The 57,671-nt window shown below is 69.3% G+C and carries 45 protein-coding genes and 1 pseudogene (2 of these 46 only partly in view); 27 read left to right on the top strand and 19 right to left on the bottom strand.

Annotated elements, in window-relative coordinates; translation table 11 throughout:
* Positions 1–1,427, top strand: the 3' portion of a protein-coding gene (locus tag BKK79_RS02695; RefSeq protein ID WP_071012520.1) for an efflux transporter outer membrane subunit. The gene continues 34 nt to the left of window position 1, outside the view; 1,427 of the gene's 1,461 nt are visible here — the last part of the coding sequence; its start codon lies off the left edge, out of view; its stop codon occupies positions 1,425–1,427.
* Positions 1,428–1,549: 122 nt separating this feature from the next.
* Here the strand turns inward: BKK79_RS02695 and BKK79_RS02690 are convergent, their stop codons facing one another.
* Positions 1,550–2,350 (bottom strand): SDR family NAD(P)-dependent oxidoreductase, encoded by an 801-nt coding sequence (locus BKK79_RS02690; RefSeq protein WP_071037033.1) that lies wholly within the window; start codon positions 2,348–2,350, stop codon positions 1,550–1,552.
* A 123-nt stretch (positions 2,351–2,473) separates the two neighbouring features.
* Between BKK79_RS02690 and BKK79_RS02685 the strand changes: the two genes are divergently transcribed.
* From BKK79_RS02685 to BKK79_RS02670, 4 genes are all read left to right on the top strand, one after another.
* Complete coding sequence (locus BKK79_RS02685; RefSeq protein ID WP_071016296.1) at positions 2,474–3,436, top strand: GlxA family transcriptional regulator; 963 nt, start codon at positions 2,474–2,476, stop codon at positions 3,434–3,436.
* Between the two features lie 220 nt (positions 3,437–3,656).
* Positions 3,657–5,384, top strand: a complete 1,728-nt coding sequence (locus tag BKK79_RS02680) for a diguanylate cyclase domain-containing protein (protein ID WP_071037032.1) — start codon at positions 3,657–3,659, stop codon at positions 5,382–5,384.
* A gap of 538 nt (positions 5,385–5,922) precedes the next feature.
* Positions 5,923–7,467 (top strand): methyl-accepting chemotaxis protein, encoded by a 1,545-nt coding sequence (locus BKK79_RS02675; RefSeq protein WP_071012525.1) that lies wholly within the window; start codon positions 5,923–5,925, stop codon positions 7,465–7,467.
* A 181-nt stretch (positions 7,468–7,648) separates the two neighbouring features.
* On the top strand, positions 7,649–8,308 hold the full coding sequence (locus BKK79_RS02670) for a response regulator transcription factor (RefSeq protein ID WP_071012527.1): 660 nt from the start codon (positions 7,649–7,651) through the stop codon (positions 8,306–8,308).
* Here the strand turns inward: BKK79_RS02670 and BKK79_RS02665 are convergent.
* The gene (locus tag BKK79_RS02665) at positions 8,275–10,317 is read right to left on the bottom strand and encodes a sensor histidine kinase (protein ID WP_232346262.1); all 2,043 of its coding nucleotides are present in this window, start codon (positions 10,315–10,317) and stop codon (positions 8,275–8,277) included. The two genes, BKK79_RS02670 and BKK79_RS02665, sit on opposite strands and share 34 nt — an antisense overlap.
* 298 nt (positions 10,318–10,615) lie before the next feature.
* Between BKK79_RS02665 and BKK79_RS38770 the strand changes: the two genes are divergently transcribed.
* Positions 10,616–11,674 carry an EAL domain-containing protein gene (locus BKK79_RS38770; RefSeq protein WP_156811195.1) on the top strand — a complete coding sequence of 353 codons (1,059 nt, stop codon included), beginning with the start codon at positions 10,616–10,618 and terminating at the stop codon, positions 11,672–11,674.
* 319 nt (positions 11,675–11,993) lie between these two features.
* Positions 11,994–12,959, top strand: a complete 966-nt coding sequence (locus BKK79_RS02655) for an SOS response-associated peptidase family protein (protein WP_071037031.1) — start codon at positions 11,994–11,996, stop codon at positions 12,957–12,959.
* A 63-nt stretch (positions 12,960–13,022) separates the two neighbouring features.
* On the opposite strand, the gene BKK79_RS02650 is transcribed toward BKK79_RS02655, so the two are convergent.
* Complete coding sequence (locus BKK79_RS02650; RefSeq protein WP_071012530.1) at positions 13,023–13,427, bottom strand: hypothetical protein; 405 nt, start codon at positions 13,425–13,427, stop codon at positions 13,023–13,025.
* Between the two features lie 237 nt (positions 13,428–13,664).
* Between BKK79_RS02650 and BKK79_RS02645 the strand changes: the two genes are divergently transcribed.
* The 8 genes from BKK79_RS02645 to BKK79_RS02610 all read left to right on the top strand — a co-directional run bounded on the left by BKK79_RS02645 (position 13,665) and on the right by BKK79_RS02610 (position 21,751).
* On the top strand, positions 13,665–15,056 hold the full coding sequence (locus BKK79_RS02645) for an MFS transporter (RefSeq protein ID WP_071037030.1): 1,392 nt from the start codon (positions 13,665–13,667) through the stop codon (positions 15,054–15,056).
* A gap of 190 nt (positions 15,057–15,246) precedes the next feature.
* On the top strand, positions 15,247–16,095 hold the full coding sequence (locus BKK79_RS02640) for a D-amino acid aminotransferase (RefSeq protein WP_071012534.1): 849 nt from the start codon (positions 15,247–15,249) through the stop codon (positions 16,093–16,095).
* Positions 16,096–16,226: 131 nt separating this feature from the next.
* Entirely contained in the window at positions 16,227–16,733 is a 507-nt protein-coding gene (locus BKK79_RS02635) for a DUF1993 domain-containing protein (RefSeq protein ID WP_071012535.1), read from the top strand.
* A 251-nt stretch (positions 16,734–16,984) separates the two neighbouring features.
* A complete protein-coding gene (gene queE / locus BKK79_RS02630; RefSeq protein ID WP_071012537.1) occupies positions 16,985–17,620 on the top strand; it encodes a 7-carboxy-7-deazaguanine synthase in 636 nt (211 codons plus the stop codon).
* 66 nt (positions 17,621–17,686) lie between these two features.
* Entirely contained in the window at positions 17,687–18,163 is a 477-nt protein-coding gene (locus tag BKK79_RS02625; protein WP_071012539.1) for a 6-pyruvoyl trahydropterin synthase family protein, read from the top strand.
* Positions 18,164–18,175: 12 nt separating this feature from the next.
* Positions 18,176–18,820: a tRNA adenosine(34) deaminase TadA gene (tadA, locus tag BKK79_RS02620; RefSeq protein ID WP_084084456.1), complete on the top strand. Its 645-nt coding sequence runs from the start codon at positions 18,176–18,178 to the stop codon at positions 18,818–18,820.
* 89 nt (positions 18,821–18,909) lie between these two features.
* Positions 18,910–19,872 (top strand): muramoyltetrapeptide carboxypeptidase, encoded by a 963-nt coding sequence (gene ldcA, locus BKK79_RS02615; RefSeq protein ID WP_071037029.1) that lies wholly within the window; start codon positions 18,910–18,912, stop codon positions 19,870–19,872.
* Positions 19,873–20,128: 256 nt separating this feature from the next.
* Entirely contained in the window at positions 20,129–21,751 is a 1,623-nt protein-coding gene (locus BKK79_RS02610; protein ID WP_071016300.1) for an ABC-F family ATPase, read from the top strand.
* Positions 21,752–21,912: 161 nt separating this feature from the next.
* On the opposite strand, the gene BKK79_RS02605 is transcribed toward BKK79_RS02610, so the two are convergent.
* On the bottom strand, positions 21,913–22,473 hold the full coding sequence (locus BKK79_RS02605) for a hypothetical protein (RefSeq protein WP_071037028.1): 561 nt from the start codon (positions 22,471–22,473) through the stop codon (positions 21,913–21,915).
* A gap of 252 nt (positions 22,474–22,725) precedes the next feature.
* On the opposite strand from BKK79_RS02605, the gene BKK79_RS02600 reads away from it, so the two are divergent.
* Together BKK79_RS02600 and BKK79_RS02595 are read left to right on the top strand one after the other, a co-directional pair.
* Positions 22,726–24,159 (top strand): aldehyde dehydrogenase family protein, encoded by a 1,434-nt coding sequence (locus tag BKK79_RS02600; RefSeq protein ID WP_071012543.1) that lies wholly within the window; start codon positions 22,726–22,728, stop codon positions 24,157–24,159.
* Between the two features lie 204 nt (positions 24,160–24,363).
* Complete coding sequence (locus BKK79_RS02595; RefSeq protein WP_071037027.1) at positions 24,364–26,826, top strand: penicillin acylase family protein; 2,463 nt, start codon at positions 24,364–24,366, stop codon at positions 26,824–26,826.
* 82 nt (positions 26,827–26,908) lie between these two features.
* On the opposite strand, the gene BKK79_RS02590 is transcribed toward BKK79_RS02595, so the two are convergent.
* From BKK79_RS02590 to BKK79_RS02580, 3 genes are all read right to left on the bottom strand, one after another.
* Positions 26,909–28,333, bottom strand: coding sequence for an amidase (locus BKK79_RS02590; RefSeq protein WP_071037026.1), 1,425 nt, complete (start codon positions 28,331–28,333; stop codon positions 26,909–26,911).
* A gap of 132 nt (positions 28,334–28,465) precedes the next feature.
* Positions 28,466–29,500 carry a helix-turn-helix transcriptional regulator gene (locus BKK79_RS02585; protein WP_071037025.1) on the bottom strand — a complete coding sequence of 345 codons (1,035 nt, stop codon included), beginning with the start codon at positions 29,498–29,500 and terminating at the stop codon, positions 28,466–28,468.
* Positions 29,501–29,801: 301 nt separating this feature from the next.
* Complete coding sequence (locus BKK79_RS02580; RefSeq protein ID WP_071012550.1) at positions 29,802–30,056, bottom strand: DUF1289 domain-containing protein; 255 nt, start codon at positions 30,054–30,056, stop codon at positions 29,802–29,804.
* Between the two features lie 218 nt (positions 30,057–30,274).
* On the opposite strand from BKK79_RS02580, the gene BKK79_RS02575 reads away from it, so the two are divergent.
* On the top strand, positions 30,275–30,730 hold the full coding sequence (locus BKK79_RS02575) for a PaaI family thioesterase (RefSeq protein ID WP_071037024.1): 456 nt from the start codon (positions 30,275–30,277) through the stop codon (positions 30,728–30,730).
* Between the two features lie 369 nt (positions 30,731–31,099).
* Here the strand turns inward: BKK79_RS02575 and BKK79_RS02570 are convergent, their stop codons facing one another.
* The 5 genes from BKK79_RS02570 to prpB all read right to left on the bottom strand — a co-directional run bounded on the left by BKK79_RS02570 (position 31,100) and on the right by prpB (position 39,246).
* Positions 31,100–32,230, bottom strand: coding sequence for an asparaginase (locus tag BKK79_RS02570; protein WP_071012554.1), 1,131 nt, complete (start codon positions 32,228–32,230; stop codon positions 31,100–31,102).
* An 822-nt stretch (positions 32,231–33,052) separates the two neighbouring features.
* Positions 33,053–34,243: a 2-methylaconitate cis-trans isomerase PrpF gene (gene prpF / locus BKK79_RS02565; protein WP_071037023.1), complete on the bottom strand. Its 1,191-nt coding sequence runs from the start codon at positions 34,241–34,243 to the stop codon at positions 33,053–33,055.
* Positions 34,244–34,384: 141 nt separating this feature from the next.
* Entirely contained in the window at positions 34,385–36,982 is a 2,598-nt protein-coding gene (acnD, locus tag BKK79_RS02560) for a Fe/S-dependent 2-methylisocitrate dehydratase AcnD (RefSeq protein WP_071037022.1), read from the bottom strand.
* 78 nt (positions 36,983–37,060) lie between these two features.
* A complete protein-coding gene (gene prpC / locus BKK79_RS02555) occupies positions 37,061–38,215 on the bottom strand; it encodes a bifunctional 2-methylcitrate synthase/citrate synthase (protein ID WP_071016301.1) in 1,155 nt (384 codons plus the stop codon).
* A gap of 122 nt (positions 38,216–38,337) precedes the next feature.
* Positions 38,338–39,246, bottom strand: a complete 909-nt coding sequence (prpB, locus tag BKK79_RS02550) for a methylisocitrate lyase (protein WP_071012567.1) — start codon at positions 39,244–39,246, stop codon at positions 38,338–38,340.
* A 284-nt stretch (positions 39,247–39,530) separates the two neighbouring features.
* Between prpB and prpR the strand changes: the two genes are divergently transcribed.
* A complete protein-coding gene (gene prpR, locus BKK79_RS02545; protein ID WP_084084844.1) occupies positions 39,531–41,558 on the top strand; it encodes a propionate catabolism operon regulatory protein PrpR in 2,028 nt (675 codons plus the stop codon).
* Positions 41,559–41,579: 21 nt separating this feature from the next.
* On the opposite strand, the gene BKK79_RS02540 is transcribed toward prpR, so the two are convergent.
* Together BKK79_RS02540 and BKK79_RS02535 are read right to left on the bottom strand one after the other, a co-directional pair.
* Positions 41,580–42,578: a cysteine synthase A gene (locus BKK79_RS02540; RefSeq protein WP_071037021.1), complete on the bottom strand. Its 999-nt coding sequence runs from the start codon at positions 42,576–42,578 to the stop codon at positions 41,580–41,582.
* 147 nt (positions 42,579–42,725) lie between these two features.
* Positions 42,726–43,019, bottom strand: a complete 294-nt coding sequence (locus BKK79_RS02535) for a putative quinol monooxygenase (protein ID WP_071012571.1) — start codon at positions 43,017–43,019, stop codon at positions 42,726–42,728.
* A gap of 474 nt (positions 43,020–43,493) precedes the next feature.
* On the opposite strand from BKK79_RS02535, the gene BKK79_RS02530 reads away from it, so the two are divergent.
* Together BKK79_RS02530 and BKK79_RS02525 are read left to right on the top strand one after the other, a co-directional pair.
* Positions 43,494–44,729, top strand: a complete 1,236-nt coding sequence (locus BKK79_RS02530; protein WP_071012573.1) for an HD-GYP domain-containing protein — start codon at positions 43,494–43,496, stop codon at positions 44,727–44,729.
* 1,156 nt (positions 44,730–45,885) lie between these two features.
* Positions 45,886–46,449 carry an XpsR family transcriptional regulator gene (locus tag BKK79_RS02525; RefSeq protein WP_231907894.1) on the top strand — a complete coding sequence of 188 codons (564 nt, stop codon included), beginning with the start codon at positions 45,886–45,888 and terminating at the stop codon, positions 46,447–46,449.
* Between the two features lie 57 nt (positions 46,450–46,506).
* Here the strand turns inward: BKK79_RS02525 and BKK79_RS02520 are convergent, their stop codons facing one another.
* The 3 genes from BKK79_RS02520 to BKK79_RS02510 form a co-directional block, all read right to left on the bottom strand.
* Entirely contained in the window at positions 46,507–46,962 is a 456-nt protein-coding gene (locus BKK79_RS02520) for a universal stress protein (RefSeq protein ID WP_071012576.1), read from the bottom strand.
* 157 nt (positions 46,963–47,119) lie between these two features.
* Entirely contained in the window at positions 47,120–47,926 is an 807-nt protein-coding gene (gene phbB / locus BKK79_RS02515) for an acetoacetyl-CoA reductase (protein WP_084084454.1), read from the bottom strand.
* The gene (locus tag BKK79_RS02510; protein ID WP_071037020.1) at positions 47,865–48,386 is read right to left on the bottom strand and encodes a phasin family protein; all 522 of its coding nucleotides are present in this window, start codon (positions 48,384–48,386) and stop codon (positions 47,865–47,867) included. The genes phbB and BKK79_RS02510 overlap by 62 nt, the downstream gene beginning before the upstream one ends.
* Positions 48,387–48,842: 456 nt before the next feature.
* Here BKK79_RS02510 and BKK79_RS02505 point away from each other — a divergent pair, with 456 nt between their 5' ends.
* On the top strand, positions 48,843–49,370 hold the full coding sequence (locus BKK79_RS02505; protein ID WP_071037019.1) for a flavodoxin family protein: 528 nt from the start codon (positions 48,843–48,845) through the stop codon (positions 49,368–49,370).
* A 47-nt stretch (positions 49,371–49,417) separates the two neighbouring features.
* Positions 49,418–50,762 (top strand): annotated as a pseudogene (locus BKK79_RS02500) (MBL fold metallo-hydrolase RNA specificity domain-containing protein).
* On the opposite strand, the gene BKK79_RS02495 reads toward BKK79_RS02500, so the two are convergent.
* The gene (locus tag BKK79_RS02495) at positions 50,747–51,931 is read right to left on the bottom strand and encodes a GGDEF domain-containing protein (protein ID WP_071012581.1); all 1,185 of its coding nucleotides are present in this window, start codon (positions 51,929–51,931) and stop codon (positions 50,747–50,749) included. The pseudogene BKK79_RS02500 and the gene BKK79_RS02495 sit on opposite strands and share 16 nt — an antisense overlap.
* A gap of 247 nt (positions 51,932–52,178) precedes the next feature.
* A complete protein-coding gene (locus tag BKK79_RS41440; RefSeq protein WP_232346261.1) occupies positions 52,179–52,559 on the bottom strand; it encodes an FCD domain-containing protein in 381 nt (126 codons plus the stop codon).
* Positions 52,560–52,591: 32 nt separating this feature from the next.
* Here BKK79_RS41440 and BKK79_RS02485 point away from each other — a divergent pair, with 32 nt between their 5' ends.
* The 4 genes from BKK79_RS02485 to BKK79_RS02470 form a co-directional block, all read left to right on the top strand.
* Complete coding sequence (locus BKK79_RS02485; RefSeq protein WP_071012584.1) at positions 52,592–53,005, top strand: VOC family protein; 414 nt, start codon at positions 52,592–52,594, stop codon at positions 53,003–53,005.
* Between the two features lie 670 nt (positions 53,006–53,675).
* The gene (locus tag BKK79_RS02480; RefSeq protein WP_071037017.1) at positions 53,676–55,202 is read left to right on the top strand and encodes a diguanylate cyclase; all 1,527 of its coding nucleotides are present in this window, start codon (positions 53,676–53,678) and stop codon (positions 55,200–55,202) included.
* A gap of 321 nt (positions 55,203–55,523) precedes the next feature.
* The gene (locus tag BKK79_RS02475; protein ID WP_071012588.1) at positions 55,524–56,939 is read left to right on the top strand and encodes a circularly permuted type 2 ATP-grasp protein; all 1,416 of its coding nucleotides are present in this window, start codon (positions 55,524–55,526) and stop codon (positions 56,937–56,939) included.
* A 92-nt stretch (positions 56,940–57,031) separates the two neighbouring features.
* Positions 57,032–57,671: the 5' portion of an alpha-E domain-containing protein gene (locus BKK79_RS02470; protein WP_071037016.1), read on the top strand. It continues 302 nt past the right edge of the window; 640 of the gene's 942 nt are visible here — the first part of the coding sequence; its start codon is at positions 57,032–57,034; the stop codon falls past the right edge of the window.

Raw genomic sequence — 57,671 nt, 5'->3', positions numbered from 1 at the left:
GTGCCGTGACGGTCGCCGCGGCGATGCTGGCGGCGCTTGGCCTGGCGGCGTGCGCCGTGGGCCCGGACTACCATGCGCCCCAGGCCGCCATGCCGGCGGCCTATGCGCACGCGGCCGCGCTGGCGCCGATCAATGCCGCGCGCGCGCCGGTTGCGCTCGATACCTGGTGGGACGGCTTCAACGACCGCGCGCTGTCGGCCATCGTGCAGCGCGCCCTGGCGCAGAACCTCGACCTGGCCGCCTCGGTGGCCCGGGTCGAGCAGGCACGCGCGGCCGCCCGGTTCGCGGGGGCGGCGCTGCTGCCGCAGGGGAGTGCGTACGGCGATGCCAGCAAGCAGCGACAGTCGCTGGAAAGCCCGCTGGGCAAGATCGGCAGCGCGCTGCCGGGCTACCAGCGCGGCCAGTCGCTTTATTCGCTGGGTGCCGCCGCGACGTGGGAGATCGATATCGCCGGCGGGCTGCGGCGCGGCGCCGAGGCCGCGGATGCGGAGCGCGAGGCCGCCGAGGCGAACCACCTCGGCGTGCGTATCCTGGTCGCCGCCGAAGCGGCGGATGCCTACTTCCGCGTGCGCGGCGCGCAGAACCGTATCGCCATCGCCCAGGCGCAGGTCAAGACCGACGAGCGGCTGCTGGAGCTGGTGCGGCTGCGCCTGGCCGATGGCATCGGTGCCGAGCGCGAGCAGGCGCAGGCCGAGGCCCGGCTGGCACAGACCCGCGTGACCATCCCGCCCCTGCAAAGGGAGCTGGAGACGCAGCTCAACCGCCTCGACGTCCTGATGGCCGCGCAGCCGGGAACCTACGCGGCGGAACTGCAGGCGTCGCCGGGCGACCCGGTGGTGCCGCAGCTGGCCCTGGCCCAGGGGCCGGCCAACCTGCTGCAGCGCCGTCCCGACGTGATCGCCGCGGAGCGCCGCCTGGCCGCCTCGAGCGCGCGCATCGGCGCAGCGGTCGCCGAGTACTACCCCAAGGTCTCCCTGTCGGCCCTGCTGGGCTTCGAGAGCCTGTCGGCCGGCAAGCTGCTGACGGCGCAGGCGTTCCAGCCGGCGGCCACGGCCGGGCTGCGCTGGCGCCTGTTCGACTTCGGCCGTGTCGACGCCGAGGTGGCGAGCGCCAAGGGCGCTTATGCCGAAGCCCTGGCCAACTATCGGAAGTCGATGCTGCAGGCGACGTCGGATGTCGAGGACGCCCTGATCGCGCTGACCCAGCTCGAGGCGCAGAGCCGGGAACTGGACCGGGAGGTCGGCGCGCACCAGCGCGCGCGTGACGCGTCGGAGGAAGCCTACAAGGGGGGAGCGGTCAGCCTCTACGAGGTGCTCGACGAGGACCGCCAGCTGCTCGCCTCGCGCGACCAGCTGGCCAAGGTGAAGGCGGACAACGCGCGCGCGGCGGTCGCGGCATTCCGGGCGCTGGGGGGCGGATGGTCCTGATGTGATCCCGGGGCGCTCCCGGGAATCGATCACTCTGCCGCGGGGCACCCGGCCATGTGCAGGGATGCCGCTTGCGGGCCGGAGATGCGGCCCGGCCCGGGCGTGGCGCGGCAGTGCCCGGCTCAACGCGTTTCGCGATACCTGTCCGCCGGGACGTCGCTGGACAGGTGCGTCGACATCGAGCGGCGCGCGGCTTCATAGGCCTCCCACTCTTCGACCGCATGCAGCGACGGGATCGTGACCAGCTCGCCGCGGTCGAATCCCGTCAAGGCCGCGTCGACCAGGTCAGAGGCCGACATGACGATCTCCTTGGGCAGGTGCGCCAGCGGCAGGCCCCCGGTCTCCCAGAAGTCGGTGGCCGTGGCGCCGGGGAGCACGGCCTGGACCCGCACGCCCTTGTCGGCGAGTTCGTGGTGCAGCGACTGGCTGAATGCGAGGACAAAGGCCTTGGTGCCGCCGTAGACACCATTGAGCGTCTCCGGCGCGATCGCGACGATGGAGGCGATATTGATGACGGCGCCCCTGCCGCGCGCGACGAAGGCCGGTACGGCGGCGTAGGTGAGGCGTGTGAGGGCGGTGACGTTCAGGTCGATCATGCGGCTCATGGCATCGGCATCGCTGTCGAGCAGCGGCGTATGCGTGCCGACGCCGGCATTGTTGACCAGCAGGGTCAGGCTGGCGTCCTGCCTGAGCTTGGCCTCGATGCGGGCCAGCGCGGCGCGGTCGTTGAGGTCGGCGTCGAGGATTTCGACGCTGCGGCGCGTCTGGTCAGTGATGCGGTCGGCGAGAGCCAGCAGGCGGTCGCGCTTGCGCGCAACCAGGATCAGGTCGTAGCCGCGACGGGCCAGCCGGTCCGCATAGACGGCGCCGATGCCGGACGAGGCGCCGGTGATGAGGGCGGTGCCGGGATGTGCTTGGGTCATGACGTCACTCCGTGGTGTGGTGGATGAAGGTGAAGACGGTGTGAGGGCATTGTGGACGCCGGCAGGAGAGACCGAAATGACGTATATAGGTAGGATTCAGGCCATGGCTTGGCGGAGGTGGGCATGCATCGGATCGGATTCCTGGTCAGCGAGGGCTTCCAGATCATGGCGCTGGCCCCGCAGTCGGTGTTCGAGTACGCGAACATCGTCGCGGGCGAGCCGTTCTATGCGCTGGAGAATTTCTCGGTTGCCGGCGGCGCGGTGCCGTCGTCGCTCGGCGTAGCGGTGGGGACCCGCTCGCTGCGTGGGCGCGTGGAAGTCGATACATGGATGGTGGCGGGGGTGAACGACCCGCTCCAATCCCCGGCGCCGCAGAAGATCCTCGATTTCCTGCGCAAGGCGGTTCATCGGGCCAGGCGTGTCGCGGGGATCTGTACCGGCGGCTTCGTGCTGGCCGAGGCGGGTTTGCTGGCGCAGCGCCGCGCCACCACGCATTGGGCGTTCGGGCGGGCATTGCAGCAGCGCTTTCCGGACATCCATGTGGAGCCGGACCGGATCTATATCGTCGACGGTCCGATCTGGACCTCGGCCGGCATGACGGCGGGGCTCGACCTGGCGCTGGCAATGGTGGAAAAGGACCTGGGTGCGGACGTGGCCCGCTCCGTCGCACACAAGCTCGTGATGCCGCAACGCCGCGCGGGCGGGCAGTCGCAGCATTCCGAGATGCTCGAGCTGGCGCCCAAGTCAGACCGCATCCAGAGCGCGCTGGACTATGCGCGCCGCAACCTGCACCGTCCGCTCACGGTGGAGGCGCTGGCCTCCAGCGTTCACCTGAGTCCGCGCCAGTTCAGCCGTGTCTTCACGCTGGAGACCGGCCAGTCGCCGGCCAAGGCCGTGGAGCGGCTGCGCCTGGAGGCAGCCCGGCTGATGATCGAACAGAGCCGCCATGCTCTCGAGGTGGTCGCGCGGGAGACCGGATTCCGCGATCGCCGCCATCTGCGCGAGGCCTTCATGCGGGGATTCGGCATGCCGCCGCAGGCGATCCGGCGCGACGCCCGCATCGACTCCCGGATCGATACCCGCTGAACCGTCCTGGCGCCTGGCGGGCTTGCCGCCGGCGCCCCGTCCGTGGCCCGGCCGGAGCGGCCGCCCCTGGGCGATGGAGCCGAAGCGGCGCCGCAGGAGAGGGGGCAGGCTCCCCGGGGTGGGGCACGGATTCGTGGAAGAATCCGCTGGCTTGGTCAATAATGTCTCCTCCTGGTGACATGTTCCGATCCGACCGGCCTCAACTCGACTCGAGCGCGCCATGCCCCTGCACAGCCTGCAATCGTTCGCCGACCTGCTCGACGAGTTGGACATCGCCTTCTGCCTGTTCGACTCCCAGGACGTGACGCGGGGCTGGAACCGGACCTTCCTGCGCTTCTTTCCCGAACACGACGGCAAGATCTTCGCCGGCGAGCATTACCGGCAGAATCTGCGCCGCTTCTACTCGGCCCGTCTCGACGCAAGCGAACTCGACAAGGTCGACCTCTACGTGGAACGCGGCATCCTGCGCCACCAGTCGCAGACGCGCCCATTCCAGTTCGAGCACCGCGGGCGCGTGCTCAAGGTGGTGGCCCAGTCGATTCCGGATGTCGGCCGGGCACGCCTCTGGCGGGAAGTGGACTCCGGCACGTGCTACCGCACCGACCCTCCCCAGGGTGACCACGGCGGCTGGATCGAAGAACTGCCCGACGGTTTCTCGATCGAGGACGCGGCGGGCCGGCTGCTGCAGGCAAACAGCCGGTTCCGCGGTATCTACGGGCTGCCCGCGGGGGCGGAGGTGGAGGGCCGCACGCTAGAGGAGATCGTCACCGCGGCGTGGCGGGCGCAGGCTTCCCGGCGCCACGGGCCGGGCGAGGAGGCCGAACTGATCCGGGAGTGGAAACGCTTCGCGGGCGCGCCCTATGAGATTGCCTTGCCGCACGGGCGCTGGGTGCGCGTGATCGACGAACGGGCCGGCAATGGATGGATCAAGTCGGCCCATTTCGACATCACGGTGTTCAAGCAGCAGCAGGCCAGCCTGATCGCCTCCGAGCGCACCGCGCGCGATCGCGAAGCGCGCCTGCACGCCGTCATCGAGCAGTCGCCGTCCGGCGTCATGATCGTCGACCGCTACGGCCGCATCCTCGAGGCCAACCGGCTGCTGGCGTCGATGCTGGGCACCAGCGCGGCGATCCTGGGCGGCGATACCTTGTTCCGCTACCTGCACGAAGATGACCTGCAGCCGGCGCGGCGGGCCCTGGAGGCGATCGCGGCGGGCGAGCAGGCGACCTTCGAGCACGAAGGCCGTTTCCGTGCCGTGGACGGCACGTTTATCTGGGCCTTGAGCTCGATGGCGCCGCTGCAAACCCCTTCGATCGAAGGCATCGCCGCCATTGTCCAGGTGCAGGACATCCGCGCCCGCAAGCGCGCAGAAGCCGAACGCGACCAACTGCTGGCGCGCCTGGAGTACATGGCTTTCCATGACGCGCTGACCGGGCTGGCCAACCGCGCCCGCTTCGACGAGGCGCTCGAAGACCTCGATGCCCTCGATGCGCCCGCCGGCGGCGATGCCAGGGCGCATGCGATCTGCCTGATCGACCTCGACGGTTTCAAGCAGGTCAACGACGTCGGCGGGCATGGCGCCGGCGATGCGCTGCTGGCGGAGGTCGGCAGGGTCCTGCTGGCAGCGGAAGGGCGGCATGTGCTGCCGGCCCGGCTGGGCGGCGACGAGTTCGGCTTGCTGCTGGGTGCCGAGGCGGTGGCTGAGGCGCGCGCCATCATCGAGCGGATCCTGGCCGGCATTGACGCGGTCCGCATCGGCCGCGACGGCCGGGTCTTCTCGGTCAAGGCGAGCGCCGGCATGGCACTGTTCAGGCCCGGCAGCGATGTCAAGCAGGTGTTGCGCGACGCGGATGCCGCCTGCTACCGGGCCAAGCGCAACGGCGGGGGCGGCGTGGTGATGGCGGACCCGGTGCCGGCGGCGGCGCAGGGTGGCCTGCCGGCCCGCTGAGGGCGCGAGAGCGCGGACGGCCACGCGCCGCCGACGGGGCGCCAGCCCTGTCCCGAAAGAAAAGAGCCGACCGGGTGACGCCGGTCGGCCCCGCGCAAATGCGCTTGGGAATGGCAGCGGTTACTGCACCGGTATTTCATCATCTCGCGAGGGGAATAGTTGCGCGAAACAGATGTGATGTTTCCCACTATTTCGACTCTTGCATTCTCTTCGTTCCCTGGGCCGGGTCGTGCCGGCGCCGCGCACCGGCTGCGTTCATTGCGAGTTCATTGCAAGTTCAGTGCGCATGCGCTTGTCAAATCGAGTGATCATCAGCATGGCATCGCATGCACATACTGTGATAACTCAATGTATTCATCGAGAGACAATGGGAGTGTGAAACTGCTCGCAAAATGCGCTGAATGTGCGTCGTTCTTTACACATCATCGTCTTTTTTCCGCGTCCCCCTCATTGGTGGGGTGAGGGCTGGGGCAGGCCTGCCGTTAGCGCGCCCCAAGCTACCTCGTAGCGACCATTCATCCAGGGAAGGGAGAAGCGCATGCGCAATAACCAGCCAGTGACGCAGCACGAGTACGAGTTGCCGGACAACGCGACCCTGATGTCGACCACGGACGCCCACAGCCACATTGCCTACGCCAATGCCGCGTTCGTCGAGGTGAGCGGTTTTACCCGCGAAGAGCTGCAGGGCCAGCCGCACAATATCGTGCGCCATCCCGACATGCCCACGGAGGCCTTCGCCGACATGTGGGCCACGCTCAAGCGCGGCGAGCCGTGGACCGCGCTGGTCAAGAACCGGCGCAAGGACGGCGACTACTACTGGGTGCGCGCCAATGCGATGCCGGTGGTGCGCGATGGCCGGCCGGTGGGCTACCTGTCGGTGCGCACCAAGGCCTCGCGCGAGGAGATCGGTGCCGCCGAGGCCTGCTACCGCGATTTCCGCGAAGGCCGTGCCAAGGGCTGGCGCTTCCACAAGGGACTGGTGCTGCGCGCGGGCTGGCTGGGCTGCCTGTCGCTGCCGCGCACCCTGCCGGTGCGCTGGCGCATCCGGCTCGGCCTGGCCGGCGTGCTGCCCGTGTCGCTGGCCGGCGCGCTGGCGCTGGGCGCCGGCGGCACAACGCTCTGGGGCGGCGGCGCGGTGCTCGCCGGCGCGCTGGGGCTGGCTTCGCTGTGGCTGGAGGCGCAGGTCTCGCGGCCGCTCGAGCGCATGCTGACGCAGGCGCTGCGCGTGGCCTCGGGCGAGAGCCAGAAGGTCGAGCACATGGACCGTGTCGACGAGATCGGCATGGCGCTTCGCACCATCAGCCAGCTCGGCCTGATGTTCCGCTGGCTGATCGACGACGTCAGCGAGCAGGTGCTGAGCGTGCAGAGCGCGAGCGGGGAGATCGCCCAGCGCAACAGCGACATGAGCGCGCGCACCGGGCGCGCCGCGGCGAGCGTGCAGGACACGGTGTCGTCGATGACGCAGGTGACCGAGGCGGTCCGCAACAATGCCGAGACGGCGGCCCAGGCCAATGCCATCTCGGGCGACGTCAGCCAGGCGGCGGCCAAGGGCGGGCAGGCCATGTCCGAGGTGGTGGCGACGATGGACGAGATCTCGGGCAGCTCGCACCGTATCGCGGACATCATCGGCGTGATCGACGGCATTGCCTTCCAGACCAATATCCTGGCCTTGAATGCCGCGGTGGAGGCCGCGCGCGCCGGCGAGCAGGGGCGCGGCTTCGCGGTGGTGGCGGACGAGGTGCGCCGGCTGGCGCAGCGCAGCGCCGGGGCGGCCAAGGAAATCAAGGCCCTGATCGATGCCAGCGCCGGCAAGGTCGAGCAAGGCACCCGCATCGTGCACGATGCCGGCGCGACCATGGACGATCTGGTCAGGCAGGTGCAGCGCGTCTCCGACCTGATCGCGGAGATCAGCGCCTCCACGGCCGAACAGTCGAGCGGGGTAGGCCGGGTTGGCCAGGCGATCGGCGAGATCGACCAGGTCACCCAGCAGAATGCCGAACTGGTCGGGCAGGGCGCGCAGGCCGCGCAGGCGCTGCGGCAGCAGGCGAACCGGCTGGCGGAGGCGGTCGGGGTGTTCTGCTGAGCGTGGCGCGCGCGGCGGTGCCGGCCCGGGATTACAATGCCGCCCTGACGGAACGGGCGGCAGTGGCGCCGGAGCCGCCGCGCGCGGTACGCCGCCCGGCCGGCCCGGGTGCGTACGGCCGCGCCGCCCTGATGCCCACGGGTCCGGGACGGGCCGGTCTTTGTCCTTCCAGGATCCAGGTATGCGGACAATCCTCTTGCTCGAGGATGAGAGCGAATTGCGCGACGAAATCGCCGCCTTCCTGCAGAAACGGCAGTGGGCGGTGCTGCAGGCGGGCAGCCTGGCCGAATTCGCGCCCTTGTGCGAACAGGCCGACATCGCGGTGATCGATGCCATGCTGCCCGATGGCTCCGGCTTCGACGCGGTGCGGGCCTTGCGCCGCCAGCGGCCCGGTTGCGGCATCGTCATGCTGACGGCGCGCGGCGAGACCCACGACAAGCTGCAGGGCTTCGACGGCGGCGCCGACCATTACCTGGTCAAGCCGGTCAAGCTGCTGGAGTTCGATGCGGTGCTGCGTGCCTTGAGCCGGCGCGTCGCCACCAGCTGGCGGCTGGACCGGCAGGCCGGCCGGCTCAGCTCGCCGGACGGCGCCGCCATCGCCGTGTCCGTCAACGAAGGCAGCCTGCTCGAGCTGCTGGCGCGCCATCCCGGCCAGCCGGCGAGCCGCCGCGAGATCGTCGAGAGCTTCGGCGAGGACTGGCGGCACTACGACGAGCGCCGCCTCGAAACCCTGGTCAGCCGGCTGCGCCAGCGCTGGCGCGGCGAGACCGCCAGCGAACTGCCGCTGCGTGCCGCCCACGGCGTCGGCTACGTGTTCGCGGCGTCGCTGTCTTTGGCTTGAGTTCCGGCCGGGTTGCCGGCCTCCTGGTGGTTGGCTGGAACGCCGGCTGGAACACCGGCTTGAGCCCCGGGCAGGGCGCCCGGCGGCTGCGCCGGCAGGAAGATGACGGCCCGGCAGCCCTGGCCGGGCTGGCTGTCCAGCGTCAGCGTGCCGCCTTGCATCTCGACCATGCGCAGCGCGAGCGACAGCCCGAGCCCGGTGCCGGGCACGCGCCCGACGCCCTGTCCGCGGTAGTAGCGCTCGAAGACGCGCGGCAGGTCGGCCGGCGCGATACCCGGCCCGTTGTCCTCCACCTCCAGTACGACGCCGTGCTGCACCAGGCGGCCGCGCAGCAGCACGCGGGTGCCGGCGGGCGTGTACTTCACCGCGTTATCGGCCAGCGTACGCAGGGCCAGGCGCAGCAGGCTGCCGTCGCAATCGAAGGCGGGCGGCAGGCGGCTGCCGTCGACGTCGAGACGATGTGCCTCCGATAACAGGCGGGCGGCGGCGGCGGCGTCGTGCAGCAGGGCCGCCAGGTCGACCGGGCCGGGGCGCGAGCCGTGGCGCAGCAGCTCGAAGCCGTCTTCGTGCAGCGACTCGTTGATCAGCATGGTCAGGCGCTGGGTGGCGCGCAGGATCTTGCGGTAGCGTGCCGAGGTGCGGGGATCGTCCTGTTCATCGTCCAGTTCCAGGTTCTGGGCGGTCGCGTCGATGACCGCCAGCGGTGTGCGCAGCTCGTGCGAGACCGTGGCCAGGAACTGGCGCTGTTCCTCCTGGGCCCGCCGTTCCAGCGAGAGCGAGGCCTCCACCTGGGCCATGGCCTCGCGCAGCGCCCGGGTGCGGCGCGCCACCTTGGCTTCCAGGTCGCGCTCGGCCTGGCGCGCCACGCGCAGGGCTTCGGCCTGCGCGGCTTCCTTTTCCGCCCGCATATCCGTATAGCGCCAGCTGATCGCCGAGTTCATGATCAGCAGGAAGGCGACCATGCCGAGATAGTTGCCGTTGTCGACGATGGGGCCGGGGTCGATCCATCCCACGTTGCGTGCCAGGCGCGCCGCCGTTCCGCCGAGCAGGAGCAGCAGCACGAGGAAGAGCACGCGCGCGGCCTTCTGTCCCCGCCAGCTCATCACCGCAGCCACGCCCATCAGGATGGCGAGGGTCAGCACGCTCCACAGCAGGTAGAACGGCCGCAGCCAGCGTGCGACCGACAGCAGCAGCCAGGGCGCGCACAGCAGCGAGACGGCCCAGTTCAGCGCCGAGAAACGGATGGCCCAGCGGCGCCATGGCGAGTCGAACAGGTCGAGGTAGTTCGCCATGAACAGCACGCCGAGCGGGATCGCGCACAGCCAGCTGACCATGTAGACGGCATCGCTGGCAAGCGGATGCTGGGGCAGCAGGTACTGGTAGGTGAAGCCTTCGGCGGACAGCGAGGTGAACAGGTTGGCCAGCACCGTCAGGCTGAACAGCAGGAAGGAGCGGTTGCGCGTGACCCAGTAGAACCAGCCGCTGGTCAGCAGCAGCACGATGTGCGCCGCATAGAACAGGCCGAACAGGAACAGTTCGGTGCCCATGAAGGAAATAAAGGCATCCGGCGACCACAGCAGCAGCGGGAAGGTCATGGTGCTGGTGCTGCGCACCCGCACGTAGACCGTGACCGGCTGGTCCGGCGGCAGGGAGAGCCGGAACACCGGGCTGCGGTAGGCGATGTCGCGCCCCGCCACCGGCTGGCGGTCGCCTGCCACGCGCCGCTCGAAGCCGCCCCCGGCGCGCGGCAGGTACAGCGTGACGTCATCGAGCAGCGCCGAGCGCAGGTCCAGCAGCCAGATCGGCTCGGCCGCCGCCGGGCGCCTCAGGGTGAGCCGCAGCCAGGCCGTGCCGTCGACGTAGCCCAGCGCGGGCGGGGTGTGCTGCTGATGGAAGGCAGCGGCCATGTCGGGCCGCGCGACCTGCTCGATCGTCAGGGTATCGCCCGGGTCGCGCAACAGCGCCCAGTCGTGGCCCAAGGCCACCTCGCCCGACGCCGGCAGGCGCACCTCGGCCCACGCCGCGGGCCATTGGCAGAGGCAAAACAAGACAATGCACAGGATCCGCGACATCACCGTAAACGGGAGAAAAGAGCCAGGCCGGCACGTGCCGCATCGGAGGCGGCCGTCGGCATAGGGGGCGATAGGAGCCAATCGGGGGCAGCAGAGGGCAAGACTATAGCCCAGCGCGGCCCGTTTTCCCGCTACGGCGAGGGGATGTCAGGATTTGTCAGCTTTACGCGCGCGATGTGCTGTAGCATCGCCGAAGCAATACTTGGACTTGGCCGACCACCCGCAGCCCGAACCCATGCAACGCGACGAACTACTCAAGCGCCTGGCGCAGGGCGCGCGTCTCTACCTGACTTCCACGCCCTGGGGTTCACGTGTCCAGGGCGCGCTGCTGCGCGACGAGACGGCTCCCGACGGCCACCAGCTGATTCCCGGCAGCAAGGTCGAGCGCCTGCTGGAGATGCGGCTGCTGCGCCATGGTCCGGTGGACGAGCATGGCAATATCGACCTGATCCTGACCCGCATCGGGCTGGCGGCCGTCTATGGCCGGCGCGCGGTCGCGGCCGGGCTGCCGTTGGCGGCGAACGGTACCACCGGCGCCGCCGCCCCGGCAGCGCCTGCCGCCGCCGCTGTCCCCGCGCCGCGGCAGCCGGAGGCCGGGATTCCGGATTATTCCTTTGCCTTCCAGCCTATCGTCGACGTCGAGCGCGGCGCGGTGGTGGCCTACGAGGCGTTCGCGCGCCGGCGTGGCGACCGTTCGTCCGCCCACCTGATGCGTGCCTTGCCGACCGATGCCATCCATCGCTTCGACGATGAATGCCGCGTTGCGGCAATGACCGTGGCAGAGCGGCTCGGCATCCGCCATCGCCTGCACGTCAACTGCTTCCTGCCGGAACAGGCGGAAACCCAGCTCTCGCTCGAACAGACGGCGGCGGCGGCTCTCCGGCTCGGCTACCAGCGCGGCCGCCTGGTCCTGGAAAACAAGGCCGACGAGATCATCGACCGCCCCGAGGCCTACGCCGCGCGCATGCAGCCGCTGCGCGACCAGGGGCTCAAGCTGGCGCTCAGCGAGATCGGCGCCAGTTCGGCCGGCCTGAACCTGGTGGCGGCCATCCGGCCCGATATCGTCAAGCTGAGCCGCAAGACCGTGCACGGCGTGGGCAAGGACGGGCGCCAGCAGCGCTTCGTGCCGCAGGCGGTCCAGCTCTGCCGCAATCTTGGCATCGCCGTCATCGCGGAGTGCGTCGAGACCCTGGAGCAATACCGCTGGCTGCGCAACGCCGGCGTGCACCTGTTCCAGGGCAATCTGTTCGCCGCGCCGGCGTTCGAGGCGGCGCCGCCGGCACGGCTGCCCTGAGCGCGGGCGGCCGGGCCGGCAGAACCGCCGGAGCGGGGGGGCAAAAAAAGACGCCCCGGTGGTGGACTGGGGCGGTTGATTTGGGAATGTGGGGCAAGGTGAGAGCCCCGGTACCCATGCTACGGCGGGTGCCGGCGGGCCACCATCCTCCCGACGGCTGACATCCCGATGGCTGATGCCGGCCGCACCCGGCCGCACCCGGCAGCGCGAGGCCGCGGCAGGGTGGCGTGCCAGCGCCTATGGTGGAAGCAGGGCCGGGCGCCTGCCTGCTGGAGCTGGCGCCACCGGGCAGCCGAGCCAGCCACGCCGAGGGGCCGCGATGTGCTATTCCGCCATGATCCGATCCGAACACCGCCGCTACGAGAGGGAGTACGGCGTGCAGGTGAGCCTGCGGCGCTATGTCGAACTGTTCTGGGAAAAGCGCCGCGATGGCGGCTGGCTGCGCATCCCTAAGGCGATGCGCGCCGATTTCGCCGAGGCACGCACGCCGGCTGAACGGGAGCTGGCAGAACTCGCCGCCGCCGCCGACGGGGAGCAGGCCCGTGTCCTCGAGGCCGAGCTGTTCCGTCAGAAGGCGCGGCTGGCGGAGGCCGAGCGCGCGCTGGCTGTGCGCGCCAGCCGCAAGGCGGAGGATGAGCAGCGCATCGCCACCGACAAGATCGCACGCGCCCAGCGCAACCTGGCGGACCTGCAGCGCAGCCACCTGATGCAGCGCGACGCCCGCATCTTTCCCGGCCACTATGCGCCGCTGATCATCTGGCAGGACGGGGGCCGCGTACTGGTGCCGATGCGCTACCAGTGCCGGCTGCCGGGCTGGAGCGAAGCGGACGAGCGCAGGCGGCCCGGTACCTACAATGCCCGGCGCGACAACCTGGGGCATGCCTGGCGCAAGCTGTTCGGCCACCAGCACGGCGTGCTGGTGGTGACGGCCTTCTTCGAGAACGTGGCGCGCCACAAGCTGGAGCACCGGCCGCTGCCTGCGGGGGAGGCCGAGGAGAATGTGGTGCTGGAGTTCAGCCCGCAGCCGCCGGCCGACATGCTGCTGGCCTGCCTGTGGTCATACAGCCCGGGCGAGGGCGGCGGGCCCGGGCTCTACTCGTTCGCGGCCATCACCGACGAGCCGCCGCCCGAGGTCGCGGCCGCCGGCCACGACCGTTGCATCATTCCCCTGCGTCCCGGGCATCTCGACGCCTGGCTCCAGCCGGATCCCCACGACCTGGCCGCGCAGCAGGCCATCCTCGACGACCGCGCGCCGCTGCATTTCGCCCGTCGGCTCGCGGCCTAGCGGCCTGGCGGCCCGAAGCGCTGGCCCTGAAGCGCTGAATCCTGGAACCGCCGAAAGCGGTCGTCAGGTGCCGGACAGCAGGTCGCGCGCGTTCAGCAGCGCATAGGCGATCTCGGGCCGGGCTTCCATGCTGCGCCGGATCGCGGCCGGGATGGCCTGCCGTGTCTTGCGGCACAGGCCCGGCTGCTCCGCCACCTGGATGGCGATGCCGCGCGTGGTGCGCACCTCGTTGGCACTGGGCGTGACGGTCAGCACGATGCCCAGTTGCTCGAACATGCGCTGTTCCATGCGCCGCAGGTCTTCCAGGCTGGCCAGGCTTTCGAGGCGGGCGATCAGCCGCTTTTCCTCTTCCCGTGTCAGCCGCAGGATGCGCAGGTCGGCCCGCGGATCCTCCAGCAGCGCATCGCGGCCGCAGATGCAGGCGCCGGGCGGGCAGCCGGTGCGGATCGGGAACGGTGGGGCGTTCATGTCGTGGAGGGGGCGGGCGCGTCCGGCGCGGGATGCGTGGCGCTGCCGGCAATCATAAACCAGGCGGCGCCGCCTTCGCCCGGCCGGCGCGGCCGGAGGCCGGCCGGGTTTACGCCGATGTCGAGCACCTTGTCACCTCCTTATTATCTGTTCCTTAGGAGAACGTACGTTCTTATAGCGAACAATCGGGCCGGTAGCAGGATGATCCGGCCTCGGCGCAAACCGGCAGGAGACAGCATGCAAGATCCCGCAGCAACCCGCGTCGTCGACGTCCAGGCCTTTATCGACGGCCAGCGTTTTTCCGCTTACCAGTGGCTGATCCTGCTGCTGTGCTTCCTGATCGTGGCGATCGACGGCTTCGATACCGCGGCGATCGGCTATATCGCTCCCGCGCTGGTGCAGGACTGGGGCATCGACAAGGCCACGCTCGGCCCGGTCATGAGCGCGGCGCTGTTCGGCCTCGCTGGCGGCGCTATCTTTGCCGGGCCGCTGGCCGACCGGGTCGGCCGCAAGGCGGTGCTGGTGCTGTCGGTGTTCTTCTTCGGCGCCTGGAGCCTGGCCACCGCCTTCGCCGGCTCGCTCGAATCGCTGACGGTGATGCGTTTCCTGACCGGCCTGGGCCTGGGCGCGGCCATGCCCAACGCGGTCACGCTGATGTCCGAGTTCGCCCCGGCGCGGCGCCGCGCGGTGCTGGTCAACACCATGTTCTGCGGGTTCCCGCTGGGCTCCGCCGCCGGTGGCTTCGTGGCCGGCTGGATGATCCCGCACTACGGCTGGCACAGCGTGCTCGTGCTCGGCGGCGTGGTGCCGCTGGTGCTGGCGGTGCTGCTGGTGCTGCTGCTGCCGGAGTCGGTGCGCTATATGGTGATGCGCGGCCAGCCGGCCGGGCGGATCCGCCGGGTGCTGGCCCGCCTGACCGGCTCGGTCATCGACCCGGCGCTGCGCTTCACGCTGGACGAGGCGGCGCCGCGCGCGGGCTCGGCCGTCGGCACGGTGCTGTCGCGACGCTACCGCCTGGGCTCGGCCATGCTGTGGCTGACCTACTTCATGGGCCTGGTGATCTTCTACCTGCTGACCAGCTGGATGCCCACGCTGATGAAGGACGCCGGCTTCAGCATCGAGCGCGCCGCCTTCCTGACCGCACTGTTCCCGCTCGGCGGCGGCGTCGGCACCATCCTGGCCGGCTGGCTGATGGACCGCATGAATCCCAACAAGGTGATCGCCTTCACCTATGCGCTGACCGGCGTGCTGGTCTATGCCGTGGGGCGGGGCAGCGGCGGCCCGCTGCTGCTGCTGGGCGTGCTGATCTTCCTCGCCGGCACGGCGATGAACGGTGCGCAGTCGTCGATGCCCTCGCTGGCCGCGGGCTTCTACCCGACCCGGGGGCGCGCCACCGGGGTGGCCTGGATGCTGGGCATCGGCCGCTTCGGCGGCATCGCCGGCGCGTTGCTGGGCGCCGAGCTGATGCGCCGCCACCTGAGCTTCGACGCCATCTTCACCTTGCTGGCGGTGCCCGCGCTGGTGGCCGCGGTGGCGCTGGTCGTCAAGCACCTGGGCGAGGCCGGCCGGCCGCGGGCGGACGAGGACGGCGATGCACCGGCGGGGGCGGGCATGGTTTCCGGGCACTGATCGCCGATCCCGGGCGGCGGCGAGGGCCGCCGGGCAAGCGGCTTCATGCCGAATTTGCATGAGGCCGCGCGCCAGGCTGTGAAAGAATGACGAGGATGGCACAAGCGGCTGAGGCCGCGGCGCCATCCTCTTTTTTTTGGGGCGGCACCGCCACCCCACGTTTCCGCTCCCGAGCGCAGCCCCAGCCACCATGCAAGACGCTACCGTTTACCTGAACGGCGAATTCACGCCGTTGTCCGAAGCCCGTATCTCCGTCCTCGACCGCGGCTTCATCTTCGGCGATGGCATCTACGAAGTCATTCCCCTTTACGGCGGCAAGCCGTTCCGTGCCGCGCAGCACCTGGCGCGGCTGGCGCGCAGCCTGGAGGCGATCGGCATGCGCAATCCGCATGACGAGGCCGGCTGGATGGCGCTGATCGGACGGGTGGCCGAGGCCAACGGCGCGCGCGCCGACCAGATGATCTACCTGCAGGTGACGCGCGGCGTGGCCAAGCGCACCCATGCCTTTCCGCGCGAGGCCGAGCCCACCGTGTTCATCATGAGCAGTCCGATGGCGCTGCCGCCGGCCCAGGCGCGTGAACGCGGCGTGGCCTGCGTGACGATGGAAGACCGGCGCTGGCTGCACTGCCACATCAAGTCGACCTCGCTGCTGGGCAATGTGCTGGCGGCGCAGTATGCCGCCGAGCAGGAAGTCACCGAGGCGATCCAGTTCCGCGACGGCTGGCTGACCGAGGCTTCCTCGTCCAACGTCTGGATCGTCAAGGATGGCACGGTCAGCGCGCCGCCCAAGGATGCGCTGATCCTGGAGGGCATCCGCTATGGCCTGATCGAGGAGCTGTGCGCGGCGGCGGACATTCCCCTGGTGTCCCGGCGCATCGCGCGCGAGGAAGTCTTTGCTGCGGACGAGGTGCTGCTGTCATCGGCGAGCAAGGAGATCCTGCCGGTGGTCTCCATCGATGGCAAGACGGTCGGGGCGGGCGTGCCCGGCCCGGTATTCGCCCGCCTTTACGCTGGCTACCAGGCAGCCAAGGCGGCCTGAGCCGCGCTCCCGCCCGCACGGCCTGACGCACCGGCGCGCCAGGGTCTATGCTTCGGGAGCGGCCGCTGGCCGTCCCGGCATCCTTCCCGGCAGGGAGGCGCCGGCCACGACAGGCAAGAGGAGGATCAGCCATGTCTCTGCCGATGTACGACGTTTCCATCCCGGCCTTCCTGCGCGGCTTCCGCAACCTGCGCGCCGTGCTCGACAAGGGCGTGGCGCATGCGGAATCGACCGGATTCAATCCCGCGGAACTGCTGCAGGCCCGGCTCTACGTCGATATGTATCCGCTGGTCGGGCAGGTGCAGCGTGCCAGCGATACCGCCAAGGGATGCGCCGCGCGGCTGGCGGGCATCGAGGCGCCGGCCTTTGCCGACAACGAAGCGAGCCTGCACGATCTGCACGCGCGCATCGACAAGACGGTCGCCTTCCTCGAAAGCGTGACGCCGATGCAGCTGGAGGGCAGCGAGGAGCGCATCATCGAACTGAAGCTGCGCCCCGAGCCGGTGCGTTTCAGCGGCAAGGCCTATCTGCTGGAGTTCGCGCTGCCGAACTTCTATTTCCACCTGACCACGGCCTACGACATCCTGCGCCACCGGGGCGTGCCGCTCGGCAAGCGCGATTATCTCGGGCTGCAGTAGTCTGGGCGGCGTCAACCGCGCGTGGCGTACGCGGCGCCTGTGCCGGCGAAGCCCCGCCGGCACAGGCGCCTTACCGGCCCCTCTGGTATACTCTCTGCCTTCGCAGCGATCGGAGGCGACCGGCGCATGCCGAGGAAACGCCCCACGGCAAGGCCCTGGCGTGCCGCGCTGCCATTCTCCGACGATCACCGAGGACCGCCGCCCTGGCGCCGGTCGCCGACAACACGTGACGGCCCTGCGGGCCGCTAAGCATGACCTACGCTGTCAAGGAAATCTTCTATACGCTGCAGGGCGAAGGCGCCAATGCGGGCCGCGCGGCGGTGTTCTGCCGTTTCGCGGGCTGCAATCTCTGGAGCGGCCGTGAAGAGGACCGCGGCAGCGCCGTCTGCCAGTTCTGCGACACCGATTTCGTCGGCACCGACGGCACGCTCGGCGGCAAGTACCGCGATGCCGCAGCGCTGGCCGCGGCCGTCGCCTCCGAATGGCCGCAGGGCAAAGGCGGGCGGCCGCTGGTCGTCTGCACCGGCGGCGAGCCGCTGCTGCAGCTGGACGCGCCGCTGATCGCCGCGCTGCATGCGCAGGGCTTCGAGATCGCCATCGAGACCAATGGCACCATCGCCGTGCCGGACGGTATCGACTGGGTTTGCGTCAGCCCCAAGATGGGTTCGGAACTGGTCGTCACGCGCGGCCACGAACTCAAGGTGGTGATCCCCCAGGACGGCCAGGATTTCGCGGCATACGAGCGGCTGGATTTCCAGCATTATCTGGTGCAGCCGATGGACGGCCCGCTGGCGAGAGAGAATACGGCCGCCGCGGTGGCGTTCTGCCAGCGGCATCCGCGCTGGCGCCTGTCGCTGCAAACGCATAAGCTGCTCGGCATCCGCTGAGCGCCGCCCCTGGATCGCTGGCGCGGGCCGCGCCGCGACCGGGTCGCGGCCAAGTCCCAGGAACCCATGAACAAGCAAGTCTCGATCACCCGCCGGCTGGAATTCGATTCCGGCCACCGCATTCCCAACCACTGCGGGCAATGCCGCAACATCCACGGGCACCGCTATCGCCTCGACCTCACGCTGTCGGGCGAGGTCCTGCATCGTGAAGGCGCGTCCGACGACGGCATGATCCTGGATTTCGGCGACATCAAGACGCTGGCCAACGAGCATCTGGTGTCCCAATGGGACCACGCCTTCCTGATCTACCGCGGCGACACGGCCCTGCTGAATTTCCTGCAGTCGATGGAAGGGCACAAGACCGTGGTGCTGGACGCCATCCCGACCGTGGAGAACCTGGCCCAGATCGCCTTCGACATGCTCGCCCCGGTGTTCAAGGACTGCTTCGGCCATCACCTGCAGCTGACGCGCCTGGTCCTGTTCGAGACGCCGAACTGCTGGGCCGAGGTGACCGCGGCGATCAGCCTGCCGGCGCAGGACTGAGGCGGCCCGGTCATGGATGAGGCGGCCCTGAGCAGCAGCCCGCAAGGGCCGCAAGCCGATGCCGAGCGCGACCGCCACTATATGCGTGCCGCGCTGGAAGAAGCGCGCCTGGCCGAAGCGGCCGGCGAGGTGCCGGTGGGCGCCGTGGTGGTGTGGAACGACACCATCATCGCGCGCGGCCACAACCTGCCGATCCGTTCGGTCGATCCCTCCGCGCACGCCGAGATGCAGGCGCTGCGTGCAGCCGCCAAGGTGCTCGACAACTATCGGCTGCCCGAGTGCGAGCTTTATGTCACGCTCGAGCCCTGCGCCATGTGCAGCGGCGCCATCCTGCACGCGCGCCTGCGCCACGTGGTGTTCGGCGCCAGCGATCCCAAGACCGGCGCGGCCGGCAGCGTGGTCAACCTGTTCGAGCAGGCGCTGCTGAACCACCAGACCACTGTGACCGGAGGCGTGCTGGCCGAGGAGTGCGGCGGCCTGCTGAAGGACTTCTTCGGGGCGCGCCGGCGTGCCCAGAAGGCTGCGCAGAAAGCGGCGCAGAAGGCCGCCCAGGCGGCCGCGGGGCAGGGCGCGCCGGAAGCCGGCGGCGGGTCCGTGCCGCAGCCGTGTGCACATTGCGCTGCGCCGGATACTGCCGAGGCGCCGCCTGAGCCCTGAGCCCTGAGCCCTCGCCGCGCACGCGGCCACGTCCCACGCATCTCCAACGACACCACCGACGCTACCGACGCTACCGACGCTACCGACGCATGAGCCTGCCCGACACCACGCCGCATACTGAAGTCAGACTGATCGCCTCCTCGGGATATCCGCACGACGTGGCCATCGCCGCGCGCGGCTGCGCCTGGCTCAAGGCGCACGGCTACCATGTCGGCAATCCCGATATCCTGGCGCGCCGCTACCTGCGTTTCGGCGGCACCGACGAGGAGCGTCTGGCAGACCTGCACGCGATCGGCACCGGCGCCGCCGGTGAACTGACGCTGGCGGTGCGCGGCGGCTACGGCATCGCGCGTCTGCTCGACCGCGTCGATTTCACCCGCATCGCCGCGCAGGCGGGCGCCAGCGGCACGCCCATCGTCGGCCACAGCGACTTCACCGCATTCCAGCTGGCCTACCTGGCCCGCACCGGCGGCGTGACCTTCGCCGGCCCGATGCTGCTGGCCGATTTCGGCGGCGAGCAGGTCGACCCCTTCATGTGGCGCCACTTCGAGGGCGTGCTGCACGACCCGGCCTATCGCATCGAGGTGGCCGCGCCCCAGCATCAGCCCCAGGGCCAGGCCTTCACCGGCAGCGTGTCGGGCATGCTGTGGGGCGGCAACCTCGCCATGCTGTGCAGCCTGCTCGGCACGCCCTACATGCCGGCGGTGCAAGGCGGCATCCTGTTCCTGGAGGATGTGAACGAACCGCCTTACCGCGTCGAGCGCATGCTGATCCAGCTGATGCAGGCCGGCGTGCTGGGGGCCCAGCGGGCCGTGCTGCTGGGCGACTTCTCCAACTATCGCGTGACCGACTACGATAACGGCTACGACATGCCCGCCGTGGTGTCCTACCTGCGTGAGCAGCTGGCGCTGCCGGTACTGACCGGATTGCCCTTCGGTCACTGCGCGCGCAAGCTGACCCTGCCGGTCGGCGGGCAGGCGACGCTGGAGGCGGGTGCCGAGGGCTTCACCCTGTCGCTGTCGGACTATCCGACCCTGGCGCCGCGGGCCTGAGCGCTCGGCACGGGCAGCGTTCCGGTTCCCGACGCCGCCCGCCACTGCTCGCCATTGGCCGCCGGACACCTGCGTCCCGCGTCCGGCAATGGTAGAATTACAGGTTGTTCTTCATATGCCGCTATCCGGCGCGCCAGGTTGCTGAACCGGCCGTCCGATCGGCGTGGCCGCCGGCGGTGCGACGCGCGCACCGCCCATTCCGGCAGGCCAGGCAAACCAGGCGCCGCGCGCCATCTCTCCCTACAAGGTTCCAGACGTGCTCTCTACCGCAAACATCACCATGCAGTTCGGCCCCAAGCCGCTGTTCGAGAATATCTCGGTCAAGTTCGGCGAAGGCAACCGATACGGCCTGATCGGCGCGAACGGTTGCGGCAAGTCTACCTTCATGAAGATCCTGGGCGGCGACCTCGAACCTAGCTCGGGCAACGTCATGCTCGAGCCGGGCGTGCGCCTGGGCAAGCTGCGCCAGGACCAGTTCGCCTATGAAGACATGCGCGTACTGGACGTGGTGATGATGGGCCATACCGAGATGTGGGCCGCCGCGCAGGAGCGCGACGCCATCTACGCCAATCCGGAAGCCACCGACGAAGACTACATGAAGGCCGCCGAGCTGGAAGCCAAGTATGCCGAGTATGACGGCTACACGGCCGAAGCGCGTGCGGGCGAGCTGCTGCTGGGCGTCGGCATCCCGACCGAGCAGCACCAGGGCAAGATGAGCGGGGTCGCGCCGGGCTGGAAGCTGCGCGTGCTGCTGGCACAGGCCCTGTTCTCGAACCCGGACGTGCTGCTGCTCGACGAACCGACCAACAACCTGGATATCAACACGATCCGCTGGCTGGAGACCGTGCTCAACGAGCGCAATTCCACCATGATCATCATCTCCCACGATCGCCACTTCCTGAACTCGGTCTGCACCCACATGGCCGACATGGACTACGGCACGCTCAAGGTCTACCCGGGCAACTACGACGACTACATGGAAGCGTCGATGCAGGCCCGCGAGCGCCAGATGGCCGCCAACGCGCGCGCCAAGGAGCGCATCAGCGAACTGCAGGACTTCGTGCGCCGCTTCTCGGCCAACAAGTCCAAGGCGCGCCAGGCGACCTCGCGTGCCAAGCAGATCGAGAAGATCAAGGTCGAGGACATCAAGCCGTCGTCGCGCCAGAACCCCTTCATCCGCTTCGAGTTCGAGAAGAAGCTGCACAACCTGGCAGTGGAGGTGGAAGGCATCACCAAGTCCTACGATCGCAAGATCATCGACAACCTGTCGATGGCGATCCAGGCCGGCGAGCGCGTGGCCATCATCGGCGAAAACGGCGCGGGCAAGACCACGCTGCTGCGCAGCCTGCTGAACGGCGCCGTCCAGACCGGTGTGCAGCGTGGCGTCGAAGTCGATCGTGGCGCGGTCAAGTGGGCCGAGAACGCCAATGTGGGCTACATGCCGCAGGACACCTACGAGGAATTCCCCGAGGACCGCGACGTGATGGACTGGATGAGCCAGTGGACGCAGGCCGGCGACGACGAAACCTCGCTGCGCGGCACGCTCGGCCGCCTGCTGTTCTCGGCCGACGACATCAAGAAGTCGGTCAAGGTGCTGTCCGGTGGCGAGAAGGGCCGCATGATCTGGGGCAAGCTGATGCTGGGCCGCCACAATGTGCTGGCGCTGGACGAGCCGACCAACCACATGGACATGGAATCGATCGAGTCGATGCAGATCGCGCTGGACAAGTTCCAGGGCACGCTGATCTTCGTCTCGCACGACCGCGAATTCGTCAGCGGCCTGGCCACGCGCGTGATCGAAGTGCGCACCGATGGCACGCTGACCGACTACCTGGGTACGTATGACGAGTACCTGGAGTCGCAGGGTATCAACGGCTGAGCGCGGGGCCGCACGATCTGCCGCTGGTCCGGCGGATCGCCGCCGCAAGAAGAAGGGTCGCCTCGGGCGGCCCTTTTTTCATGGCTTCGCTACAATCGCGGACACGCCCGCCACCCCGTCCGTGGCAGCGCGGCCTGCGCTGCCTTGCCGAGGGGCCGGCGCTAGCCGCCGGATGGCGGCGCCACGCCGACGGCCAGCAGGCGGTCCAGCTCCGCCATCAGTGCCAGCGCGGCCGGCGCGCCGCGCGCCTTCTCCAGCGCGACGTGGAACGGCTCGCGCAGGGCGGCCAGTTCCTGCAGGTTGGCCGCCTTCTCCACCTTGACCTGCAGCAGATAGCCGCGCAGGCCCAGTTGCTGGCCGATGGTCTCGGTGTAGAAGCGGTAGAGGCGGCGATAGCCGTCGGCGGCGGCCGGTTCGCTGCCGGCATGCGCCGCGGGCCTGGCCGCGGCGACTCCGGGGACCGGCGGGTTTGCGGGCGGGATGTCAGAGGCAGGGTCCGGGGCGGGGTCCGGCGCGGCGGGCGCGATCAGGCCGGCTTCGAGCAGCGCGGCGAGGGCGCCGGCATCGATGCCGAGGCTGCCCAGCTGTGCCAGCAGTTCGCTGCGCGGCCGCTGGCCGTTGACCAGCAGCAGCAGCGCGCGCAGCCTGTGCTCCAGCCGGCGCTCCCTGGTACGGATCTCGTCGTGCCCCGCGGCGGTCTTGAGGTAGACCGGATCATCCATGCCGGCGTCTCCTTCGGCGTTGAGTCTGGCGGCCTCGCCGGGCGGTGCGGGCAAGCCCGGGCTTGCCGTGCCATCCGGGGGCGGAATTCTGTTGTTCGATAACCGGCTGCCTGCGCACGTCGGAGTGCTTTTTGATTATCTTATGGGGCTGGCGCGCCGGAAAATCCGAACGGCTTTCCGCTCTACAATGAGGTGCTCCATAAAAGTAACAAAGATTGCGATCGCCGATTCACTTACCTGAGAACTGTGGCCATGCAACAACGAGACAAACTCTTCATCAATGGTAAATGGGTGGCCCCGCACGGCGCGGGCCACATCGATGTCATCCATTCCGCCACCGAGGCGGTGATGGGCCGGATTCCCGAAGGCAGCACCCGTGATGCCGAGGACGCCATCCTGGCGGCCCGTGCCGCGTTCGATGGCTGGGCCGCCACGCCGGCGGCGGTGCGCGCCGAGTACATCCGCAAGATTGCCGAGGGCCTGAAGGCGCGCAGCGAGGAACTGGCGCAGCTGATCGCCGGCGAGGTGGGCATGCCGATCAAGATGGCGCGCGCGATCCAGGTCGGCGGCCCGGTCTACAACTGGGGCCAGGCGGCCAAGCTGCTGGAGAACTTCCACTTCGAGGAGGAGGTCGGCAATTCCCTGGTGGTGCGCGAGCCGGTCGGTGTGGTGGCGGCGATCACGCCGTGGAACTACCCGCTCAACCAGATCACGCTGAAGGTCGCACCGGCGCTGGCGGCGGGCTGCACGGTGGTGCTGAAGCCGTCCGAGGTGGCGCCGCTCAACGCCTTCGTGCTGGCCGAGGTGATCGAGGCCGCCGGCCTGCCGCCGGGCGTGTTCAACCTGGTGACCGGCTTCGGTCCGGTGGTCGGCGAGGTGCTGGCCAGCCACCCGGAAGTCGACATGGTGTCCTTCACCGGTTCCACCCGCGCCGGCAAGCGCGTGTCGGAACTGGCCTCCCAGACGGTCAAGCGGGTCGCGCTGGAGCTGGGTGGCAAGTCGGCCTCGGTGATCCTGGACGATGCCGACCTGGCGGCCGCGGTCAAGGGCAGCGTCAGCGCCTGCTTCCTGAACTCCGGCCAGACCTGTTCGGCCCACACCCGCATGCTGGTGCCGCGCGCCCGCTACGAAGAGGCCAAGACCATCGCCAAGCAGGTGGCCGAAGCCTTCACCGTGGGGGATCCGCTGCAGGAAAGCACCAAGCTCGGACCGCTGATCTCCGCCACGCAGCGCGAGCGCGTGACCGGCTACATCCGCCGCGGCGTCAACGAAGGTGCCGAACTGGTGACCGGTGGTCCGGATGCGCCGGCGGGCCTGGACAAGGGCTTCTACGTCAAGCCGACGGTCCTGGGCAACGTCGATCCGCGCGCGACCGTGGCACAGGAGGAAATCTTCGGACCGGTGCTGTCGATCATCTGCTACGACACCGAGGAAGAGGCCGTGCGCATCGCCAACGACAGCATCTACGGCCTGGGCGGCGGCGTGTGGTCGGGTGACGAAGCGCGCGCCGTGCGCGTGGCGCGCCGCATCCGTACCGGCCAGGTCGACATCAACGGCGGCCCCTTCAATATGTCGGCGCCGTTCGGCGGCTACAAGCAGTCGGGCAACGGCCGCGAGGCCGGCAAGTACGGCCTGGAGGAGTTCCTCGAGTACAAGTCGCTGCAATTCAAGAAGCCGGCGGCCTGAGTCCCGCCCCGGGGACGCGGGTGTGCCGCCCCGGCGGCGCGTCCGCCGTGCCCCTCCCGCTCCGATGCCCGGCTTGTCCGGGCATTTTTCCTGGACCGGGCCTGGGCGATAATGCGCGGACGAGAAATAGTGTCCCGATTCTGCAATTCGTCAACGAACTTGTGATTCAGGACATCGAACAGGTCCGCAAGGGGAGGGCGATCGATGCGCTGGTGGAGACGGCTGGGCTGGCTGATGCTGGCGATGGTGGTGCTGGGCCTGGTCGGGGCGCTGTGCGCCTATGTCTGGTACCGGCAGGCCTCGCAGCCGCAGGTGGCGGGCACGCTGCGCCTGCCCGGCCTGCGCGACACCGTCAGCATCGTGCGCGATCGCCATGGCGTGCCCCATATCGAGGCCGCCGATTCCCTCGATGCCTACTTCGGGCTGGGCTACGCCCATGCGCAGGACCGCCTGTGGCAGATGCAGATGAGCAAGCGCATCGTGGCCGGCCGGCTGGCCGAGGTGCTGGGCCCGTCGGCGCTGGATACGGACCGCTTCCTGCGCACGCTGGGCGTGCGCCGCAACGCGGAAGCCATCCTGGCGCAGAGTTCCGCGCCCACCCGCGCCGCGCTGCAGGCCTATGCCGATGGCGTCAATGCTTTCATCGACCACGGCAAAGGGCCGCTGCCGCCCGAGTTCCTGATCCTGCGCACCCGCCCGGAGCACTGGGAGCCCGCCGACAGCCTGGGCTGGCAGACCATGATGGCCTGGGACCTGGGCGCCAACTGGACGCAGGAAGTCCTGCGCATGGGGCTGTCGCAGGCCTTGCCGGTCTCGCGCATCAATGAACTGCTGGCCCCCTATCCCGGCGAGGCGCCGCTGCGCACGCTCGACTACGGTGCGCTGTACCGCCGCCTGGCGCCGCTGCAGAGCGCCATGGCGTCGGTGGTCGCGCGCGCGCCGGCCGGCTTCGTGGAGGGGATGGGATCGAACAACTGGGTGGTGTCCGGCGCCCACACGCGTTCGGGCAAGCCGCTGCTGGCCAATGACCCGCATCTCGGCCTGCAGGCGCCCGCCCTGTGGTACCTGGCCCAGCTGCGCGCGCCCGGCCTCGACGTCAGCGGGGCCACGCTGCCCGGGGCCCCGGTGGTGGTGCTGGGCCACAACCAGCGCATTGCCTGGGGCTTCACCAATACCGCGCCGGACGTGCAGGACCTTTATATCGAACACGTCCAGCCGGGGGACCCGGGCCGCTACCAGACTCCGACCGGCTGGGCCGAGTTCGACAAGCGGCAGGAAGTGATCCACGTGAAGGGCGCGGCGGATGTCGTGCTGACCGTGCGCACGTCGCGCCACGGCCCGGTGATCTCCGACGTGGCCGAGCCGCTGGCCACGGCCGCGGCGCCGCTGGGCGCTCAGTTCGTGGTGGCAATGCAGTGGACCGCGCTGCGCCCGGACGACCGCACGCTGCAGGCCGGCCTTGCCATCAATACCGCCAGCGACTGGAACGGCTTCGTCAATGCGCTGCGCGACTTCCACTCGCCGCAGCAGAACATCGTCTATGCCGACGTGGACGGCAATATCGGCTTCATCGCGCCGGGACGGGTGCCGATCCGCCGGCCCGACAACGACCTGCACGGGCTGGCGCCGGCACCGGGATGGGACCCGCGCTATGACTGGGTCGGCTTCATCCCCTTCGACAAGCTGCCGCGGCGCTACAACCCGCCCGAGGGCGTGATCGTCACCGCCAACCAGAAGATCGTCGAGCCGGACTATCCGTACTTCATCACCAGCGAATGGACCGTGCCCTACCGCGCCCAGCGCATCCGCACGCTGCTCGATGCCACCGCGCGGCATACGCCTGACAGCTTCGCGGCGATCCAGAAGGACCAGGTCTCGCTGGCGGTGCGCGATGCGCTGCCGCTGCTGCTGGCCTCGCGCGCGGCCACCGATGCCTGGCGCGTGCCGCGCGAACGCGCGCTGCTGGACGCGCTGCGCAAATGGGATGGCGACATGCAGGCGGACCGTGCCGAGCCGCTGGTGGCGACGGCCTGGATGCGCGAGCTGTCGCGCGTGCTGTTCGAGGACAAGGTAGGCCAGGCCCTGTTCCGCCGCCTGTGGGAGCAACGCAACGTGCAGCAGGCCACGCTCAATATCCTGCGCGATCCGGAAGGCCTGGGCGCGTTCTGGTGCGATGCCGTCGCCAGTCCCGAGAGGCAGAGCTGCGACGACGCGATCTCGACCGCCTGGCAGCGCGCGATCGACGATCTGGACCGGCGCTACGGCGACAAGCCGGAGCGCTGGCAATGGGGCATCGCGCATACGGCGCGCGCCGAACACCGGCCGTTCGGCAAGGTGCCCTACCTGGCCGACCTGTTCGATATCAAGGTGCCGACCGGCGGCGACACCTATACGGTCAATGTCGGCCGCCACAGCCTGCGCAACGAGGCTGCGCCCTTCGAGAGCGTGCACGCGGCGAGCCTGCGCGCCATCTACGACCTGTCCGACCTGGGCGCGGCGCGTTTCATCGATTCGACCGGCCAGTCGGGCAATGTGCTGTCGCGGCACTATCGCGACTGGACCGACAAGTGGGCAGCGGTGCAGTACATCTCGCTGGACCCCGGCCAGTTCAAGCGCGGCAGCACGGCCTTCGATACCTTGATCCTCAAGCCGGAGGCGCGCCGCTGACCTGGCGCGTGCGCGCCGCGGCCTGCCTGGCGCCGATTGCCTGGCGCCGATTGCCTGGCGCCCGGGCGGCCCCAGGCTGCGCTCAGGCGGCATACAGGCGCGGACGGCGCTCGCGCCAAGGCATCGCCTGTTCCAGCGCGGCCGCCACCTGCAGCAGCGTGGCTTCATCGCACATCGGCGCGGCAAACTGCACGCCGAGCGGCAGCCCGCCCGACATGCCGAGCGGCAGCGACAGCGCCGGCGTGCCGGTGACATTGAACAAGGGCGTGAAGGGGCAGTAGTCGAACACCTTGTCACACCAGCCGCGCGCATCGAGCGTGGCATCGTCCTGGTCCAGGTAGCCGAGCGGCACGGTCGGCACGCGCGTGACGGGGGTGACCAGCAGGTCGTAGCGCTCGAAGAAGCCGCCGAGCGCGCGTGAAACGGCGTTCATGCCGGCCAGGGCCAGTTCCAGGTCGAGCGCCTTCAGTGCCAGGCCGTGCTCGATGCAGGCGCGCGTGCAGGCTTCCACGCCGCTGCCGTCGTAGGGCCGGCCGATGGCCTGGCCGGTGCCTAGCGCCGCGGCGGCCAGGAACGACGTCCAGGCCGTCCGGTTGGCGCTGGCCAGTGATTCCGCACAGTACTCCGGGCTGGCGAACTCCACGTGGTGGCCCATCGATTCCAGGGTACGCGCCGCTTGCAGCGTGGCGGCAATGCAATCGGGGTGGGTTTCGGCGCTGCCCGGGAAGCGCGTCGAGACGGCGACGCGCAGGCGCCGCAACGGGGCGGCAATGGCGTCCGCGTAGGGCAGCGCCGGTGCTTCGATGCGGAACGGCGCGCCGCTGTCGGGTCCGCTCACGGCATCGAGGACCGCGGCGCAGTCGCGCACGGTGCGCGTCAGCACGAACTCGATGCCCAGGCCCAGCAGGGGCAGGCCGTAGTCGGGCCCGGCGGGCGTGCGCCCGCGCGAGGGTTTGAGACCGACCAGCCCGCAGGCGGCCGCCGGGATGCGGATCGAGCCGCCACCGTCATTGGCGTGCGCCACCGGGACGATGCCGGCGGCCACGGCGGCGGCCGCGCCACCGCTGGAGCCGCCCGCGCTGTGCCCGGGTTCCCAAGGATTGCGGGTGGGGCCGTGCAAGCGGCATTCGGTGGTGGCATTGAAGCCGAACTCCGGCGTGGCGGTGCGGCCGAAGGCAGCGAAGCCGGCGCGGCGGAAGCGCGCCATCAGCTCGGAATCGGTGGCCGGGACGATGCCCCCGCCCGTCATGCGCGAACCGCTGTCGCAGGGAATGCCGCGCGCATGCAGCACCAGGTCCTTGAGCAGGAAGGGGACGCCGGCGAAGGGGCCCTCGCTCGCATGTTCCAGCGCGGCGGGGAAGATGTCGATCAGGGCGTTGAGCGCTGGATTGAGCTGCCGGGCCGCGGCCCGCGCCGCTTCCATGACTTCGCTTGCGGACACATGTCCGGCACGGATCTGCTGCGCGAGCGCGGTCGCGTCCAGGCTTGCGTAGTCGCTGATTTGCATTGGGTGTCGCCTCCAGTCGTTGTCGTGAGCGGGCCGGTGCGGCCGCCGCAGGCATTGAAGCAGCGCGACGCGAGGGCGCCTACCGTTCAATTGGAGGAGGGAGGGCCGGCCCGGCCGGCGCAGCGGCGGCGGTCAGCCCAGCAGGCGCGAGGCGAGGGCGCCCTTGTCCGATACCTCCAGCTTGGCGTAGGCCTGGCGCAGGTGGTGCCTGACCGTGGTCGGCGCGATGCCGAGCCGGCGCGCGACTTCCTTGTGCGACAGCCCGCTGCCGAACAGGCGCGCCACCGCCAGCTCGCGCGGTGCCAGCAGGTCGCCGGGCGCCGGTGGACTGGCGCGCACCAGCAGCAGGTCGCCTTCCGGCTCCCAGCTGAGCCGGATGCGCGCGTTGGCCAGGTGGCCGCCGGTGCCCGGCTGCAACCGCAGCCGCAGCGGCTCTGGCAGGGCGGGCCCGTGCCACCCCGGCCACGCCTGCTGCAATTGCGCGAGGAAGCTGGCATCCGCATGCAGGATGCGGCCCCAGGCATCCGCCAGCGCTGCCGCCTGTGGCACCGCGGCCGTATCGTGCACGGCGCGCATGGCACGCAGGCGGCATTGGCGATTGTGGTCGAGCGCGGCGTCCAGGTGGCCGATCACGCAAGCCATCAGGCGCACATCGCGTTCGGCGTAGGGCCGGCGGCCCGGCGCGCGGTAGAGCGACAGATGCGTGGCGCGGCGCGCCGGCAGCGCGACCTGCGCGCCGCACAGCACGTGGCGGATGCGTTGGCGCGCGCACAGGATCCGCATCGGCGCCGGCAGGGGCGCGTGGCGCACGCACAGCGCGACCGCGTGGCCGGCATGTCCGGCATGCCCGCCAGGCCCTGCGGCGAGCGCGACCAGCGGGTCGTCGGCCTTGCATTGCTCCCACTCGGCCACGAAGTCCGGCGCGGTGTCCAGCGTCTGGCTGCTGTGCAGCGACGGCCCGCCCGGCGTGAGGGTCGAACAGCCCAGCCAGGCGCTGTCGAAATCGATGAACTCGCGCAACAAGCCCAGCACCTGCCGTTCGAAGGCACCGATCGGCTCGTGCAGGGCCAGGCGGTAGAGCGGCAGCAGCAGGCGGCTGACACTCGCGGCAAGCCGCAGCTCGCGCGAGGTTTCACCAACGGCCGGGCCGGCAGGGTGCTGGATCATCGTGGTCTCCCGCGGGCACTCGTTCGGTGCCGCTTGGTCATGGTGCGTGGGCGGCTGGCACGGAACGGCGGGCGTTCAACAAGCGGTGCGCGCCGCGGGCCCTGCCGGAACGGCGCTCCCGCATGCCGGCCGGCGTCGACGCCGGTGGCACCACCGGGCGGCGTCTATGCCGTTTCCCACTGGCAGGATTCTGCCCCATCCGGCGGTGGCGCATACCGTTTTCGGCACGATGACGGTGCCAGCGCGCAGCTGGGCGCCGGCCGGGCCGCCGCGCGCAGGGGGGCGCGGCGACGGAGCCGGCTCAGCGCGGGCGGAAGCGCCGTGCGGTGCCCTCACGCGTGATGCGCTCCCACACCACCTGCTTTTCCCCGTCGCTCAGGAAGACCCAGTTGCTGACCTCGGCGGCGGTCCGTCCGCAGCCCTGGCAGATCTCGTCGAACAGGGTCGAGCAGATGCCGATGCACGGACTGTCCGGCCGGTCGAACAACTGCTCGTCACCCGCGGCGTGCGGAGCGACGGGGGAAAGCGGCTGGAGATCTTGTGAATCGGACGGCATGCGGAAGACGGGGAGGGCGGGTGCCGGAGTGGATCGGGGGCACATTATACGTGCCCCGGCGTCAGGGGCCGCCTCGCGCAGGGCAGGACAAGCCCGAGCCAGGCGCGGCCAGGGGCACCGGTCCGCGCCGTCCGGCGGGATGACTTCGCGGGTAATTGAGAGCAGTTCGGGGCAGGCCTAGGCTGTAGCCATCCGCCAAGCCAACCTGGAGACACATCATGCCCCACGATTCCGCCGCGATCGATGCCGCGCCAGCCGTCGACGACCGCATCCGCTCCGTGGTCGACACCGTCCTGCTGGGCTCGCCGGTGGCGCGCGCCCTGGGCGTGCGGCTGCACCGGCTGGAAATCGACCACATGGAACTGCTGCTGCCGTTCCATGCCGACCTCGTCACCCATGGCGATACCGTGCACGGCGGCGTGATCGCCACGCTGGTGGACATCTGCGGCGCCGCCGCGGCCGGCTCCGGCGCCGATGCCGGGACGCTGCAGGGCGGGGCGACCAGTTCGCTGGCGCTGCAGTACCTGGCGCCAGCGCGCGGCACCGACCTGCTGGCGATCGCGCGGGTGCTGCGCCGTGGCCGCAAGCAGGTCGCCACCGATATAACGGTCCATGCGGGCGGCAGCGACGGCGAACTGGTGGCGAAGGCGCTGATGGGCAGCGTGCTGTTCTAACCCGACGCCCGCGTGGCCTCCGCTCGGCGGCCACCGCTCGGAGCCTCTCGATTTCGCATATTAAGCAATTAACGGCCAGCTTTTTTCAACACATCGGAAACGGCTACGCCGGGGCTCACAGACAAGGTGGGGCAGGATCAGGCCGGGTTTTGGGGAAGCTTGGGGAAGGTGGGGACACTGTTAGAGCGGGCATCGGCCGCTCTCCGGGCGCGAATGGCGCCGATGGCCGTCACCGGCTGTCCCGGATGGGGGCAGTCGGCCGCGAACGGCTATCAGTCAGCAAGCGTTCGCGGCCATGTCCGGCCTGCGCCGGGGCCTGGCCTCAGGCCCGCCAGCCGCCCTCGAGGCAGGCGAGGGCGGCCGCTACGATCAGTACTTCCACAGGATCTTCTGCAGTTCCTTCGGATCGTTGGTCTTGGTCAGCGCCAGCGCCATCAGGATGCGGGCCTTCTGCGGCAGCTGGTCGTCGGTGACGATCCAGTCGTACTTGTCGTCCGGCTGCTCGGCATTGCGGATCACCACGCCGCTGCCGGTGCGCGAGGCGCGCACGATCTGCACGCCCTTGGCACGCGCGGCCTTGAGCGGCTCGACCATGTAGTCGCCCACGCTGCCATTGCCGGTGGCCGCGAAGACGATGGCCTTGGCGCCGTTCTTGACGGCCGCGTCGACGCTGGCCGGGTTCACGTTGCCGTAGGCGTAGACGATGGCGACTTCGGGCAGCTTGTCCAGCTTGTCGATGTCGAACTCGGTCTGCATGGTGTGCGGACGCGCCGGCAGGCGGAAGAACAGGGTGCGGCCCTCGACCACGTAGCCCAGCGGGCCGAACGGCGAGCGGAAGGTCTCGGTCTTGAAAGTATTGCTCTTGGTGACGTCGCGGCCGGTATGGATCTCGTCGTTCAGCACCACCAGCGTGCCCTTGCCGCGCGAATCCGGGTTCGAAGCGACCAGCACCGCGTCATACAGGTTGAGCGCGCCGTCGGCGCCCAGTGCCGTGCCCGGGCGCATCGAGCCGACCACCACCACGGGCTTGTCGCTCTTCAGCGTCAGGTTGAGGAAATAGGCGGTCTCCTCGATGGTGTCGGTGCCGTGGGTGATCACGATACCGTCCACGTCCGGCTGCTTGAGCAGCTCGGAGACGCGCTTGCCCAGCTTCAGCAGGCGCTCGTTGTTGAAGCTCTCCGAACCGATCTGGAAGATCTGCTCGCCCTTCACGTTGGCGACCTTGCTGATCTCCGGCACCGAAGCGATGATCTTGTCGACCGGAACCACGGCCGACTGGTAGGCAGCGGTATTGGTGGCCGAGGCGCCGGCGCCGGCGATGGTGCCGCCGGTGCCGATGATGACGATATTCGCCTTGCGGGCTTCGCTCTGCGCACTGGCCGGCGCGGTCGTGGCAGCGGCCGGGGCCAGTTGCGCCTGCGCGGTGCCGGCGTTCAGGCCGGCGGCCAGCAGCAGGGCGCTGAGGGTGGTGAGACGGGTGAAACGGGTAAAACGCTTCATGATTCTCCTCGTATAGGCATGCGCGGCGGCACCTTGTGGGTGGCCGTCCGCGTCGACTATCGGTCTGGGCAAACCGCACTCCGGCCTGTCTTACAGGAGCCGGTCCGCGCGGAGCCGGAACTATACGGGAGCAGGGGCAAATGTGTCGACATTTGGTAACACGGGGTTTTCCCGTAAAGATGTCGGCGGGGATTGTCGCGCCCGTGGGCGCGGCGCCGACTGTCGGCGCGCCGGTCGCGTCGGCGGCGGCCCGTCATTCGATCCCATCGCGGCATGAGCGATCCCTGCTTCCGCCTCGCCGTGCCGGACGGCCTCGAACCGCTGCTGTCCGCCGCACAGCGGGATGCCGCGCGCCGGTATTCCTGGCTGCGGGCTTCGATGAGGACGGGGCGAGGCTTCGTCAAAGCGAGCCGAGCCCAAGGCTATCTATCGCAACTCCTGGCCAATAGCGAGCAGTCCTGTCGAGCCTAGGGAGATTACAGGCGGGCAACCGGGAGGCTGTGAATCAGCTGCGTCTGATTTTCTGCAACAGAGTGTGCCGTCTGGCCTCAACGTGCCGGGAAGCGCAGGGCGGCGGGATCGATTGCTGATTTAATGGGGGAGACAGCAGACGTTTCGTCTTGCGAGGGGCGGTGATGCCGAGGCAACGGTGAGGAAGGAAGCTGTGCGGGCATACAGGACATGCCGGTGCAGTGAAGGCGCCCCAGCCGCCGGCACCTTGCATGCCGGCCGCTTCGACTCTGGCGCCTCGCGATGCCGCCCCGGGGCAGGGGCGGTGCGGCACCGGCCCGCGTCAGGGGCCGGTGCGCCATGGGCAATCGCTTAAAACGCGTCGCCCGGCACGCGCACCCAGCCTTCCATCAGCACGCGCGCGCTGCGGCTCATGATGGCCTTGGTCACGACCCATTCGCCGTCGACCTGGCTGGCTTCCGCGCCCACGCGCAGCGTGCCGGAGGGGTGGCCGAAGCGCACCGCGTTGCGTTCGCCGCCGCCGGCGGCGAGGTTGACCAGCGTGCCGGGAATGGCGGCCGCGGTACCGATGGCGACGGCGGCGGTGCCCATCATGGCGTGGTGCAGCTTGCCCATCGACAGCGCGCGCACCAGCAGGTCGACGTCGCCGGCGGCCACGCGCTTGCCGCTGGAGGCGGTGTAGTCCTTGGGCTTGGCGACGAAGGCGACCTTGGGCGTGTGCTGGCGCTTGGCGGCTTCGCTGATGTCCTGGATCAGGCCCATGCGCACCGCGCCCCAGGCGCGGATGGTCTCGAAGCGGGCCAGTGCCTTGGCGTCGCCGTTGATGTCGTCCTGCAGCTCGGTGCCCTGGTAGCCGATCGCTTCGGCTTCGAGGAAGATGGTCGGGATGCCGGCGTTGATCATGGTGGCCTTGAAGGTGCCCACGCCGGGCACTTCGAGGTCGTCGACCAGCTTGCCGGTGGGGAACATGGCGCCGCCGGCGCCTTCTTCCTCGGCGGCCGGGTCCATGAACTCGAGCTGCACCTCGGCGGCGGGGAAGGTCACGCCGTCGAGTTCGAAGTCGCCGGTTTCCTGCACTTCGCCATTGGTGATGGGCACGTGGCCGATGATGGTCTTGCCGATATTGGCCTGCCAGATGCGCACGGTGGCGACGCCGTTGTGCGGGATGCGGGCAGGGTCGACCAGGCCGGCGCTGATGGCGAAGGGGCCGACCGCGGCGGACAGGTTGCCGCAGTTGCCGCTCCAGTCGACGAAGGGCTGGTCGATGGCGACCTGGCCGAACAGGTAGTCGACGTCGTGATCGGGCCGGCTGCTCTTGGCGATGATCACCGTCTTGCTGGTGCTGGAGGTGGCGGCGCCCATGCCGTCGATCTGCTTGCCGTAGGGATCGGGGCTGCCGATCACGCGCATCAGCAGTTTGTCGCGTGCCGGGCCGGGCGCCTGGGCTGCCTCGGGCAGGTCCTGCAGGCGGAAGAACACGCCCTTGCTGGTGCCGCCGCGGATGTAGGTGGCGGGAATCTTGATCTGGGGTACGTGGGCCATGGAATGGGTATCCTGGAAAAACGGGCGGTGCGTTGCCGCACCGCCCGATAGATTACGCCTGGGATGACGCGCGCAATGATGCCTGCGCCAGCGCCTGGAGTGGCGCCTGCGCGCCGGCGCGGTCCCGGCGCATGCGCATGCTCAGGCCGCGGCCTTGGAAGACTCGAGGAAGTCCTGCGCGAAGCGCTGCAGCACGCCGCCGGCTTCGTAGATCGAGACTTCTTCGTCGCTGTCCAGGCGGCAGGTCACCGGCACTTCGACGCGCTCGCCGTTCTTGCGGTGGATGACCAGGGTCAGGTCCGCGCGCGGCTTGCGCGCGCCGATCACGTCGTAGGTCTCGGTGCCGTCCAGGCCCAGCGTCAGGCGGTTCACGCCCGGCTTGAACTCCAGCGGCAGCACGCCCATGCCGATCAGGTTGGTGCGGTGGATGCGCTCGAAGCCTTCCGCCACGATGGCTTCCACGCCGGCCAGGCGCACGCCCTTGGCGGCCCAGTCGCGCGAGGAGCCCTGGCCATAGTCCGCGCCGGCGATGATGATCAGCGGCTGCTTGCGGTCCATGTAGGTCTCGATGGCCTCCCACATGCGCACCACCTTGCCTTCCGGCTCGATGCGCGCCAGCGAACCCTTCTTGACCTGGCCGTCGACCACGGCCATTTCATTGATCAGGGTCGGGTTGGCGAAGGTCGCGCGCTGTGCCGTGAGGTGGTCGCCGCGGTGGGTCGCGTAGGAGTTGAAGTCCTCCTCCGGCAGGCCCATCCTGGCCAGGTACTCGCCGGCCGCGCTGTTGGCCAGGATGGCGTTGGACGGCGACAGGTGGTCGGTGGTGATGTTGTCGCCCAGCACCGCCAGCGGGCGCAGGCCCTGCAGCGTGCGCTCGCCGGCCAGTGCGCCTTCCCAGTACGGGGGGCGGCGGATATAGGTGCTCTGCGCGCGCCAGTCGTACAGCGGGCTGGTCTGCGGGCCGGACTCGACGGCGAAGCTGAACATCGGGTCGTAGACCTTGCGGAACTGCTCCGGCTTGACGCTGCGCGCGACGATGGCGTCGATTTCCTCGTCGCTCGGCCAGATGTCCTTCAGGTAGACCGGCTTGCCGCCCTGGTCGGTGCCCAGCACGTCCTGCTCGATGTCGAAGCGGATGGTGCCGGCGATGGCGTAGGCGACCACCAGCGGCGGCGAGGCCAGGAAGGCCTGCTTGGCATACGGGTGGATGCGGCCGTCGAAGTTGCGGTTGCCGGACAGCACCGCGGTGGCGTACAGGTCGCGCTCGATGATCTCCTGCTGGATCTTGGGATCCAGCGCGCCCGACATGCCGTTGCAGGTAGTGCAGGCAAAGGCGACGATGCCGAAGCCGAGCGCCTCCAGGTCGGGCAGCAGGTCGGCTTCTTCCAGGTAGAGCTGCACCGCCTTCGAGCCGGGCGCGAGCGAGCTCTTGACCCAGGGCTTGCGCGCCAGGCCGCGTGCCTTGGCATTGCGCGCCAGCAGGCCGGCGGCGATCACGTTGCGCGGGTTGCTGGTGTTGGTGCAGCTGGTGATGGCGGCGATGATGACGGCGCCGTCGGGCATCTGCCCCGGCACTTCCTCCCACTTGCCGGCGATGCCGCGCGCGGCCAGGTCGGAGGTGGGCAGGCGCTTGTGCGGATTGGACGGGCCGGCCATGTTGCGCACCACGCTCGACAGGTCGAACTTGAGCACGCGCTCGTACTCGGCGTCCTTGAGCGTGTCGGCCCACAGGCCGGCGGTCCTGGCGTAGGTCTCGACCAGCTTGACCTGTTCGTCGTCGCGGCCGGTCAGGCGCAGGTAGTCGAGGGTCTGGCCGTCGATGAAGAACATCGCGGCGGTGGCGCCATACTCGGGCGCCATGTTGGAGATGGTGGCGCGGTCGCCCAGGGTCAGGCTGGCGGCGCCTTCGCCGCGGAATTCGAGGTAGGCGCCGACCACTTTTTCCTTGCGCAGGAACTCGGTCAGGGCCAGCACGATGTCGGTGGCGGTGATGCCGGGCTGGCGGCGGCCGCTCAGCTCGACGCCGACGATGTCGGGCAGGCGCATCCACGAGGCGCGGCCCAGCATCACGTTCTCGGCTTCCAGGCCGCCCACGCCGATGGCGATCACGCCCAGCGCGTCCACGTGCGGGGTGTGGCTGTCGGTGCCGACGCAGGTGTCGGGGTAGGCCACGCCGTTCTGCGCCTGGATCACCGGAGACATCTTCTCCAGGTTGATCTGGTGCATGATGCCGTTGCCCGGGGGGATCACGTCGACGTTCTGGAAGGCCTTCTTGGTCCAGTTGATGAAGTCGAAGCGGTCTTCGTTGCGGCGGTCCTCGATGGCGCGGTTCTTGGCGAAGGCATCGGGGTCGAAGCCGCCGCATTCCACCGCCAGCGAGTGGTCGACGATGAGCTGCACCGGCACCACCGGGTTGACCTTGGCGGGATCGCCGCCCTGGTCGGCGATGGCGTCGCGCAGGCCGGCCAGGTCGACCAGCGCGGTCTGGCCGAGGATGTCATGGCACACCACGCGGGCGGGGAACCAGGGGAAATCGAGGTCGCGGCGGCGCTCGATCAGCTGCTTCAGCGAATCGGTCAACGTGGCCGGATCGCAGCGGCGCACGAGGTTCTCGGCCAGCACGCGCGAGGTGTAGGGCAGTTTGTCGTAGGCACCCGGCTGGATTGCCTCGACCGCGGCGCGCGCGTCGAAGAAGTCCAGCTTGGTGCCCGGCAGAGGTTTGCGGTTTGCAGTATTCATGGCGTGGGGAGGATGCAGTGCGGTGACCGGTGGCCCGAGGGCCGGCCCGGCATGGCGCCGGGTCGGCCTGGCTGCGTATCAGCGCTTCTCGATCGGCACGAACTTGAGGTTATCCGGCCCGGTGTAGTTGGCGCTGGGGCGGATGATCTTGTTGTCGATGCGCTGCTCGATGATGTGCGCGGCCCAGCCCGAGGTGCGCGCGATGACGAACAGCGGGGTGAACATGGCGGTGGGCACGCCCATCATGTGGTAGCTGACGGCGCTGAACCAGTCCAGGTTGGGGAACATCTTCTTGATGTCCCACATCACGGTCTCCAGGCGCTCGGCGATGTCGAACATCTTCATCGAGCCGGCGTCCTTGGACAGATTGCGCGCGACTTCCTTGATGACCTTGTTGCGCGGGTCGCCGATGGTGTACACCGGGTGGCCGAAGCCGATCACCACTTCCTTGTTCTCCACGCGGCGCGTGATGTCGGCCTGGGCCTCGTCGGGGGTGTCGTAGCGCTTCTGGATCTCGAAGGCCACTTCGTTGGCGCCGCCGTGCTTCGGGCCGCGCAGCGCGCCGATGGCGCCGCAGATCGACGAGTACATGTCCGAGCCGGTGCCGGCGATGACGCGGCCGGTGAAGGTCGAGGCGTTGAACTCGTGCTCCGCGTACAGGATCAGCGAGGTGTGCATGGCGCGCTCCCACAGGGCCGAGGGCTTCTCGCCGTGCAGCAGGTGCAGGAAGTGGGCGCCGATGGAGTCGTCGTCGGTCTCGACCTCGATGCGGCGGCCGTTGTGGCTGTAGTGGTACCAGTACAGCAGCATCGAGCCGAGGCTGGCCATCAGGCGGTCGGCGATGTCGCGCGCGTCGGGGGTGTTGTGGTCGTCCTTCTCGGGCAGCACGGTGCCGAGCACGGACACGCCGGTGCGCATCACGTCCATCGGGTGGGCGCTGGCGGGCACCCATTCGAGGGCGGCCTTGACGTTGGCGGGCAGGCCGCGCAGGGCCTTGAGCTTGGTCTTGTAGGCGCGCAGCTCGGCCTTGGTGGGCAGCTTGCCGTGCACCAGCAGGTGGGCGATCTCCTCGAATTCGCAGGCATCGGCGATGTCGAGGATGTCGTAGCCGCGGTAGTGCAGGTCGTTGCCGCTGCGGCCGACCGTGCACAGCGCGGTGTTGCCGGCGGTCACGCCGGACAGGGCCACGGACTTCTTGGGCTTCGGAGCGACTTGCGGTTGCGCTTCGGACATGTTGTGGGTCTCCTTGGTTTCCTGGTGCGGGAATGTCTGGTGCGGGAATCGTCCGGGCACCGCCGCCGCGCCATCGCGCGGCACGCCGGCCCCCCGGAGCGGATACAAGCGGATATGAGAGCTTACTTGGCCTTGCCTTGGGCGAACAGGGCGTCGAGCTTCTGCTCGAAAGCATGGTAGCCGATGCTCTCGTACAGTTCAGCGCGCGTCTGCATGGTGTCGACCACGTTTTTCTGGGTGCCGTCGCGGCGGATGGCCAGGAAGACGTTCTCGGCGGCCTTGTTCATGGCACGGAAGGCCGACAGCGGGTAGAGCGCCATGGCGATGCCGACGCCGCGCAGGTCGTCCACGGTGAACAGCGGCGTGGCGCCGAACTCGGTCAGGTTGGCCAGCACCGGCACCTTCACCGCCTCGACGAACTGCCGGTACATGCCCAGCTCGGTCATGGCTTCCGGGAAGATGGCGTCGGCGCCGGCTTCCACGCAGGCCACGGCGCGCTCGATGGCCTTGTCCAGGCCTTCCACGGCGAGCGCGTCGGTGCGGGCCATGATGACGAAGTTGGGGTCGGTGCGGGCGTCGACGGCGGCCTTGATGCGGTCGACCATCTCGCCCTGGCTGACGATTTCCTTGTTGGGACGGTGGCCGCAGCGCTTGGCGCCGACCTGGTCCTCGATGTGCATGGCGCCGGCGCCCGCCTTGATCAGGGAGCGGGTGGTGCGCGCCACGTTGAAGGCCGAGGAGCCGAAGCCGGTGTCGACGTCGACCAGCAGCGGCGTATCGCACACATCGGTGATGCGGCGCACATCGGTCAGCACATCGTCCAGGCCGGAAATGCCGAGATCGGGCAGTCCCAGCGAGCCCGCGGCCACGCCGCCGCCCGACAGGTAGATGGCGCGGTAGCCGGCGCGCTTGGCCAGCAGGGCGTGGTTGGCATTGATGGTGCCGACGATCTGCAGCGGCTGCTCGTCGGCCAGGGCCTGGCGGAAGCGGGCGCCGGCGGAGCGGGCCAGTTCGGAAGCGGTGAAAGTCATGGGCGGTTGCCTGGGTTGCCTATTGGGACGGAACGATATGTACGAATCTCGGCGAGACACCCATCTAGCGCAAAGCCTGTGCCAGGGCCGTCCACGGCGCTGCGGGAATACCCGCCAGCCCTTGCCGGTGCTGGGTTGGCGCCATTGCGGGTGGGCTCGCGGGACGCTCCAGGCGAGCGCGGATGCCGTCTCCGGCATTGCAAGCTGGAAATTTGCATTTCAATATTGAAATGCTGGAGGGCAAGGCGGACAATGGCCGCATGCAGCCGCCTTCCGGACCCGCCATGAGCAGCATCCTTCCCCCCAACGCCCGCCCGCGCATCTGGGCCATCGGCATCAGCCGCCTGTCGCGCGCCTTCGCCGACTTGATCCCCGCCTATGCCGGCCGGGCCGAGTTCCGCATCGTCGGCAAGGGCTACGAGGCCGCCGCCAGCGCCATCGTCCGCGAGGCACGCGAGGGCCGGCTCGACGCGGTGGTGGCGGGCGGCTCCAACGGCGCCTACCTGCGCCAGCACGTCGACGTGCCGGTGGTGCTGGTCAAGGTGACCGGATTCGATGTGATGAGCGCGCTGGCCACGGCCCGCCGCATCTCGCCCCAGGTGGCGCTGGTGACGCATGCCTCGACCTACGCCGAGGTCGACGAGTTCGTGCGCGCCTTCTCGCTCTCGATTCCGGCCTACACCTACCTGACCGAAGACGACGCCACGGCGCGCGTCAAGGCCCTGCGCCAGGAAGGCATCAAGGTGGTGGTGGGGCCCGGCCTGGTCACCGACCTGGCTGACAAGCACGGCCTGGTGGGCGTGTTCCTGTACTCGGGGGTATCGGTGCGCGGTGCGCTGGAAGATGCCATCGAGGCTGCCCGGCTGCGCCGCATCGAGGCGGCCCGTCGCGACTACGTCAACACCATCCTGGCGCACCTGAACGAAGGCGTGGCCGCGGTCGACGCGGAAGGGCGCATCCAGTCCTTCAACCCGGCCATGGAGCGTTTTCTCGGCACGCCGGCCGGCAACGCGGTGGGGCGCCGGCTGCAGCTGCTGGCGCCGGGCTTGTCGCTGGACGGCGTGATGCACAGCGGCGAAAAGGAGCTGGAGGCCATCCACAAGCTCGGCGACAAGATGGTGGTGGTCAACCGTATCCCCATCGCCGGCGAGGGCGGGGTGACCGGCGCGGTGCTGACCATCCAGGATGCCAATGCGATCCAGCGGGTCGACCGCAACCTGCGCTCGCGCAACCGCGCGCGGCCGGTCGGCGTGCGCTACAGCCTGGACGACCTGGCCGGCGCCTCGGCCGCCATGCAGCACCTGCGCGAGCTGGCGCGCCGCTACGCGGTGGTCGACTCCACCGTGCTGATCGGCGGCGAAAGCGGCACCGGCAAGGAAGTGCTGGCGCAAGGCATGCACGATGCCAGCCCGCGCCGTGCCTTTCCCTTCGTCGCGGTCAACTGCGCGGCCTTTCCGGAAGCCTTGCTCGAAAGCGAGCTGTTCGGCTACGAGGAGGGCGCTTTCACCGGCGCGCGGCGCGGCGGCAAGGCCGGCCTGTTCGAGTCGGCCCACAACGGCACGCTCTTTCTGGACGAGGTGGGCGACATGCCGCCTTCGCTGCAGACGAGGCTGCTGCGCGTGCTGCAGGAAAAGCAGGTGCTGCCGATCGGCGGGCTGGAGCCAGTGCCGGTCAATGTGCGGGTGATCGCCGCCACCCACCGCGACCTGGCCGCGATGGTGCGGGAAGGGGGCTTCCGCCAGGACTTGTACTACCGGCTCAATATCCTGCGCATCGAGATGCCGCCGCTGCGCGCGCGTGCCGGCGACCTGCCCGAACTGGCGGAACTGCTGTACCGCCGTGCCCAGGAGCGCCTGGGCCTGGCGCATCCGGGCGCGCTGCCCGCGCCGGTGCGGGCGCGCCTGGCGCACTACGGCTGGCCGGGCAATATCCGTGAGCTGGAGAACGTGACCGAGCGCATCGCCGTCCTGGTCGGCGGCCGCCGCCTGGCGGCCGGCGAACTGTTGCATGAGCTGCAGGGCGCGGTGCCCGAACTGTTCGCCGGGGCGGACGTGGCCGACCCGTCCGGCGCCGCCGCGCCCGCCGTGCCGGCCGAGGCGCCGCCGGCCGCCGCGCCCGCGCGGGTGGAGCGTCAACGGCAGGCGCCGCCGCAGTCGCTGGCGGGCGTGGCGCGCGCCAGCCAGGCCGAGCATATCCGCCAGGTGCTGGCCCAGTGCGGCGGTAATCGCACGCAGGCCTGCCACCTGCTCGGCATCAGCCCGACCACGCTCTGGCGCCGCCTGCGCGACGCGCCGGCGGACGAGGCTGCCTAGGCTGCCTGGACCGCTGACTCACTAATCCGGCGCGGCCCCGCTGGCCGGCGGCGGCTCGAGGCCCTTCGCGGCCAGCCATTCGGCATTGAACAGGCGGCCGAAGTACAGGTCGCCACGGTCGCACAGCAGGGTCACGATGGTGTGGCCGGGCCCCATCTGGCGCGCCAGCGCCACCGCCGCCGCCACATTGATGCCAGACGAGCCGCCGACGAACAGGCCTTCCTCGCGCAGCAGCCGATAGACCATGTCCACGCAGGCGCGGTCGTCGACGCGGATGGCGTCGTCGATCGGCGTGCCCTCCAGGTTGGCGGTGACGCGGCTCGAGCCGATGCCCTCGGTGATCGAGCTGCCTTCGACCTTGATTTCGTGGTGCTTGACGTAGTGGTAGAGCCCGCTGCCATGGGGGTCGGCCAGCACGATGCGCACATGCGGGCTGCGCTCCTTCAGGCAGCGCGACACGCCGGCCAGGGTGCCGCCGGTGCCGGTGGCGCAGACAAAGGCGTGCAGGTGGCCGGCGGTGGCTTGCCAGATCTCGGGACCGGTGGTCTCGTAGTGGGCCTGGCGGTTGGCCAGGTTGTCAAACTGGTTGGCCCAGATGGCGTTCTCGATCTGCGCTGCGAGCCGCCCGGCGATCTTCTGGTAGTTGTCGGGGTCGGCATAGGGCTTGGCCGGCACGGCCCGCACCTCGGCGCCGAGCAGGCGCAGCCGCGCCATCTTCTCCGGCGACTGGGTGTCGGGAATCACCACGATGCAGCGGTAGCCGCGCGCCGCGCAGAGGTGGGCCAGGCCGATGCCGGTATTGCCGGCCGTGCCTTCCACCACGGTGCCGCCGGGGCGCAGCGTGCCGCGGTGCTCGGCGTCGCGCAGGATGTAGAGCGCGGCGCGGTCCTTGACCGAGCCGCCCGGATTGAGGAATTCCGCCTTGCCGAGGATATCGCAGCCGGTCTCGGCGCTGAGGCTTGCCAAGCGGATCAGCGGTGTATTGCCGATGGTGCCGACGAAGCCGTCCCTGACGCCCATGATGCACTCCCGGGCACGCCCGATGCGCGCCGTCCTCAGTGTGTGATAGGCGGCGGACCGGGCCTTGACAAGGGCGAGGTGGCGCGGGCGGGTGCCTGGGAGAGACGACGTGCGGAGGAAAGGGGGCGCGCGGCGGGCGGGCCTGCCTCAGGCGGCCTGCAGCCAGCGGAAATGGATGTCGCCATCCAGGTAGTCGTCGCGCATGGCGTGGAAGTCACGCACATACTCGCTGTTCAGGTGGGATTCGAGCGCCCGCTTCGAATCCCACACCATGTAGAGCACGAAGACTTCGTGGTCTTCCGCGTCCTGGCCGACGTGGTAGCGCAGGCAACCGGGTTCGCTGGCCCCGCGCTGGCGCATCGAGGTCAGCTTGTCGACCAGCACTTCCCGGCGGTTGGCCTTGGCGCGGGCGATACCGACGAGCGTATAGGTTCCGGACATGGTGGGTCAGCGGGCTATCCAATCTCAGGGCGGCCGATTGTAGCGCCGCCGCCGCCTGCCGGTCCAATGCCCGAGGCCGGCGAACGGACATTGTGCAGAGCGCCTTGACAAGGCGCCGGCGCGGCGTTCCGGCACCGGAGTGCCGTCGGCGCCGCAGCGGGGGTGGCGGCGCGGGCCCTCTCAGGCCGCTTCCATCCACCGTGATGCCGGCCTGGCGGATGAAGGCGCCGTAGTGCGTGCGATCGGCGCGCTGGCGCTCGGCGAAGGCGCCGACAGGCATCGGCGCCAGGGCATCCTGCCGGAGCCCGCCGGACGCGGCTGGAGCCGCTGCGGCACGTTACCGCTTGAAGTGCCGCGCCCCACCGCGCCGCCGCGCTTGCGAGGCTAAAGACCGCATGCATCCTGCCGTTAATCGAGACCGGCGAAAACCACATGAAATGCCGGTTTGCCAGCAGATAGCCTAGGGGAGCATGCATGCTGAAACGGATCAGGGCGGAGCAGTTGGGGGTCGGGATGTTCGTCGCCAGGCTCGGCGGCCCGTGGATCAACCATCCATTCTGGCGCTCGCGCTTCCTGATCACCGAGGAAGATCAGATCCAGCAGATCGTCGGCGCGGGCGTGCAGGACGTCTGGATCGATATCCTCAAGGGGCGCAACGTGGCGGCCGCCGAAGCACCGCCACCGCCATCGCCGACGCCGGTGACGGGCGGCGAGAGCAGGGCGGTGCCACTGGAAGCCGAACTGGCGCGGGCACGCGAGATCGTCGCCAACGGCAAGTCCGTGGTCGGCTCCATGTTCGCCGCGGCGCGCATGGGCAAGGTGATGGAAGTGAGCGGCGCGCTGCTGCTGGTCGATTCGGCCTCCAGTTCGCTGTCGCGCCACGCGCAGGCGCTGATCGCGCTCGCCCGGCTCAAGACCAGGCATGACTACACCTATCTGCACTCCTTCGCCGTCTGCGCCCTGATGATCGCCACCGGCCGCGCGCTGGGCCTGCCGGATGCCGAAGTGCGCCAGCTCGGCCTGGGCGGACTGGTGCACGACATCGGCAAGGTCGCCGTGCCGGACACCATCCTGAACAAGACCGCGGCGATGACGGCGGCCGAGGAGGAGACCATGCGCCGCCATCCATCCGCAGGCTACCGCATCCTCAACGAGGCGCGGCTCTACACCCACATCCCGCTCGACGTCTGCATCCATCACCACGAGCGGGTCGACGGCCGGGGTTATCCTTTTGGCCTCGCCGCCCATGAGATCAGCCTGCACGCCAAGATTGCCGCGGTCTGCGACACCTACGATTCGCTGACCTCCAACCATCCCGGCCACCAGGCCTGGTCTCCGGCCCGCGCGATGGAGTACATCGCGGTGCGGGTCGATACCTTGTTCGACCGTACCGCCTTCCAGGCCTTTGCACGCTCGGTCGGCATCTATCCGGTCGGCACCGTGCTGCGCCTGGCGTCGAACCGGCTGGCCGTCGTGTGTGAGCAGAACCCTGCGGCACCGCTGCAGCCGGGCGCCATCGTCTTCCACTCGATCGCCGACGCGGCACCGCTGCCGGCGGAGCGCATCGAGCTGATCGACGGCAACGACAGCGTGCTGGCCTTCGAGAATGCGCGCGACTGGGGCTACACCGACGAGCAGATGCTGGCGCTGTGCGCCGATCCCGCGGGCGGCGCGCTGGGGCGCGAGCTGGCCGAGATCGCCGGGGGCTGACGTCCGGGGTCCACGAACTTATGATGCGGGGCACCGGCGTCCCACCGCCATCATCGGCGTCGCCCCTGCGGATGGGCAGGCGCGCCGTCTGGCCTCCCGCATCATGACCGGCGTGTGACAGGCGCAGGGGCAGGGCCGTTGCCGTGCCGCGTGCCGGGACGGCGGCCCGCGCTCCCTCGGGCTGGCGGGCCCGCCGCAGCGCGGGCGCGACGGGTGCGCGCGCGAGAACTTTTCCCCACCAAAGCGTGGCACCTACCGAAGCAGGGTAACGCCGGATTCCCCGGCACTCAATAATCCACACCAGCAAGCGTTGACCCCTTGCTACTTCCCGGTAGGGTGTAGGCACTCCCCGCGCCTACACCCTCTTTTTTCGCGGTGATCGCACCTTTCTCACCTGGTGCGCGAAGACCGCGCGGAAGACTGCCGCTACGCGCTGCGGGCGGCATTGGCACGGATCGACGCCGTCTTGTCTCGTGCGCATTCTCTCGCTGACCTACCCCGCTTGAGAAGGGAAAAGGTGCGGGCATCGATCCCCCAAAAGAGGGGAGCGATGAAATCTATTCTCACGCAGAATCTTCGACCGCCTAGCAAGTGTTTCGCGCATACGCGATCCGTTACGCGATCAGTCGATTCGGATCCTGGTCCCGCGCCGGCAGCGGTCCGGCGCCGTCCTCCCTGGGATTCACCGATGCGGATCGACTGGTTCCAGGCTTTCCCCGCCATCGGCGAAGGGATTTCCGGCGCGGCCTGCCGCCGCCCCCGCCAGGGCGCACTGCGGATATCGCGGAGTTTGGGATTGCCAGCGAATGCTGCTTGTTCTTGTTGCCGTTCTACCCATCATTGTTGTGCCGATGCATTTGCGGGTATCTCACCGCCCGCGGCGCAGCCGGGGCCTTGGGTTCCGATGCGAGGGCATCTCAAGTTCCACCAAGCGGTAAAAGGTATGGAAATAGAACAGAAGATAATATTCTCTGGTGAGCAATTGGATGTTTATTTTGCTTCTTATGTGGGTATGGAAGGGGGTAATCCCGCTGCGGCGATCTGGTTTTGCGATAGCACACCGCATCCCTGGACCGAATCGCTGCTGGCACCGCTGATTCCACGGCGGCATCCCGGCGCATGGGATGCCGCATTCCGCGCGACTAACCGCGAAGCCATGGAACGCTGGCAGTCGCACCAGAAGGTGGCGCGCATCATGTGCGCCGCGCGCACCCAGGTCCTGGGCCCGTCCCGAGAAATCAGCAGTTGGCAGGACTACTACGCCAATCATCTCTACGCACCGGGTGGCGCCGAATTCAAGCTGAGCCTGTTCCCGTTGCCGGCTCATCTGGTCGGCGACCAGCCCTGGTCGAAGGCCTTCCGCGGACAGCCCGAACTCGTGCCCAAGCAGCGCTACCTGGAGCGCTGCCGCAACGGCGGGCGTTTCCGCTTCATCAGCGAGATCCGGCGACGCTGGCGGCCCAAGCTCGTGGTCTGCCTGGGCGAGCGGCACCGTGAGGATTATGTGCGCGCCTTCGGCCTCGAGCGCGCCAGCGCACGCGACTACGTGCTGCAGCCCGCCGACCTGGCCAAGACCCTGCGCCTGTTCGAGGCCGACGGCACCACCTGGGTGATCTGTCCGGCGCTGGCGGGCGCGTCGGGGCTGACCTCGGACGTGCTGCTCGAGGCCATGGGCCGCTATATCGCGCGCTGGCTCGAGCCGGGCGATTTCCCGAACTGACGGCCGATCGGCGGCCGGCCCCGGCTCGCGGGACTGTCCGCCGCCGGCGCGCTGCGCTCAGTCGGGGGCTTCGCTGCGGATCAGCAGCACGGGCTTGCCGCTCTTGTGCAGTACGCCTTCGGCCACGCTGCCCATCACCAGGCGCTTCACGCCGCGTCGGCCGTGGGTGCCGAGCACCAGCAGGTCGGCATCCCAGCGCACAGCCTCCTGGATGATGGTGTCGGAAATCATGCCGGGACCCACCGGCTTGTCGATCAGCCTGGTGCTGTGGCGCACGCCCTCGGCGGCAAGGCGCGCCGCGGCAGCCGACAGCGCTTCGTTGCCGGCTGCCATGATGCTGTCCATGATCTTGGACGGGTCGAAGTAGCCGACGTCGAAGAACAGATCGCTGTTGTCGGCGATGAAGATCGCCTCGACCTCGGCGCCGGTGGCCTTGGCGACCGTGATGGCCTGGCTCAGGGCCAGATCCGAGGAACGGCTGCCGTCGACGGCAAGCAGGATGCGCTGGTACATGGCAAGTCTCCAGGAAACGGGCAGGTTGTTGGGGGCGGGGCATCCCCGTGCCCCAAGGTTAGGTGATCGGGCGGCTGGCACATTGATGCCCGTCAAGACCGGCGGGGCCCGCCCGGGCGGACAAGCGCTTGCGCCGGCGAGGTGCCGGCGCGTGCGATCATTGCATATGCTGGCCGCCGTTGATGGCGATATTGGCGCCGGTCACGTAACCGGCGTCATCGGAGCACAGGTAGGCGATCAACGCCGCCACTTCGTCCGGGCGCCCCAGGCGCCCGACCGGGATCTGCGGCAGGATCTTGGCCTGCAGGATCTCGGCCGGCACATCGGTCACCATCTTGGTCGCCAGGTAGCCCGGTGACACCGTGTTGACGGTCACCCCCTTGCCGGCCAGTTCCAGCGCCAGGGATTTCGTGAAGCCATGCATGCCCGCCTTGGCCGCGGCGTAGTTGGCCTGGCCGAAGGCACCCTTGGAACCGTTGACCGAAGAGATATTGATGATCCGTCCCCAGCCGCGTGTGCTCATGCCGTCGGTGAAGGGCTTGGTCATATGGAAGACCGAATCCAGGTCGGTGCGCAGCACGTCGTCCCACTCCGCCTTCTCCATGCGCTTGAAGGTCCGGTCGCGCGTGATGCCGGCATTGTTGACGAGGATGTCGACCGTGCCGAAGCGCGCCAGGATCTCGCTGGCGCAGCGCTGGCAGTCGTCATAGTCGGCCACGTCGACACCGAAGGCGGCGAAGTCGCGGCCCTCCGCGCGCTGGCCGTCCAGCCACGCCTGCACGTGATCGTTGCCGGGCGAGTGGGTCACGATGACGCGGTGGCCGGCGGCATGCAGGCGGGCGGCGATGGCCTCGCCGAGGCCGCCCATGCCTCCCGTCACCAGGGCGATGCGCGCATTCCGCTCATTCGCCACGGCGGCTCCTTGCGCGCGCCGCCGCTTCGTGGCCGGCCGCGCCGTTGGCATGCGCCGCGTTCGGCTGCAGGAAGGCATTGGTCAGCACCGAATTGAACTGGCCGAAGCGGTCGAACCACTCCTGCACCGGCGCGGGCATCGGCATCGCGAACTGCGGGCCGGCGGTGGCATTGCCCTGCAGTTTCTGCCAGCTATCGCCGGCTTCGCGCAGATGCTCGGCCAGTTCGGCCTGGTTGTGGCTGGCCAGCGCCGTGTACTCCTCGCAGAGGCGCGTGTACTGCTCGGTCTGCTGGCGCATCAGCGCCGCCGGCAGCGCCGCCAGGTCGGCGACGGTGCCGGCGTGCGATACCTCGTTGACGATTTCCTTCGAGCCGGCGATGGCCTGGTCGACCGCCTTGAGCTGGAACGCCAGCAGGCGCTGCTGGCGCTCCAGCATCAGCAGGGTGCCGCGTAGCGCAGCCTGCATGCCGGTGCGGAATACTTCCAAGGGAATGTCGTTGGGATTTGCCATGGAGGCCTCCTGGTTGGCTTGGCGACGTGGATGGGGCATTGCGCGGCGGCGATGCCGCCGTGGCGCATGGCCGCATGCCCCGGAGGGCGCGGGCCGCGTGGTAAGGAATGACTCATTCTAGGCAGTGTGGCCGGCGGCGGATTGATACGTATCAATTTCATTGCCAAGGAGCGGCACCGCACGGCGTGGCAAGGCGCGGATCGCGGCAGAAGGCGCCGCCAGCCCGAAGAAAGAGGGGAATGCCACAAGCTACGCGGCAGGGTGCGGCAAGGTGCGGCGAGGTGCGGGGGCGTCGGCCGGCTTGATGTGTATCAAGCTCGTGCCGGGCGCAATGCCTAGACTATCGGCAAGGTGCGCGCCGCGCAGGTAAGGTTCCGCCCGTCCCGGGCCGCGCGCCGCGTTGCAGCCACCCGCGTTGCGGCCACTTATCCAACGCTTCGGCAAGGCAGGACAGACATGGAAAACACCGTCATCGTCTTCTACTCGCGCACCGGTACCACGCGCCAGGTGGCCGAGCAGCTGGCGGCCCAACTCGGCGCCGAGGTCCATGAGGTGCGTGACGTGCGCAGCCGCGCCGGCCTGGCGGGAGACGTGCGCTGCGTGGTCGATAACCTGCTGCAACGCCATGTCGCCTACGCCTACGACGGCCGGCCGCTCGCGGCTTATGACCAGGTGGTGCTGCTCACGCCGATCTGGATCGGCCGGCTGGCCGCGCCGATGCGCAGTTTCCTCGCCGACCAGGGGCGCGTGCAGGGACGGCTCGCGGTGGTCTGCCTGATGGCCTCGCGCGGCGCTTTCAACGCCATCGAGGAAGTGGCGCGGCTGAGCGGCAAGGTGCCGCAGCCGGTGCTGGCCCTGCTGCAACGCCAGGTGCAGACGGGCGAGGCGCGCGAGATGCTGGATGGCTTCGTCGGCCAGATCGCGGCCGCCGCGCAGGCGGACGGCGGCGCACGGCGCGCCTGGCTGTCGCCGCACGAGGCCTGAGCCTGGCGCCGGCCTGACCGCCGCGGCCTCCCTTCGCACGGATGGCGATGCAACTCCGCTTCCTCGGTGCCACCGATACCGTGACCGGCTCGAAGTATGTGCTGGAAGCGGGTGTTCGCCGCGTCATGATCGACTGCGGCCTGTTCCAGGGCTACAAGGCGCTGCGCCTGCGCAACTGGGACCCGCTGCCGCTCGACCCTGCGAGCCTGGACGCGGTGGTGCTGACCCATGCCCACCTGGACCACAGCGGCTACCTGCCATTGCTGGTGCGCCGGGGTTTCCGCGGACGTGTCTACTGCACCGAAGGCACGGCACGGCTGTGCGAGATCCTGCTGGCAGACAGTGCGCGGCTGGCCGAGGAAGACGCGCACGACGCCAACCGGCACGAAGCCGGCGCTGGCACTGTATGGTGTGGCCGACGCCGCGCGCGCGCTGCGGCATCTGCAGCCGACCGGATTCGGCGCGCGCTTTCCCGTCGCACGGGGGATCGAGGTGGAATTCCGCCATGCCGGCCACATCATCGGCGCCGCCATCGTCGTGCTCCACGTCGACGGCCGGCGCCTGGTGTTCTCCGGCGACCTCGGCCGCCAGCACGACGTGGTGATGCAGGCGCCGGAGACCGTGGGCGAAGGCGACTGCCTGCTGGTCGAATCCACCTACGGCAACCGCCAGCACAGTACCGAGGACCCGCTCGACACCATCTCGCGCATCGTCGAGCGCACCGCCGCCCAGGGCGGCACGCTGCTGATCCCGACCTTCGCGGTCGGGCGCGCGCAGAGCCTGCTGTACTGCCTCCACCGCCTGCAAGTGCAGGGCCGCCTGCCCGATGTGCCGGTCTACCTGAACAGCCCGATGGCGCGCGACGCCACCCAGGTGTTCTGGCTGCATCAGGACGAACTGCGCATCGGCCGGGCCGAATGCAATGCGGCCTGCTCGCTGCCCATCTATGTGCGCAGCGTGGAAGAGTCGATCCGCCTGAACGAGAATCGCGCCGCCAAGATCATCCTGGCCGGCAGCGGCATGGCGACCGGCGGACGCATCCTGCATCACCTGGAGGCTTTCGGGCCGGACCCGCGCAACTGCATCCTGCTGTCGGGCTTCCAGGCCGGCGGCACGCGCGGGGCGGCGCTGGCCGGCGGCGCCCGCTTGCTGCGCATCCACGGCAAGGAAGTGCCCATCAACGCCAATGTCGAGCAGTTGACCAGCCTGTCCGCGCATGCCGATGCCGACGAGATCCTGGCCTGGCTGCGCGGCTTCGCCAGGGCACCGCGGCGCACCTTCATCGTCCATGGCGAGCCGGATGGCGCCGATGCGCTGCGCCAGCGCATCGAACACGAACTAGGCTGGCCCGTGACGATGCCCGAATACCGGGGCGTCTATCCGCTCGAGTGAGCCAAGGTGCCCGGCGCCGCATCGAGCGTCGAGGCGACAGCGTTGCGGCCGCCGCGCTTGGCCGCGTAGAGCAGGGCGTCGGTGCGCTTGAGCAGCGCATCCAGTCCTTCGCCGTCCTCGAGCGCGGCCACGCCGAAGCTGGCCGTCACGCGCTCCGACGCCGGCAGCATGGGCCACGGCATGGTTTCGAACGCGCGGCGCAGCCGCTCGGCCAGGCTGCCGGCGCCCGCGGCGTCGGTGTCCGCCAGCAGCACGGCGAACTCCTCTCCGCCGATGCGGGCGGCGACGTCGCGCTGGCGCACGCATTGGGCGATGACCGCGCCGAAGCCCGCCAGCACGGCATCGCCGGCGGTGTGGCCGTAGGCATCGTTGATGCGCTTGAAGTGATCGATGTCGGCCAGCACCAGGCTCAGCGGCCGGCCGCCGCGCGGCGGGATGGCCTGCCGCGCCAGGTTCTCGAAGCCGCGGCGGTTGCGCAGTTGGGTCAAGGCGTCGGTGTCGCGCTCGCTGCGCAGTGCATCGAAGACGTCGGACACCGCTGCCGCGAAGATGGCCAATGACAGCGCCACATTGAGCAGAGCCTGGCCCAACAGGAAGAAGAGCCAGTACGGCGCCTGGCTGAAGGCGCAGGGATCCTTCCCGATCGGTGACAACAGGTTCAGCACCAGGCGCGGCACGAAGCTGAAGGCGAACAGGAGGAAGATCCAGTACAGCACGCGGTCGACCTGACGGCCATGGCGCAGCTTGCCGAGCCGGGCCGCGCCGCTCAGCAGGACCAGGGCTGCGGCACCGTTGTGGATGTAGGTGCGCGCCACCACGTGGGGATCGATGAAGTGGAAATAGGCCAGGGCGGCAAGCTGCAGCAGCGCCACCGCCAGCACCGGCACCGCATCGAAGCGTGCCCCGGCGCGCAACAGCATGCCCCGTTGCAGCAGTACCGTGCTGCAGGCATAGAGCAGGCCCGCGGGCATGGTGTTCCAGGCGAAGTCGCGCGGCGGCCAGAATACCTGGGAGGTGGCGGCCAGTCCGTAGAGGAAGAAGGCAGCGCACACCGACAGCAGATAGCGGTGCGTGCGCTGGCAGGCCCACGCCACCAGACAGCATGAGGAGAAGATCAGCGCGACCGCTGGATTCCCGAGCGCCAGAGCCTGGCCGGTGCAAAGCAACACGATGGCTCCCGTCCCCGTATTCCCGAATTTCCGTTGACCCGTATTTGTGCGCGCGTTGGCGCGTCTGTTCTGCTCGCCCGGCTTGCGGCTGCCGGGCGAGAGGTCGATCCGGTACGTGCGCGGTGCCGCCCGGTCTCGGCCATGCACGGCATTCTAGCGGCATGTGCCACTTCCGTTGCACCACCTCGGCGCCGGAACGGTAAGGAATGGCAAACGATGGTAAGAGCCGGGCGCGAAATTGCTTGTTTTACCCCCTGTTGGAGGGGTATGCAACGAATGGGGCCGGCGCAGCGACGGCCGCCGGCGTCCGATGACTGGCTACCAGCGCGACAGCTTGGCCAGGATGGAAGCTGGAAGCGCGGATATTGTCGACGTGCCCGGCCGTGCGCGCCGCGGCATCGGCGGTGTCGCCGCGCGCGAGCGCATCGATCATGGCGAGGTGTTCGCGGCAGACCGGCTCCAGCCGGCGCTCCAGCCGCTTGAGCGAGAACATGCGGGTCTTGCGCCGCAGCTCGGCGATGCTGGCGGGGCCGCGCATCGTCCATAATCCCATGCCAAACGCGGCGCGCCCGGGCCGCAGCGCATCCGACCATTGTTCCGGCCACCGGTCGACAAGCCATCCGATCACCTATCCGACAACCAGAACGAGGATCCTCCAGCATGCAATCCGTCTTCCATCTCGCCTTCAACGTCACCGATCTCACCGAGGCACGCCGCTTCTACGGTGACGTGCTGGGCTGCCGCGAAGGCCGCAGCACCGAGACCTGGGTCGACTTCGACTTCTTCGGCCACCAGATCTCGCTGCACCTGGGCCAGCCTTTCCAGACCGCGCGCACCGGCCACGTCGGCGACGCGCTGGTGCCGATGCCGCACTTCGGCATCATCCTGCTGCTGCCTGACTGGCAGGCACTGGCGGCGCGCCTGCAGGCGGCCGGCACCGACTTCGTGCTCGCGCCGCAGGTGCGTTTCGAAGGCGAGCCGGGCGAACAGTGGACCATGTTCTTCACCGATCCCTTCGGCAACCCGATCGAGGTCAAGGGCTTCCGCGACTGGGAGGCGGTGTACGCGCACTGAAACCCTGGCGGCGGGCAGCGCCGGCATTGCTTGATGCCGCGCGCCAGGCGCGCGCTGTTCTCGGTCACCACGTCCCATGACACCGACCTGGTGTCGATCATGGCGCGGATCTTGGCCACCTGCGGATCGCGGTGTCCTCATTGACATGGATGCCGCTTTCCTGTGCGAAGGGCTTGAGCCATGCCGCGCGGATCGCATTCTTGTAGGCACCGCCCCAGCTGGCGAAATTGAGATCGGCGGCGTGTGCCGCCAGCGGTACGCAGAGGATGCGGAGGAGGCTGTGCGATGCCGGGCACGCCGCCTCGCACTGGTCCCAGCGCCCCGGAGGGCCTTGAGCCGCCTGCCGCTGCGCCCGGCGGGGCGTGTCGAAGCGGCAAGCCGGCGTGGCGTGCGGACGGTGCGCGCACGTCCCGCGGCATGGCGCTGACACCGCCCGGCGCGCACCGTGCTGCGCGCGCCGACGCACCGGGGCGCGGCCGGAGAGCCGGGGCAGATTGATCCTGGTGCGTAGGTCCGCGATGCCGTGCGCCGGCCTGCGCCCCGAACTCGCGGCATCCTGCTTCGGTGGGGGAGGCGCCGGCGGCGGGGCCGGGCCGCGGAGTGCGGTGGTAAGCTCTCCGGCAGACGCGGCCCTCGCCGGACGCGTGTCGTGCCAACCCCCCCGAGCTGCATGCTGAAACCGATTGTCAACAAGCCCAAGCGGCTGATCGGCGTCGCCCTGTCCTTCTCGCTCGCCGTCACGGCCGGGGCGGCCATCTCCCTCTACGAAATGCGTGTGGATGCCTTCGAGCGGGCCCGGGAGGCGGCGTCGAACATGACGGAAGTCATCGAGTACGACGTCACGCGCAATCTCGACCTTTATAGCGCGGCGCTGGAGACCGTGGCACAGCGGCTGGCGGATCCCGAGGTGGCGACGCTGTCCGACCACGTGCGCCGCATGGCGCTGTTCGGCGGCATGATCCGCGCCGAGGATCTCGGGTCCATCCTGGTATCGGACCGGCAGGGCCAGGCCATCCTGGACTCCAGGGCGGAGCCGCCGCGCCCGCTCCATTTCGGCGACCGCGACTATTTCCTGGTCCATGCGCGCGGGCAGGCCAAGGGCCTTTACGTCAGCAAGCCGTTCCAGGTGCGCACCGGATTCGGCCCCGCCATCGCGCTCAGCCTGGGTCTGAAGGATGCCGGCGGGCAGTTCGCCGGCGTGGTGGTCGGCGGCCTGCGCCTGAGCTATTTCGACCGGCTGTTCGCGCGCATGTCCCTGGGCACCCATGGCACGGTGGCGCTGCTGTATGCCGACGGCAGCGTGGTCGCGCGCCGTCCGGCGATCCCGCTGGACAGTCCCGCCGCGACGCGCAGCGTGCAGGCGGACATGCTGGCCAGGAACCCGCAAGGGATCTACCTCGGACGCTCCGTGCGCGACGGCGTCGAGCGCCTCTACGTCTACCGCCGCATCGGCGCCTACCCGCTGTTCGTCGCCGTCGGGGCGGCCACCGGGGACATCTATGCCAGCTGGAAGGCCAGGGCCTGGGCGATCGGCGTACTCGGCGTCCTGTTCAACCTCGCCACGCTGGCGACGGCCTGCCTGTTCGCCCGGCAGCTCGAAGGACGGCTGGCGGAGCAGCGCCGGCATGCCGAGCTCGCGGCCACGGACGGGCTGACCGGCCTGGCGAACCGGCGCGCCCTCGACGAGCGGCTGGCCCAGGAGACGCGGCGCGCCGCGCGCGGGCAGCACTCGATCGCCGTGCTGATGGTCGATGTCGACCATTTCAAGGCCTACAACGACCACTACGGCCACCTGCGCGGGGACAGCGCCCTGCGCGCGGTCGCCGAGTGCGTGCGCGCCAATGTGCGCCGGCCGGGCGACCTGGCCGCCCGCTACGGCGGCGAGGAGTTCTGCGTGGTGCTGCCCGACACCGACCTCGCCAGCGCAGGCGTGGTGGCGGAGAACATCCGCCGCGCCATCCAGGCGCTGGCCCTTCCGCACGCGCGCAGCCCTGCCGGCATGCTGACCGTCAGCATCGGTGGCGCCGCCGGCACACCGCGCCCCGGCGACGATACCTATATGGAGGCGTTGGCCGCGGAGGCCGACGCCCAGCTCTACCGCGCCAAGGCACTGGGACGCAACCGCTGCATGCCGCAGCCTGCCACCGCCGAGGCCGGCGCCCCGCCATGTGTGCCTGTTGCACCACCCGAGGGATAGCGGGCTGCATAGCGGGATGCATGCGGGCTGCATTACGGGCTGCCATCGCATGGTCACGGTTCCGCGTTAAGCTCGCCCATCGAGGCGTGCATCCGCGGCGCCCGCGCCACCGCCCGGAAGCCATGCCCGCCGGCACTGCGCTTGCCCGCCGCCAGGCGCCCGCGGCGGAGCGTCCCGGATGCACGGATCTGGTGCGCAGCGAAGCATCGTGGTGCCGGTCGGTGGCGCCGGCGGGCGGCGGACAAGGCATGCTCCTTGCTCAAGCCTCTTTACGCCGGCCCGGCACAGACGATGCCGCGTCCAATAAGAAGGAGAGACGCAATGAAGCCATTCGATGAGATGCTGCAATCCGGCGACTTGGTGCGGGCGCCTTACGAGCGCCTGAAGCGATGGCTCGACGTACAGGATCCCGCGAGCCTCGCCAGCAAGGCCCTGGAGGCGGAGAACGTATTCCGCCGCACGGGTATCACCTTCGCTGTCTATGGCGATGAAGAAGCCGCCGAACGGCTGATTCCGTTCGATATCGTGCCCCGCATCCTGTCGGGGCAGGAGTGGACCCGGCTGTCGCAGGGCATCGAGCAGCGCGTGATGGCGCTCAATGCCTTCCTCGACGACATCTACCACCGGCAGGAGATCGTGCGCGCCGGCATCGTGCCGAAGCACCTGATCGCGCAGAACGGTGCCTTCCTGCCGGAGATGATCGACTTCCGGCCGCCTGGCAATGTCTATACGCACATCATCGGCGTCGACATCGTGCGCACCGCCGAGAACCAGTTCTACGTGCTGGAAGACAATGCGCGCACGCCCTCTGGCGTGTCCTATATGCTGGAGAACCGCGAGACCATGATGCAGCTCTTCCCGGAGCTGTTCCAGCAGGTCAAGGTGCGCTCGGTGGAGAACTACCCGCAGATGCTGCGCCAGTCGCTGGCCGCGGTCTGCCCGCCGGGCGGCAATGCCGACAACCCGACGGTGGCGGTGCTGACGCCGGGCATCCATAACTCCGCCTACTACGAGCATGCCTTCCTGGCCGACCAGATGGGCGTGCACCTGGTCGAGGGGCGCGACCTGCAGGTGATCGACGGCCGCGTCGCCATGCGCACCACCGAAGGCTTCCAGCCGATCGACGTGCTCTACCGGCGCCTCGACGATGCCTTCCTCGATCCGCTGACCTTCCGCGCCGACTCCGTGCTCGGCGTGCCCGGCATCATGGACGTGTACCGCGCCGGCAATATCACCATCGCCAACGCGCCGGGCACCGGCATCGCCGACGACAAGGCGATCTACTCCTACATGCCGGACATCGTCGAGTTCTATACCGGACGCGCCGCGCTGCTGGAAAACGTGCCGACCTGGCGCTGCGCCGAGGCCGACAGCCTGCAATACGTGCTGGAGCACCTGGAAGAGCTGGTGGTCAAGGAAGTGCACGGCTCCGGCGGCTACGGCATGCTGGTCGGCCCGGCTGCCTCGCGCGCGGAGCGCGAGGCCTTCGCCGCCAAGCTGCGCGCGCGCCCGTCGAACTACATCGCCCAGCCCACGCTGGCGCTGTCGACCACGCCCATCCTGACCGAGCGGGGGCTGGCACCGCGCCACGTCGACCTGCGCCCCTTCGTGCTGGTCTCGGACCGCATCCGCATCACCCCCGGCGGCCTCACGCGCGTCGCGCTCAAGGAGGGCTCGCTGGTGGTCAATTCCAGCCAGGGAGGAGGAACCAAGGACACCTGGGTCCTGGCCGACTGAGCGCAGGCGTACATCGCACCGCACATCGCACGCAAGGAGTGCGGGCGCCCGCGCGGCGCCCCGCCAACGATAACGATCGGAATGGAAGAGATATGCTTCTTGGACGGACGGCAAGCGGACTCTATTGGATGTACCGCTACATCGAGCGCGCGGAGAACACAGCGCGCATCGTCGACGTGGGCCTGCGCATGGCCCTTACGCGCGCCGACGACGCACCGGCGGAATGGTCGTCGGTGCTGGTCAGCTCCGGCGCCGACGAAGGATACCGGCAGAAGTACGAGCAGTTCTCGGTGGAGAGCGCGATCGACTTCCTGCTGCGCGACCGCGACAACGGTTCCAGCGTGCTGTCCTGCATCGAGCACGCACGCGCCAACGCGCGCATGGTGCGCACGGCGCTGACGCGGGAGACCTGGGAGAGCATCAATTGCGCCTGGCTGGAGCTCAGGCGCGGGCTGGCCCAGCCGCTGGTGCAGAGCGAGCTGCCGGCGCTGCTGGACCGCATCAAGCGCGAGACCGCGCTGATCGTGGGCAGCTTCTACAGCACCATGCTGCGCAACGAGATCTTCGACTTCGCGCAGATCGGCGCCTTCATCGAGCGCGCCGACAACACCGCGCGCATCCTCGACGTCAAGTACCACCTGCTGCTGCCGTCGGTGTCGCATGTCGGCACCATCCTCGACAATTATCAGTGGGAGGCCATCCTGCGCTCCGTCGCCGCGCACCGTTCCTACC

The organism is Cupriavidus sp. USMAA2-4, assembly GCF_001854305.1.
Classification (GTDB): domain Bacteria; phylum Pseudomonadota; class Gammaproteobacteria; order Burkholderiales; family Burkholderiaceae; genus Cupriavidus; species Cupriavidus malaysiensis.
Note: the sequence above shows the minus strand (reverse complement) of the source record. Positions and strands in the feature narration are given on the sequence as shown.

Bases quoted from the DNA above. Each gene is read 5' to 3' on its own strand.
- BKK79_RS02525 (WP_231907894.1), top strand. From the start codon at position 45,886: ATGGAACGCTGGCAGTCGCACCAGAAGGTGGCGCGCATCATGTGCGCC.
- BKK79_RS02510 (WP_071037020.1), bottom strand. From the start codon at position 48,386: ATGGCAAATCCCAACGACATTCCCTTGGAAGTATTCCGCACCGGCATG.
- BKK79_RS38770 (WP_156811195.1), top strand. From the start codon at position 10,616: ATGCAACGCGACGAACTACTCAAGCGCCTGGCGCAGGGCGCGCGTCTC.
- BKK79_RS02670 (WP_071012527.1), top strand. From the start codon at position 7,649: ATGCGGACAATCCTCTTGCTCGAGGATGAGAGCGAATTGCGCGACGAA.
- queE (WP_071012537.1), top strand. From the start codon at position 16,985: ATGACCTACGCTGTCAAGGAAATCTTCTATACGCTGCAGGGCGAAGGC.
- BKK79_RS02570 (WP_071012554.1), bottom strand. From the start codon at position 32,230: ATGAAGCGTTTTACCCGTTTCACCCGTCTCACCACCCTCAGCGCCCTG.
- BKK79_RS02635 (WP_071012535.1), top strand. From the start codon at position 16,227: ATGTCTCTGCCGATGTACGACGTTTCCATCCCGGCCTTCCTGCGCGGC.
- BKK79_RS02690 (WP_071037033.1), bottom strand. From the start codon at position 2,350: ATGACCCAAGCACATCCCGGCACCGCCCTCATCACCGGCGCCTCGTCC.
- BKK79_RS02685 (WP_071016296.1), top strand. From the start codon at position 2,474: ATGCATCGGATCGGATTCCTGGTCAGCGAGGGCTTCCAGATCATGGCG.
- BKK79_RS02625 (WP_071012539.1), top strand. From the start codon at position 17,687: ATGAACAAGCAAGTCTCGATCACCCGCCGGCTGGAATTCGATTCCGGC.
- BKK79_RS02580 (WP_071012550.1), bottom strand. From the start codon at position 30,056: ATGCCGTCCGATTCACAAGATCTCCAGCCGCTTTCCCCCGTCGCTCCG.
- BKK79_RS02655 (WP_071037031.1), top strand. From the start codon at position 11,994: ATGTGCTATTCCGCCATGATCCGATCCGAACACCGCCGCTACGAGAGG.
- prpR (WP_084084844.1), top strand. From the start codon at position 39,531: ATGAGCAGCATCCTTCCCCCCAACGCCCGCCCGCGCATCTGGGCCATC.
- BKK79_RS02530 (WP_071012573.1), top strand. From the start codon at position 43,494: ATGCTGAAACGGATCAGGGCGGAGCAGTTGGGGGTCGGGATGTTCGTC.
- BKK79_RS02475 (WP_071012588.1), top strand. From the start codon at position 55,524: ATGAAGCCATTCGATGAGATGCTGCAATCCGGCGACTTGGTGCGGGCG.
- phbB (WP_084084454.1), bottom strand. From the start codon at position 47,926: ATGCCAACGGCGCGGCCGGCCACGAAGCGGCGGCGCGCGCAAGGAGCC.
- acnD (WP_071037022.1), bottom strand. From the start codon at position 36,982: ATGAATACTGCAAACCGCAAACCTCTGCCGGGCACCAAGCTGGACTTC.
- BKK79_RS02645 (WP_071037030.1), top strand. From the start codon at position 13,665: ATGCAAGATCCCGCAGCAACCCGCGTCGTCGACGTCCAGGCCTTTATC.
- BKK79_RS02605 (WP_071037028.1), bottom strand. From the start codon at position 22,473: ATGGATGATCCGGTCTACCTCAAGACCGCCGCGGGGCACGACGAGATC.
- BKK79_RS02520 (WP_071012576.1), bottom strand. From the start codon at position 46,962: ATGTACCAGCGCATCCTGCTTGCCGTCGACGGCAGCCGTTCCTCGGAT.
- BKK79_RS02535 (WP_071012571.1), bottom strand. From the start codon at position 43,019: ATGTCCGGAACCTATACGCTCGTCGGTATCGCCCGCGCCAAGGCCAAC.
- tadA (WP_084084456.1), top strand. From the start codon at position 18,176: ATGGATGAGGCGGCCCTGAGCAGCAGCCCGCAAGGGCCGCAAGCCGAT.
- BKK79_RS02640 (WP_071012534.1), top strand. From the start codon at position 15,247: ATGCAAGACGCTACCGTTTACCTGAACGGCGAATTCACGCCGTTGTCC.
- BKK79_RS02595 (WP_071037027.1), top strand. From the start codon at position 24,364: ATGCGCTGGTGGAGACGGCTGGGCTGGCTGATGCTGGCGATGGTGGTG.
- BKK79_RS02540 (WP_071037021.1), bottom strand. From the start codon at position 42,578: ATGGGCGTCAGGGACGGCTTCGTCGGCACCATCGGCAATACACCGCTG.
- prpF (WP_071037023.1), bottom strand. From the start codon at position 34,243: ATGGCCCACGTACCCCAGATCAAGATTCCCGCCACCTACATCCGCGGC.
- ldcA (WP_071037029.1), top strand. From the start codon at position 18,910: ATGAGCCTGCCCGACACCACGCCGCATACTGAAGTCAGACTGATCGCC.
- BKK79_RS02650 (WP_071012530.1), bottom strand. From the start codon at position 13,427: ATGAACGCCCCACCGTTCCCGATCCGCACCGGCTGCCCGCCCGGCGCC.
- BKK79_RS02590 (WP_071037026.1), bottom strand. From the start codon at position 28,333: ATGCAAATCAGCGACTACGCAAGCCTGGACGCGACCGCGCTCGCGCAG.
- BKK79_RS02585 (WP_071037025.1), bottom strand. From the start codon at position 29,500: ATGATCCAGCACCCTGCCGGCCCGGCCGTTGGTGAAACCTCGCGCGAG.
- BKK79_RS02505 (WP_071037019.1), top strand. From the start codon at position 48,843: ATGGAAAACACCGTCATCGTCTTCTACTCGCGCACCGGTACCACGCGC.
- prpB (WP_071012567.1), bottom strand. From the start codon at position 39,246: ATGACTTTCACCGCTTCCGAACTGGCCCGCTCCGCCGGCGCCCGCTTC.
- BKK79_RS02600 (WP_071012543.1), top strand. From the start codon at position 22,726: ATGCAACAACGAGACAAACTCTTCATCAATGGTAAATGGGTGGCCCCG.
- BKK79_RS02675 (WP_071012525.1), top strand. From the start codon at position 5,923: ATGCGCAATAACCAGCCAGTGACGCAGCACGAGTACGAGTTGCCGGAC.
- BKK79_RS02680 (WP_071037032.1), top strand. From the start codon at position 3,657: ATGCCCCTGCACAGCCTGCAATCGTTCGCCGACCTGCTCGACGAGTTG.
- BKK79_RS02480 (WP_071037017.1), top strand. From the start codon at position 53,676: ATGCTGAAACCGATTGTCAACAAGCCCAAGCGGCTGATCGGCGTCGCC.
- BKK79_RS02485 (WP_071012584.1), top strand. From the start codon at position 52,592: ATGCAATCCGTCTTCCATCTCGCCTTCAACGTCACCGATCTCACCGAG.
- prpC (WP_071016301.1), bottom strand. From the start codon at position 38,215: ATGTCCGAAGCGCAACCGCAAGTCGCTCCGAAGCCCAAGAAGTCCGTG.
- BKK79_RS02575 (WP_071037024.1), top strand. From the start codon at position 30,275: ATGCCCCACGATTCCGCCGCGATCGATGCCGCGCCAGCCGTCGACGAC.